The organism is Streptomyces sp. NPDC002698, assembly GCF_042888945.1.
GTDB lineage: Bacteria > Actinomycetota > Actinomycetes > Streptomycetales > Streptomycetaceae > Streptomyces.
The window spans coordinates 230032-287702 of the sequence record NZ_JBIAQM010000008.1 but is presented as its reverse complement, the minus strand read 5'-3'; the positions used below and the strand labels follow the sequence as shown (position 1 = coordinate 287702).

The following is a 57671-nucleotide window of genomic DNA, read 5'->3' as shown; positions in this document are numbered from 1 at the left end:
GGCCCACGCAATCCGCCTCTGCGGATTGCGTGGGCCTTGTCGTGCGCGCTTGCAGGTACCGATGGACGAAGTGGCCTCGCGCGGGTTGACTGTCGGGCCGATCTATCGCCTTCGGGGTCAGTTCACTCCGGAGGTGAGTTCGCTGAAGAGCTGGTTCGCCGCGGACGAGGTGAACTGGCGTTGCAGTTCGGCTCGGGCGATCTGCTTGCGGAACTCCCCGGCGTACGAGGCGTCACCGGCGTTGTGCATGAGTTCGGTGATCCATGCCGCGAAGGCCTGGTAGTTCCAGATGTGGCTCAGGCACGTGTCGGAGTAGCTGTCGAGGAGACTCGCGTCGCCCTGCTGGATCTGCGCGATGAGGGCGTGGGCGAGGACTTCGGCGTCGTTGAGGGCGAGGTTGATTCCCTTCGCACTCATCGGCGGGACGATGTGGGCGGCGTCTCCGAGCAGGTACAGCCTGCCGTGGCTCATCGGGCTGTAAACCACGCTGCGCAGGGGCAGGATCCGCTTGTCGGCAATGGGACCGGTGGGTACGGGGGTGCCGAACCGGGCGCCCAGTTCGCTCCAGATGCGCTCGTCGGGCCACTGTTCGATGACGTCGTCGGGCGGGCACTGGAGGTAGATGCGGCTGGCGTTCGCGCCGCGGGGGATCAGTCCTGCCAGGCCGAGGGAGTGGATCGCCATACCGGAGGGGTGGCTTGCGGGGACGTCGGCGAGGATGCTCAGCCAGGAGTATCCGTACTCGTGAGAGAAACGGGTCAGGGCGCCTTCGGGGATGCTGGCGCGGCTGACGCCGTGGTAACCGTCGCATCCGGCAATGAAGTTGCAGCTGATGGTCTTCGCCGAGCCTGTGCTGTCCTGGTAGTGCACCAGGGGATCGGCGCCGTGGAGGTTTTCCAGGGTGACGTCGGCGGCTTCGAAGCGGAGGTCTCCGCCGCCGCGGAGGTAGCTGTCGGTGAGGTTGCGGACGAGGACCTGCTGGGGGCAGTACAGGCTTTCGTTGTCGTCACCGGTGTCGATCGGCATTTCCTCGCCGTCGATGAAGAAGCCTCCCTCGCCCTCGGTGATGGGGTTCCCCGCCAGCACCTCTTCGAGTCCCCATGCTCGGAACAGGCGCACTCCGCGGGTGTCGATGGTTCCAGCGCGCTGGCGCTGCTCGACGTAGGCGCGGCTGTGCTTTTCCACCACGGTGCAGCTGATGCCGTTGCGGAGCAGGAAGTTGCCGAGCGTAAGCCCGGCCACCCCGGCCCCCACGATCACGACGGTCGTGTTCTCAAGGGTCTCTGTCATGTCGAAGCCTTCTGGGAAGCGGGCGGCACTCGGTCCGGGCCGAGCATGCTGGGCGCCGCCAGGGATGGTTCAGCCTTCTGACCACCACTGTGGAATCCGGGCGCTTCGCTGGCCACCGGTGAATTGACTCCAGATACCGAAAAGGCGCCAAGCCGGCCGACGGCTACTCGGTGTTGCTGCGCAGTTCCGACTGGTAGCGACCCGGGGTCTGGCCGACGACCTCGGTGAAGGCGTCAATGAAGCTGGAGGGGTTCGACCATCCGCACTCGGTCGCGGTGTCGGTCACCGACCGGCCGGCGGTGAGATGCACCAGGGCATGGTGGATACGCAGGATGGTGCGCCAGCGGTGGAAGCTCATGCCGAGTTCGGTGTGGAACAGGCGGCTCAGGGTGCGCTCGCTGGCCCCGGCGGCACGTCCCAGCTCGGTGAGGGTCGCGGCCCGGCCGGGGTCGGCGTGCAGGAGATCGGTAACGGTGCGCAGGCGGTCGTCGGCCGGTTCGGGCAGGTGCAGGGACCGCTCGGGAGTCTCGGCGACCTCGTCGATCACCACCGCGCGCAGCCGGTCGAAGGCTCCCGGAGGCATCTGTGCCCGCTCGGTCAGCGCCAGGAGGGCTTCGCGCAGCAGAGGGTTCACTGCGAACACGCTGGGACGGGCAGGCAGCGTGTCGCACAGGTCGGCTGGGATGGTGAGCAGGCGGACGTAGGTCTCCCCGTAGAAGCGGTGGGAGTGTTCGAAGCCGGGTGGCGTCCACGTCATCCGGTTGGCCGGAGCGACCCAGGTGCCGCGTTCGGTCGTGGTGGCCACGGCTCCCGAAGCCGCGTACACCAGCTGGCCATCGTCGTGGGAGTGCGCGTCGAGCTGGTAGCCGTGCGGGAGCCAGCCTGCGCCGTTGGGCGTCGTCGGGTGCGGCGCAGGTGATTGCGAGGAAGGCTGGCGGGTTTCCGGCATAAACCGTCAGTCTACCGGTGGTTCGAACCAGGAGGCTGACCCGACGATGGCCCCGTGAGCCCAGCGGCACAGCTGGTGCCGGGAGGGAACCGCGGCCCCGGGCGGGCTCGTGTACGGGTGCGGGGCAGACCGGGCGAGGTTCGCGGGGGAATCATGCAGATCATCGAAGTGACCGGTTATGCCGTCCGATCCGCCGTGATCACTATGAGGCGGACAGGCACGCCACTCGAGTTCGTGATCTTCCCGATGCTGCATGTGGCTTCGCCGACGTTCTACTCCCAGGTCCGCATCAGGCTCCGGGAATGCGACCTCATCGTCATGGAAGGAGTCAGAGGGAAGTCGGCCGCAGTGAGTGCCCTCACGCTCGCGTACCGGTTCACCCCGATGCGGCGGCGCAACGGCTTGCGGTTGCAGCGCGACGAACTGCTGCTTCCCGGGGACGTACCCGTCATCAACCCGGATGTGACCGCCGCTGAGGCGATCGCGGACCTGAAGGAGATGTCGCGGTGGACATACCTGCTCCTCCTGGTCGCGGCTCCCGTGATGGGCCTGGTGTTCGCGCTGCGCGGACCGCGCGCCTTCCTCGATGAGGACCTTGTCGTCGAGGACCTGCCGTCGACGCTGCGGGCGGAGATGCTGGCCGACGATCCCTTGGTCCACGCGTTGTCCGACCGGCGGGACCAGCGGCTGCTCGACGCGCTCGGCGAGATCCACGCGGAGCGCGGCGGCGAACCGATCCGCGTGGCAGTCGTCTACGGCGCCGGCCACGTCCCGGCGACGGTGTCGGGGCTGATGGATCGTTACGGGTACCGGCCACGTGAAGCGGAATGGCTTACCGTGCTGATACCGGCGTAGAGAGCCTGGTGCCCGGCCGCAGTCCGGCGGCCGACGTCCGTTCGAGGTCCTGCGCGCCTCGAACGCACTCGCCCCGAACGAGGCCGACCCGGATCGCCGTCGGGTGCCTGGAACGGGCGCTCGCGAACCGAGACCTGACCCCCGCCGGCATCCGGGCAGCGGCCACAGCCCGCGAGCGAGCTGTGCTGGTTCGGCAGCTCCAAGGGGCCACGGCCTCGACCGGCCGGCATCGTCGCCGACGCGGACCGCCGACGCGCCAGCCGCGGCTCGGCCCGCCCACCCCGGCCCGACACCCGCCGCGAGCGCCATGTGGTCGGCGCGCCGGACCTGCTCAAATGCGCTGCAGAGTGAGGGAGTTGTTGGTGCGGAGCTGGTTCGGGCACGGTCGGAACGGGGCTCGATCCACTCGTCGAGGGCAGCACCCGCGCGGCCTTCTGCGCAGCCGACACGTACGGTTCGCCCGACAGTTCTCCCCGCGAAGACATGTTTTCGTACCTGTCGCAGGGGGTCGCGGGGTCACCGGCCCCTCCCCCGAGTCGGGCCGGAGAAGGGGCCGGCTTTCACACGGCAGTTGCCGTCAGTCGGTGACCCGCACGATGCCCGAGGCCGTGGCCTCCGCGCCTGTCCCGTCCGCCGGGGCCGAGGTCAGCCGCCAGGTGTACGCGCCGGTCGGCACCGGGGTTCCCGAGTCGGACGTGCCGTCCCAGGAGACCCGGAGCGCGCTGGGCGTCTCGCCTCCCGTCCAGGTGCGTACCACCTCGCCGGTCGCCCGGCGGACGAGTGTGACCCGCCAGGACGCCGCGGGCTTGGAGAGCCACCAGGCAGCGGCCCACTCACCGGTGCCGTCCTGCGCGAGCGTGCGGGGTGCGGCGGTGCGGGCGACGCGCAGCGGGGAGACCTCGTGCTGCGGAGCGGTGACGTGGACGGTGTCGTCTGCGCCGACCCAGGCGAGCTTGCCGGCGCCGGCGTCGAGGGTCCAGGTGGTGCCGCGCCCGTCGCCGTTCGCGGGCTGCTTCAGGCCGGTGACGGTACCCAGGTCGGCCGTACCGCCGTCCGCGTGCAGTGCCGTGAGGCGCAGATCGCCGGAGGCGTCGCGGTGGGCCAGGAAGCGGTCGCCGAGGAGGGCGCCGGACACCGGCGCGGGGTAGGTGCGCCCGGTCGCCAGGTCGCGTACGCCTGCCGCGTCCTGGGAGGCGCAGCTCCAGTACAGCAGGGTGCCGCTGCGCTGGAGTTCGTCCGGGACGCAGGCGGTGCCGAGTTCGATGGTCCCGGTCAGGACGCCGGTGCGCGCGTTGAGGACCTTCACCGTGCCGGGGGTGTTCCGCGCCGCCTTGAGCAGCCACTTCTGCTCGAGTGCGGCGGCCTGCGCCGGTTGCTCGCGGACGATGCGGTCGCGGGCGGTGTCCACGACGTATTGCCGTCCGGCGGCCTCGTACAGCACGAACTCCGGTGCCGTGTCGAGGATCCGGCCGTCGGTACCCGGCAGCGGGAGGCTGTCCGCCGGGTGGTCCGGGTCGTCGCCGGTCAGCAGGGTGTCGGTGCCGGTGTCGGGGTCGGTGACCAGCCGCGCCAGCCCTTCGTCGCTGCCGTCGGAGAAGCGGCCCGCCTCCAGGCCGGGGAAGTCGGCGAGCGCCGCGCCCTTCGCCGGATCGAGGCCGGTACCGATGTCCGCGCCGTGCAACGTCTTCGTGTCGGTGAGGGAGTTGACGTACCGCAGCCGCCCCCGGTCGAGGCTCAGCGCCTGGATCTCGCCGTCCGCGGTCTTGACCCGTGGCACCTCCCGCAGGGGCAGGTCGGCGACGAGGCCCAGACCGTCCACGCTGAACAGGTGCACGGCGCGCTTGCCGTCGGTGTCCTTGCCGAGGACGACCAGCGAGCCCGAGCCCTCGGCGCGCAGGTATGCCTGTTCGACGTGGCTGAGCAGGGTTCTTTCCGTCTCCGCGCCCGCGAAGGGGGTGAGGTGCAGGGGGCCGTCGGCGCCCTCGTGCCAGAGCACGTTGTCGCCCACCACGAAGGACGTGACCTCGCTGTCGGGGGCCTGTGTGGTGAGCGGCACGATCCGCGGGGCGGCAGTACCGCCGCGCGGCATGATCCGCACGCCCGGCTCTCCGCTCCGGCTGAACCAGCTGACGGTGTTCTGTGTGATCCGGAAGCTGCCGGCCTCGCCGGTCACGGGGAGAGGGACGACCTTGCCGTTGTACGCGGTGAGGACGCCGTAGCCCTGCGTGCCGTCGGCGGTGGTGTAGCCGATCACGAGCTGGTTCGAGTAGGCGCCGAGCAGCACGGGCTCGGCGCCGGTGGTGGCACCGGCGGGGAGCTGCACCACAGGGTCGGACGCCGGGGCTCCACCGCGCGCCACACGCAGTTGGCGAGTGCCGTCGCCCTGGTCCACGGTGGCCAGCACCCAGCCGTTGGCGACCCGCGGGTTGAGGTACCCGGCGGGCACGCTGATCGTGCTGGTGAACCCGGGGTCCTCTATGCCGACGCGCACGACGTCGGTGCCGCCGTCCTCGCGCGGCTTGGTGTAGGTGACGCGGTTGAAGTCGTCGTGGGTCCGGACGATCGCGTCCTGCGGTACGCCGTCGAGTTCCGGGACGGATTTCGTGGTTCGGTTGTACGTCGTGGTCCAGAGGTAGCCGCTGCCCTCGCGGTGCAGCACGCCCTGGCTGCCGGTGGCCAGCACCGTCTCGGTCCCGTCGCCGTATGCGTCGGGCGCGGGTATCTGGACCTCGGCGGCACTGGCCGCGTGTGCCGTGGTCGGCAGTAAGGCGGCCGACCCCACGGCGAGGACGGCGGCGACGGCAGCGGCGGTGGCGCCACGCCGGGTGTGACTGGTTGCACGCAGGTGATGGGACACCTGACCCCCGTTGTTAACCGGTGACATTCGAGTTTTGCGCTGTGAACTCGGTTAACAGTACCCGGACGGGCGGGAGTTGTGTGTGAAATGTGTGCCACTAGTGTCACAGGAGTGTCGCAGGGAACGCGGCTGACATGAAGGGCGCCACGCCGGGACCACCGCGAGGCCCGGCGGAACGACGTACACGCGCCTGCATCTCGGGCCCCAGCCCTCTGCGTTCAGCGTACGGACGGTCAACCACCTTGCGCACAAGGATGATTGGCGAGGTGCGCTTCCTGGCCCGCACCCTCGGCCACGACTGCCCGAATCGGCCACGACTCCCCGGACACGGTGTTCTGCGCCCGCTCGGACGAACGCGGCATCCGCTCGACGGAAGTGACGCGCCTGCACCCGTAACGCCTGGCGTGGCTCGGTCGAAGCGTCAACGGACACCGCTCCGCGGTATGCGACCTGCGAGTGCGCCGGCCAGGCCGCGAAGTGGACGCGTCGCGCGGACCTCGCGGGCCCGTTCCCGATCACGTACCCGGACGAGTCGATTCCCTCGGAAGACCGCGGGAAAGGGCCGGGCCTGACAGACTGTGCGCCACCTGGGGAAAGAGAGATCGTCGTGCCGGATGCGCTGACCGTCCGCCGGATACTCGGGGACCAGCCGTTCGCCGAGATCGGCCGGCCCGTGTGGGCGGTGACCGACGCGCGTCACGGCTGCGTCATCGCGGCCGGTGACCTCGGGCACGTCATGTGGCGCGGTACGGGCCGCTGGCTCAACCACCGGATCGGCGTGTACGAGGCCGGCACCCTCCGTCCGCGCCACGTCGTCGCCTCCCGCTACTCGGTATGTGCCATCGAGCCTCACCCCGAGCTGCCGCTCGTCGCCGTCGGCACCGGCCGCTACGACGGCTCGTGGGATTTTCAGGGACAGCTGCTCCTGCTCCACCTGGAGACCGGGCGCGTGACGAACCTGCTGAGCAAGAGCCGCCAAGTGCGTCACCTGCGCTGGCTGGAGGACGGCAGGCTCGCGATGCTGCTCTCCCCCGAGGACAAGGACGGCGGCTTCAGCGAGGGATTCGAGCTGGCCGTCGCGGTGGACGACTGGCTGTCCGCTCCGGCCGGTCTGGTCGACCCCGACGACACACGCCATCCGATGGTCGAGAGCGGGCTCCTCTACGACCCGCGCGTGGAGGACACCCTCGCGCGGCTGACGGAGGGCCGGTGGCGGCGGCGGGCGGAGGTGCGGGACCTGGCGGTGCTGGCCGACGGCCGGGTGCTCGCCACCGGCCGTCACACGGACCTCGAATGCTGGGATCCGTCGGGCGCGCCGAGGTGGGCTCTTCCCGCGGGCGGGGAGGGGAGCGTCCGGGTCGAGGCGGCCCCTGACGACGAGTCGGCGTGGGTGACGTACCGGGGCTACCGGCGCGACGAGGTGACGGGCCGCCCGGTCGACCGCGCGACCGCCGTTCGGCGGATATCGACGGCGGACGGCGGTGCGTTGGACTGCGTGGACGTGCCGTCGGCCCCCGCACTGTGCGCCGCGGACGACGGCTGGCTCGCTCTGCGCCCGCAAGGGCGCGAGGCACACGCCGCGCTGTTGCTCGCCCCCACGCATCAGGAGGCGGCACGCCTCGACCTCGCCCCCAGCCGCTCCAACTCCCCGGCGCTGCGCGTCAGACACAGCGTCCGTCTGCTGTACGTGGACGGCCCCGGCCCGGACGACGACGCGCCGTGGATCCACGCGATCGACCCTCCAGGCGCCCACGGGCCCGCCGCTCTGCGCGCCCTCTTCCCCCTGCGCTGGGACCCGACGTCCGCACTCCGGCCCTGGTACGGCCCCGCCGTCGAGCTGGCACACACCCTCGTCCACGCGGGCCGGTCGTACGAACAGGGCGCCACCTACGCGGAAGCCCGCGAGGGCACGTACGTCGTGAGCCGCCGGCTGCCGGACGGAGAGGCACGCTGGGTGTACCGCACCGACAAGCCGCTCGCCGATCTCGACGGCGACGAACGGAGGATGCACGTCGTGTATCTCACCGGTGAGGTGGAGACCCTGGACACGGCGACGGGCGAGGTGCGAGCCCGGCACACCCTGCACGCGCACGGCCACCCGGTCACGCCGCTGTCCGCCGCGTACCGGGCGGACCAACAGCGGCTGCTCGTAGGGACGGTGGACGGGCGGATCCTGGACTGCTCGGTCTCGGATTGACCGGGTCGGCCGAGCCACCAGTCAGTGCCCCTCCTCGCTGATACGAACCGCAACACCCACCGTCAGCGAGGTCCTGTCTGCTCCCCGCCCACCCCTGTGAACACGACCGCCGCTCCACCGGCCACCACCGCGCTCCACATCGTCCTGGCCCGGTTCCTGGGCAGAGCCTCGACGCCGGAACCGCCGGGCTCACCCTTCCGTGGGGCTCCGGGGTGGTCGAAGGCCACGTGAACCGGCTCTGGTCCACTTCTTGTGGTCGTCTATACGGCGCGGCTCGATTCACGGGCCCGACCCGATGCCGCACGAACCAGCCTGGCCCGCTGTACGAGGGACGTAGCGGCGCTCTCCCACTCGGGATACGCGAAAGCGAAACCGGCTGCGCGCAGCCGCCCCGGCACCACTCGACGGCTCTTGAACAGCAGTTCCGTGTCCGAGCGCAGCGCGAATGCCCCCAACTCGGCCATCCAGCGCGTCGCCGGCAGCCCCACCGGAACGCTCCAGGCCGTGCGCAGCGCTCTCATGAAGTCGCGGTGCGGAAGGGGCTCGGGCGAGGCGAGATTCACCGGCCCGTCGAGGTCGTCCCGGGCGATCAGGAACTCCACCGCTCGCACGAAGTCCTTGTCATGGATCCAGGAGACGTACTGCGCGCCGCCGGCCACCGGACCGCCCAGCCCGAGGCGCGCCAGCCGCGACAGCACGTCGAACACACCGCCCTGATCGGGGCTCATGACCATCGCCGAGCGCAGCGCCACCTTGCGGGTCGCGGGAGTCGGCGCCTCGGCCTGCGCCCGCTCCCAGTTCCTCGCGATCTCGACGCTGTACGCCCAGTAGTCCGGCACCCCGGCCTCCGAGCCGCCGATCACCCCGGTCGCCTCGTCGTGTGCCGCGTCGAAGCTGTGGGCGTAGACCGTCGCCGTACTCATCTGCAGCCAGACGCGCGGTGGCCGCGCGGCGGCGGCGATCGCCTCGCCGACCACCCGCGCCGAATCCACCCGGGAGTCCATCATGGCTCGCAGGTTCCCGGCGGTGTAGCGGCAGGAGACGCTGCGTCCGGCCAGGTTGATCACGACATCGCAGCCGTCGATCGCCTCGGCCCAGCGGCCCAGCGTGGCCCCGTCCCATCCGATGTCGTGCGGCCGCACGGGACGCCGGGTCACCACCGTGACGTCGTGGCCGGCCGCCGTCAGCGCGCGGTCGAGAATCGTGCCCACCTGTCCGGTTCCCCCGGGCAGCACTACCTTCATCGAACCCCCTCGGCTTCGTTCGGCATCAGCCTAGCCTCTAATTTTGAACGTGTTCAACTCGAGAGTCCGGTGCACGCCAGGGCGAGGAGGCCGACACGGGCGGGCGGTCCCGGACGGCTACGGCAACGTCCGTCGGTACGTCAGCTTCGTCCTGGTACGCGCGCTCCTTCGGCCACATGCTCACCCACCGGCAGGTGACCAACTGCTGGAGTGGATCGAAGCGGGCACCGCCACCTGCCTGCCCGGCCTCCAGCGGGTCGCCCTGCACCTCGAACGCGAGCCCTGTTTCTTGATCCCCTCCAACAGTTTCCAGGCATTGCCCCTGGTCACCGAGGGTGCTACCGTCTGCCGCGCGCCTTCCCTTCTCTTGCTGACACTGGAGTAGATGGACGCAAACGGCCCCCGCCTCGGCAGGGGCCGTTTTCTTTGCCGCCGAGCACTCACCCTGTCCGTGACCGACAAACCGTCCCTGTAACTGGGTACTCCGGACGGCAGCCCCGCGACCGCCTGGTGGTTCGGCACCACCGACGACGGCGGTCAGCCGTTCAACCAGATCGTCAGCCACGCCGTCGGCGAGCACCAGAACATCGGCAACCAAGAAACTCAGCGGGCTGATCCCCGAAGAAGACTGGACGGCCCCGCAGAACGAGCAGCGCCCTGAAAGCCGTTGGAGGTGGGAACGTGCGTACAGGCGAAAGCTTGGACCACAGGCCTGGCTGGAGGCCGTGCTGCAGGCCTGGGCCAGGACGAGAAGCCGCTGAGCACCGAGGAGCTGGCAAAGCGCAGGGCGGCCGCGCAAGGCGACATCGACGCGGGAATGGACTGGGGTCTGACGGAGGGAAACACGCCGGTCAACGACGAGGTCCTCCTTCCACCCTCGGACATCGACCCCCGCTCTGAAAGGGTCCTCGGTCTGGCTCCGTTCCTGTTCCCGAAGGTCAAGGACGACCTGGAGACAGCCGCCTGGAAGGAATGGGACCGGATGACCCCGGTGAGAGACCGGGAGGAGTGGTACTCCGCTTGCTCCTTCCTCGCCACCGGAGGCTCGGACGCCGTGCGTCTCGGCGGCACTGAGCGGGACAAGAGGCTCGCCGCCGCGATGCGCGCCTACCTGGACACGGCGGCCAAGGAAGGCATCACCCCCACCGCGCCGGCCAGTTCCAGCGCACGGACGGAAATGTACGGCTGCGGCGCCAGCCGGTACGAGCACAGCACCTACAGGTGGGAGTACGACGGCACCCACATCTACGGCGCCGACAGCAGAACCGTCCCCTCGGAACGGACCTACTGGACCGACGAGCACGGCATCCTGGTCGGCAAGGACAAGGGCGGCCCCGGCCAGACCTGGACGCTCACCCTGTGGAAGCCCCCGCTCCCCAGCCCAACATGGCGCGCGCCCTCCTGTTCACCGGTCTGTTCGGCCCCTTCGGCGGCGCCCTCGACAGTATCCTCGGCGGCTGACACGGTAGCGCGGACCACAGACGCGGCGGGATCAGCCGGCGTGCACCCGTGAGCCGCGGAAGTGTGAGATGGCCGGGCGTCGGAACAGCCATGCCTGTCACGGCGTCCGGTCGTTGGCCTGGGCGTGCCGTCGGCTGACGCGCAGTGGGCGCGGATCAAACCGTTCCTGCCGGACGCTTCACCCCGACGAGGCGGCCGGTGGAGGGATCACCGTCACGTGATCGATGCCATCGCCTGGAGGTTCACGACCGGAGCTCCATGGGCGCACCTGCCTGCGCGCTTCGGTTCGTGGAAGGACGTCTACACCCGGCTGCGGAACTGGGCGATCGACGGGACCTGGCACCGCCTGTTCACCGCCCTGGTTGTGACTGGGCGGGGTAGTTGTCACCGGGCATGCCCCGCGACCTGCGGGTTCGACTCGGCTTGAGCACGCTATCTGTCACCAGTTGGGCAAGCTAGTTGTCATCTGCCTCGCCTGGCCACGGTTGTTGTCACCGCCGCAGGGCCGCCCGGCGGTATGGGCGACCGTCGCACTGAAAACTGATGGGCCGAAGGTCTCTCCCTCGGCATACTGAGGCGGCTGTCCCGTCGCCGAAGGAGACGTGTCCATGGAGGTGCCAGAGTTCACCGTGCTGGTGACCGAATCCGGGAACGGAGGCCACAAAGCCCTGCAGGCGATCGGAGCGGTGACCGGGCTGAGCCTGTGGCGTAGCAAGCTTCTTCTGGACAGTGCCCCTGCGGCGGTTGTGGAGAAAATCCCGCTCGACACGGCCGTCGTCGCAGCCCGACGACTGCAGGAGGCCGACGTGTCTGCAGCCGTCCGCTGCACCTGGTGCGACAGGGCAGTGCCCCACGACGAGACGCCGCTCGACCCAGGCCCTGCGCATCCCGCTACTGGCCGACCGCCCATTGCCAAGCGAACTCCCTGACCAATTGCGATTGCGAGTTCTGCAGCACCTATGGACCCACCGGCCTCACCCCGGAACTCGCGCAATGTCGGCAAAGCTCCCCCGTTGAGCACCAAACCGACTGAGGCGACGAGCGGCACCGGCCGGAACCAGGGCTCTGTCCGCAGTTCCGCGATCGGACGGCTCCGCCTCCCTCACCGCCTCGTTAGGCTGGCCGGGTGACTGATCACGGCATTGAGTTCCCCGCTTTTCGTCTGCACGTCGTACCGGCGGTTCTCGCTCTGGCTAGCCCCTCATGGCAACGCGATGTGTGGCTGCGGCCGGAGGAACGGGAAAACTTGGACTACGTGATCAACGTGCTGTTCGACGACTTCTGCGACGCTGACGATCCCGCTCCGTGGCTGGGCAAGAGCCTCCGGACCGAGGAGGAAGTCACACTCGTGGAGGAGCTGGGCAGAGCCTACTCGGCGGTGCAGGAGTCTGTGGGCCGCAGCGCCCCGGATGAGGCTTATCTCGATGCCGAGGAATGGGGCTCCGTGATCGCCATCGCGGCCAGACTGGCTCAGATGATGGTGACCAATGACCTTCAAGCCGCGGCTCTCGTTCAGGAGCAGCGCCAGCGCTCCTGAACGAGAGCCGTGCCGCGGGGGCGTCGTCCCCGACGCCGCCCACGACGACTGCGACCTGCACGCGCGGACCGCGGAGCGCGACGAAATCCTGGCAGACCTGTGGGAGTTCGAGGAGAAGCCCGCCGGTCTGCGGGAGGCGGGGGCGAAGGTCCTGCCGTGGGCGTTCGAGGAGGGCACGGGGGCGTTCCTGTACTGGCCGGCGCGGCCCGGTCAGCACCCCGACGAGTGGACCGTGCTCTACGACGAGGGGCGTGGTCTTCTCTGGGAGCAGCACGACATGGGGTGCCTCGCCTTCCTGTTGGCGGTGCTCACCGGGACTGCGGAAACGGCGTACTTCGGTTACCTCCACGACGTACTGAAGCCGAGAGTGCACCGCTTCGCGACGGCCGACGCGATTTCGGGAACGGCCGGACAGTGAGCCGTCGGCCGCTCTCGGCGGATCGGGAGACGCGGTGAGGAGGCTGGCGCCTGTGCCTCCGGGAGGCCTGTCAGACGCGGAAGTACAGGGTGCGTTTCAGGAGGCCGAGTGACGACTGCGCCCAGGCGAGGATGTTCAAGGTGGAATCCAGGTTGGCGGGAGGCTGGTTGACGAGGGTGTCCCGGCGGATGAGCCGATCGAAGTCGACCGTGACCGGGGCTGTCCGTACGTTTCCGTCGGAGTGGCGGAACTGCACACCGGCCGCGAGCATGACGTTGATCAATTCCTGGGCGACGATCCCGTAGGCGATGGTGGTGGGGTGAACGCCGTCGAGGGAGAACAGGCCGCCGTCGGTACGGCCTGTGCCGTCGCTGGTGATGAAGCGGGAGTTCGGCTCCGGAGCAAGGGCCTTCAGTTGCGGCGGCAGTTGGTAGGGCCGCCACCATGGCGGTTGGGCCGTCAGGTCTTTGATGTACCGGCGTGACGCGAGTCGGTCGAGCAGGCCGGCTGTGTCCATGAGGAGCCAGTCCGCCCCCGTCGTCCGCGCTGTTCTCACATGGTCGGTGATGGCCTCGTTGTAGAGGTCGATGGCCCGGTCGACGTCTTCCGCCTCCTGCCCCGTCAGGTGAGGGTGAAGGACGGGGCTGAAGGTGTCGTCGTCGATCCAGGGCCGGGTGTAGTAGGGGAAGTACCTGGACCCTGGCGCGTTCTTGGCGCCGATTCCACGGGCGAGCGGGGCGATGGTGACGTGCGGGACGGTGCACCAGATGACATGGCGAGCCGCGATCTGCCGTACTTGGGCGACGACTTGCCTCAGCTCGTCCCTGAAGTGGCTGGGATCCCAGACCGTGTACGTCTTCTTGCGCTCCAGGTCGTCGTATCCCTCACCACTCCACTCCACTTTGAGCTGGGTCACCGTCTGCAAGGCGTTGTTGGCGCCGAGGAAGACGATCAGGGTCTCGATTCCGTGGCCCCCTTCGTCGGTCCGGTCCTCACCGAGGCGGCGGGCCGCCGACAGCAGCGTCATGGTTCCGTCTCGGTCCACGCTGCCGGAGGGCAGGACCCGCAGTGCCGCGCGGTCACCGTTGTTCTCCACGGTCTGCCGCAGCAGGTTGTCGGCGGGCGCCGCGATGGCGTCCTGGCAGATCTTGGCGCTCTTTTCGAGGACGTCGCGCAGGTCCCAGCCGTACACGGCGAGGTTGTGGTTGATGGCGTTGATCTGCGGGACGACGCTTCCCGGCCCGCGCTCCCAGTAGTCCTCGACCTCGTCGAGGAACCTGCGGGCGTGGAACAGGGCCAGCGGGACCTCCCACCAGTCCAGGTCCTTGCCGAAGCGCTCCTGAAGCTCCCTCAGCAGCAGTTCGATGTTGAGGGGCAGCCCTCCGTACCCCGGGTACACGGGGAATCGGAAGTCGGTGCCGGATCCCAGTTCGTGAGCGATGATCGCCGGGTAGGACAGGTCGGTGTTGAAGACCGCTCCGCTCTGGAACCCGTGCGTGAGTGAGTCGCCGATCGTCACGAGCCGGTGGCGTGGTTCCTGTCCCTGCTCCGGGTGACCGACCGGAATGCCCAGCGTGGGGTCCGTGACCGGTTCGCGCGGTGGTTGTCCCCTGCCCGCCAGGACCTCGGCCGGGATGGGAGCGTGCGTGTGGTCGGTCATGGTGTTCTCCTCGGCCTGATGGGCCTGCGTTCCTGCGTGTGTCACTGCTCCGTGACGTGTCGTTCTAGCCAGCCGAGCAGGGCCGCGAAGGCCGGGGACATGGCGGCTTCGGACTGGGTCAGAGCGGTCGAGCGGCCGCCGTCCTCCACCGTGATCGTGTAGCTCATCGCGTCCCTGGCCCGGCTCGGCAGGTCCTGCCCGGCTTCGGGGGCGGCCACCGCCACCAGGCGGTCCAGCTCTCCCGCCGCGCTTTCGGGCAGGGCGTCGGTGTCCAGCACCTTGGGCGGAAGGCCCAGGCGGATCGCAGCCGCCTGGCCTCCCTGCGCTTCCCAGGTCACCCTCATCGGGCACACCCTTCAGGCCGGCCGACCGGCACTCCGCGCCGCCGGGGGTCGGCCGCGTCAACAGCCGTCGGTCACTTGGCCTTCAGCGCGGTCACGTCCCTGGCCAGCCCCGTCACCTGGGCGGCCAGTGCGCCGATCTGCCGGCTCACGGTCGCCATTCCCTTGTCCCCGCCCGCGCGACCGTTCCGGTCGGCGGCGAGGCTTCGCGCCCGGGCGACGCCTGCCAGGATCCCGCTGATCTGGATGCCTACGTCCTGCCAGGCCGCCAGTACGGCCAACTGTTCGGCGCTGTCCTCGCCGAACAGTTCCGCGGCCTTCCGGTAGGTGGTGTTCGCGAACTCCTGGAACTGGGTCTCGGCGTTGGAAGCCTTGAGTGATTCGTACCAGACGAGTCCGGGAGCCTCCCAGGCGAATCCGCCGATGCGCGACGCCGTCAGGAAGAACGCCTTGTTCGGGATGCCGGAGTTGACGTGCACCCCGCCGAGGTCGCCCTTCTCGGTGTCCGGCAGTCTGACGAAGTTCTCCATGTGGTCGGGTTGGGGGTCCCTGCCGAACAGGGCGTTGTCGTACGCGTGCCCCGGGGCCTTCATCGATCGCAGGGCGTCGGCGTCGATTCCCGGGGTGAAGATGTCGGGCCCGATCAGCCAGTCCGCCTCGTCGGCCGACTGCTTCAGCGACCATTGTTTGACCAGCGACCCGAAGACGTCCGACATGGATTCGTTCAGGGCCCCGGACTGGTTGTGATACTTGAGTCCCGCGGTGAACTCGGTGACTCCGTGTGTCAGCTCATGGCCGATCACGTCGACGGATCCGGTGAAGTCGGAGAACATCCTTCCGTCCCCGTCACCGAAGACCATCTGCTGCCCGTCCCAGAAAGCGTTGTTGAACCTTTCGCCGAAGTGGGCGAACGCGTCCAGGCGCATCCCCTGGCCGTCGATCGAATTGCGGTTGAACACCGCCTTGTAGAAATCGCGTGTCGTTCCGAGTCCGCCGAATGCCCGGTTGACGGAATCGTCCGGGGACTCCGGGCCGTCCTCCGACCGGGCGAGAACGGCCGAGGGGAGGAAGGTGCTGTTCTGGCAGTCGAAGACGGTCCGCCGGCCGTTGCCGGGGGCGGCAGCGGCGCCGGCGAAGGACGCCCGGATCCCTCGCTCGCCCCGCAACCGGGCGGTGGTCAGCATGGTGTTCAGCGCCACCTGGCGCACTTCGCTGTCGTCACTGCCCAGGAGCTTCTCAAGCAGGTGTGGGGGGATGATGCAATGGAGGTGGGAGGTCCTGGTCATGGGACACCTCGCGTACATGAGGAGAGGCGGGGAAACCTCGCTCATCGGATGTGGTTGCGTGGTTGTTCTCCGTGTTCGGAACAATCACGCCGATCCCGACTGGAGCTCGCCCTCGTCGATCGTCTGCGCCGGAGGCGGCGCATCGACGGTGTCGATCGCCAGGCGGACGGTTTCACTGTGGCCGGACAATCGCGTCTGACGCGCCGGGCCCCACCTGCTCCGCACCTCTGTACGGCGAGGTGAATTCCGGGATGCCGGCTCAGCCGTGTAGCGAGCGGTCTCACTGTCTCTGCTTCGTGCGCATGACCGAAGAGGTGAGAACCGTGTCTACTTCGAGTATCCGCTCGGTGCCATCGACGCGCACCCCGGGCGAGGTTCTCTTTCCGAGGATGACACGGACCCGGCCGACAGCTTTCCTCGGGCAACAACTTCCGTGCACGTTCGGCCACTTCGGACACGAGGTCGATGGTCACGGCCATGCCGTCGTTCTCCACGACCTCGTGTAATTGCCGAGGAAACAATGTCGGTGACGAACTGTTCGAGGGTTTCCCCGGCCCGGCGGAAGCAGCCTCGTGCCACAACTCCTCGCCACCGCGGGCGTGCTGCTCGGCGACATCGGCGCCGGGCGTGTAGCGGCGTCTGCTGTCAGGACGCCCAGCACGCCGGACACGCCCACAACCGGTCCTGAACCCGAAGCCCGAACCCGGTACCGAAGGTTTCCGTCACCGGCTCTCGGCGCTCACCGATCCCGCTCCGACAGACCTTGCTCCCCCGCGCCTCGCCCCGCCGGACTCCCGGCGAATCCCCGAGCTGGAGCGAGGGGACGATCGTCGCGGATCAGCAGAGGTTCCGTATCTTCCACCGGTCCCCGCAAGTCCACTGTGAAACCGGCCTGTTCGAGTGCCATGGCTCCGTGCGTGCTCGCCATGGCCGGCACGAGCCGGGTGGAGGCGATATTCACGAGCACGACCTCGGTTCGGTTGGTGACGGCTTCCAGATCACTCAGCCCCTGCCCCTCGGACAGCTTGATACGCGCCCGGAAAACGGGGCGGTTCTCCACTGCGGCGCGGGTGAACACGGGGTGGGCCACGGTACGCAGCCCGGCTTCCCTCGCGAACCCACGCTCCTGAGGATCCTCGCCCACGAAGACGCACTCGCCGGCCGCCGAGGGAGGCGTGCCATCGCCCGCCGTGCCGGCGACCGCCTCCTCGAAGATCTCCCGGTTGTCCTTGGAACCCCAGTGCACGAGCGCGTCGTCCGTGAAACGGCCGGGGAAGGCCTCCCGCAGAGCGGAGAAGGCGCGCTCCGCGGCACCTTCACCGGGGCCGGGGTTGGAAATGACACCCTTGCGTACGTCGCGGAATTCATCGAGCACGGCGAGGACACGCGGTCGGGGCAGTAGCCTCAGCGAACCGTCTGCCTCCATGCGGGCGTCCGCCAGGGTCGCTCCTATGTCGAAGAAGAGCACGGGCATCTCGATGCCTCCGCGAAGTGAATCCGTATCCGGAATCGGCACGCGCCCAAGTCGAACGGTCGTAACCGTAAAGCCCGTTCGGGGAAGGAACGGGGCCGGAGAAGCGGGTGTCGCCCACTCCGGGGAACTCCGAGGGCCCGCGCCGTCCGCCCGCGACCCGCAGACGCTCCGAGAACGGACTCCCGGCTACTCCATGGTCCCCCCTGGGTTGCGCTTTCGCATCCTGGGATGTATGCGAATTCCTTTCGACTTCAGACAGTTGAAGTAGGTACGGAGTACGGGTGGAGCGTTCTGTCCACTGATCCGCCGGCAGCGGCAGAGGTCGGTACCTGTTCCCGATCTCCGGTGGCCGGGTGAGAGAGCGCAGCCCGTGATGTTCGCGCGTTTCGACCGGCGTTTAATCACTTGACCCGGTCCGTACGGTGTCCGAGTGAAAGACATGCTGATCGACGGACTCCGCACCGCGTATGACGCCCAACTCCGTGGTGTCACCCCGCCCGGCGGCAGCGCCCGCATCGAGAAGGACGGCCCGCTGACCCGTGTCGTCGGCTGGCACCGCGGCTTCGTCACGGGCCCCCGCGACCTCGGTGTGTGCGGGGCGGAACTCGACACGCTCATAGCGCGGCAGCGTGACTTCTACGCCGCCCGTGGCGAGGCGGTCGAATGGAAGACTCGCGCCCATGACCTCCCCGCCGACCTCACCGACCGGCTCACGGCGGCCGGCTTCGTCGCCGAGGACAGTGAGACCGTGCTCATCGGGCAGTCCGCGGATCTTGCCGCCGACCCCGTCCTGCCCGACGGCGTGACCCTCCGCCGTGTCACCGCCGGAGCAGACCTCCAGCGCATCGCCGCCATGGAGAGCATCGTCTGGGGCGAGGACTGGAGCTGGCTCGCCGACGACCTGGCCTCCCGGATCGAGAACGCCCCCGAGAACACCGTCGTCCTCGTCGCCGAGGCACGCGCCGAAGTCGTCTGCGCCGCCTGGCTGGTGTTCAAGGACGGCGTCGACTTCGGCGGCCTCTGGGGTGGCTCGACGCTCAAGGAATGGCGCGGACAGGGCATCTACCGGGCCATGGTCGCCCACCGAGCCCAACTCGCTGCTGCCCGCGACGTCCCCTACGTCTATGTCGACGCCTCGGCCGACAGCGCCCCGATACTCACCCGCCTCGGCCTGCACGCGGTCACCACGACGACACCGTATGTCTGGTCGCCCTGAGCTCAGCCGCCTTCGCCGACCCCTCAGCTCGTGCCCGGGGGCCGGCGAGGCGGTAGGAGTCAGTGCCGGTCTCGATGACGGTGCCGTTGAAGGTCAGGCGGCACCGGTGATCGAGGACGCGCCGGCGGCAGTTGCGGCAAGGGCCACGGCCGTCAGGGCTGGGGTCCGTCGAACGAGCGGCTCGCCTGGGCCGCTTCGGCCGGCTGAGACAGAACTCCGTCGCCAGGTACCGATGTTCACGCCCCGGCGCTCCCACCGCCCCGCTCGACCGGGATCCACAGCTGCGAGCCGGTCTCCGCGCCAATCTCCACCGGCCGCGTCAGCAGAAGCTCGGGACCTGGCCGGGCCGTGTACAGGTTCGAAGGGAACCACTGCGTGAACACGTCTCGCCACAGCTCCTGGAGGGCGCTCGGATAAGGCCCGTGGTTGTCGAAGACCGCCCAGGTGCCGGCCGGCACGTCGAGGGCGTCGAGCTCCTCGGCGACCACCTCGGGACCGGTCACCACGCCGACCCAGTAGTCCGCCTCCGTGCCCTCCTCCCGGCTGTCGGTCAGGTACACCACCGCCGACAGGACCCCCTCCGGCTCCCCGCCGGCCAGCGCCTTCATCCGGACGACCGCCTGCTCGTCCAGGCTCTCCACGTGCGCCGCGGCCGCCTCGTTGACCCCCTCGTGCACGAGGGGGATCCGGGCCTTCCTGCCGACGACCCGAAACGACTCCTTCTCCACGATCCGGTACCGCATGGTCGTACTCCCCTCGACGACGACGCGGAAGGACATGCGCGGCTGTGCCGTGAGCACCGCACCCGTGCGCCGGGCCTCGCCCGGCCCGATGCCGTGCACCGACCGGAACGCCCGGGCGAACGCCTCGCCCGAGCCGTACCCGTACCGCACCGCGACGTCGAGCAGCGTCAGCTCCCCGGCCAGCACCTCGGCCCCGGCGAGTGTCATCCGCCGACGCCGTACGTAGACCGCGAGCGGCATCCCGGCGAGCGCGGAGAACAGCCGCCGGAAGTGGTACTCCGACACCGCGGCGATCCGGGCGACCTCGGCCATGTCGACCTCCTGGTCGAGGCAGGACTCCAGGTGGTCCAGCGCCTGATTCAGCCGCTCCAGCACGCGTATCCGCCCTTGCCTTGTGGGACAACCACCGACACGGCCGGGCTCGGGACGACCGGCCGGGCCGCCGGCAGACCGCGGGGCGGAGGCGGTAGCGGTCGGCCGCCGGGCCCACCGCGCGACCCGCCAGACCGCCTCACCGCAGTAGAGAAGATCCGATCGCGCCCCGCCCGACAAAACCGGTGCGGGAATTGTCGGGCGGGAAGCCCTGGGACTGCTTGAGGCTTACACCCATGAACGATGTTAGGGGATTTTGCGATCCGGGGTTCGCCGCAGTCCGTGAGGCGCTTGCGGCTCTGCTCGGCAAGGACGACGTGGGCGCCTCGGCAGCCGTCTACATCGACGGCGAGCCGGTGGTCGACCTCTGGGGCGGGTACGCCGACGCGAACCGCTCCGTCGGCTGGGAACGCGACACCCTCACCGGCGTGAACTCGACGACCAAGAACATGGTCGCCCTGTGCGTACTGATCCTGGCCGACCGGGGCGAGCTCGATCTGTCCGCGCCGGTCGCCGCCTACTGGCCCGAGTTCGCCGCGGCCGGCAAGGAGAACGTGCTGGTACGACACGTGCTGTCGCACACCGCGGGACTTCCGGACCTGTCCGGGCCGACGGCGGTCGAGGAGCTCTACGACTGGGAGAGCGTGACGGCAGGGCTGGCCGCGCAGGCGCCCGAATGGGAGCCGGGAACGGCCGCCGGCTATCACTCGCTCACCTTCGGCTTCCTCGTGGGTGAGGTCGTCCGCCGTATCACCGGCCGCGGTCTCGGCGAGTTCTTCGCCGAAGAGGTGGCCGAACCACTGGGCGCGGATTTCCACATCGGGCTCTCCTCCGGTCATGACCACCGCGTCGCACCGCTCATCCCGCCACCGTCACTGACCGACGCGTACGCCGCCAGCGCACCGCCGGGCCCGGACGGCACACGCCGGGAGAACACCGGAGCCGTTGTCCGGGTCAAGGACGCCAACTCCGTGCCCTGGCGCCGTGCGCAGATCCCCGCGGTGAACGGTTTCGGCAACGCTCGCTCCGTCGCCCTTGTCCAGTCGGTGTTGGCGAACCAGGGGTCGGCGGGCGGCGTGCGACTGCTGTCCCCCCAGGGGTGCGAGCCGGCGTGGCAGGAGGTGTTCCGCGGCGACGACCGCGTGCTGGGGACGCCGATGTCCTGGACGGCGGGCTTCGGCAAGTTCGGCGACATCTTCGGCTGGGGCGGCTGGGGTGGCTCGCTGGTCGTGAGCGATCCCGGTTCACGCATGACCGTGGCCTATGTCATGAACCAGATGATCGACCGGGACCGGCAGGAGGACGACCGGGGCATGGAGATCGTGATGGCCGCCTACAGCGGCCTGCACTGACAGGACGGCAGGGCGACAGGGCGACAGGGGCATTCCGGACCCGCACGGGCTGCTCTCTCCGCCGCTCTCGGCCCCGCCCTCGAGCGGAACACTTGTCAGTCACGCTGCGGGGCGGGCCCATCGGGGCTTCCCCTCTTCGGGTTCGAGGGCACGAGCGCTGCGGTTCTCAGGCACGGCCAAGAGCCTCATGCGCGGGCACCCCGCCGGGACGGGCCGACGCGCGCCGACTCGGCCGTCCCCTTTCGTGTAACCGCCCGCGCACTCCTCGTGTCCGCCGGTACGATCACGGCACGCGAGCGGGGGGCTCGTGTGCGAGGGGGGCGGGGATGAGCGACGGCAACACCGTTGTGCGCAGGAGCACTTGGCAGTGGAGGTTAGCCGCTTCGGTCGCCACGACGGCTCTGGTGCTCAGTGGCTGCGGTTCCGGGGACGACGGCAAGGCGGCCGGACCGAGCTCTTCGGCACCTTCGGGATCCGGCGCCACAGCCACGTCCGGCTCTCCATCAGCCGTCACGTCCGGCTCGCCCTCAGCGGCCGCGACCGCGTCCTCCTCGGGGGACGCGTCGTCGCTGACGCCGTTCCAGGCGGACCCCGCCAAGGTGCCCAGGACGAAGAGCCGGGCCGAGGTGCTGGCAGCGGCCGTCGCGCTGAAACCGCAGGCGTGGGGCGCCGATTTCCGGGAGCAGCGGCCGGCCGTGAGCACTCCGGGCACCGTCGCCGTGCTGGACGAGCAGTGCCGGTGGGAGCGGCGGGCGCTGCCTCAGGGCGTCCTGGCTTCCCTGTCCCGCTACAGCGGGATTCCCGCCGCCGACGGCAAGGGCGAGCTCAAGGTGAGCGCGGCGGTCACCGTACACACCACCGTGCGCGAGGCCGACGAGCACCTGGCCACCACGCTGGAGGAGCCGCTGCGCTGCCGGCAGCAGCAGGTCCGTACCGACGAGCGGATCACCGAACTCATCTCGACCGCCACTCCTTACGGCCAGGGCAGCAACACCTACTCCGACGACCAGGTCGTGGAAATGGGCAAATATCTCACCGGAAGCGGCGCGCAGACCTACTACTGGTACGTCACCCGGCTCGGCACGGTGACTCTCGCGGTGTCGGTGAAGGGCGCCAAGGGCTATTCGGACAACGAGTTGGGGACGTACGCGTCGCGCGCCAACGTCGCGATGCTCACCCGCGTGGAGTCCGAGCTCGGAGGAGACAGCTGATGGAGCCGCTGCGTTCGTCGGATCCCGCGCGTATCGCGGACCATCGCCTGCTCGGGCGGCTCGGCGCCGGAGGCATGGGCGTGGTGTACCTGGCGCGCACCCCTGGGGGCGCGCTGGTGGCACTGAAGGTGCTGCTCGCCGAGTACGCCGAGGAGCCGGGCTTCACGGAGCGGTTCCGCCGCGAGGTCGAGGTCGCCCGGCGGGTCGACAGCCCCTGGGTGGTGCCGCTGGTGGGCGCCGACCCGGACGCCGAGGCGCCGTGGCTGGCGACGGCGTTCGTGCCCGGACCGTCACTGGGCGAGGCCGTGGCTTCGTACGGGCCGCTGCCCGAGCGCGGTCTGCGGCTGCTCGGCGCCCGGCTGGCCGAGGCGCTGGGCGAGGTGCACCGGGCCGGGCTGGTCCACCGGGATCTGAAGCCGGGCAATGTGCTGACCGCCCATGACGGGCCGCGGCTCATCGACTTCGGCATCGCCCGCGCGCCGGAGGACCGGACGCTCACGGCGACCGGGATGGTGGTCGGCACACCCGGATACCTGTCTCCCGAGCAGGCCGAGGGACGGGGCGGGGACGGCATCGGCCCGGCGAGCGACGTGTTCTCCCTCGGCTGCGTCCTGGCGTTCGCGGCGACCGGGCGGGCGCCGTTCGGCAGTGGAGCGGTCGACGCCCTGCTGTACCGGGCCGTCCACGACCCGGCGGACCTCGATGGGGTGCCGGCGTGGCTGCGCGAGGTGCTGGCCCGCTGTCTGGAGAAGGATCCCGCCCGGCGGCCGGATGCCGGTGAGCTGGTGCGGGAGCTGGCGGCCGACGGCGCCGCCCAGGGCGGAGGGACCTCCGAGGCCGCACCGCGGGACCAAGGCGCGTCCGGGTGGCTGCCCGAGCCGGTCGCCCGGCTGATCGCAGAACGCTCGGCCGCCGCGCTCGCGCTGCCGGACATCGAGCACACGCTGGCACCGTCCGGCACACCGGCCGCCGCCGACCCGGCGGAGCCCGACACGCGTGAGATGTCCGAGCCGGCGGAGCCGCGGGACTCCCTCCCGGCCGGCCGGCGTCGTTTCCTGCTGCTCGCCGGCGGGGCCGTGGCGCTGGCGGCGGGCGGGAGCGGGGCCTGGTGGGCGGTCGCCCGCGACGGCGGCCCGGGAGGCGAGAGCCCTGCCGCCGCGTCCTCGCGCCGGCCGGTGCACACCGTCGCGCTGCACGGCGACCTCAGCGGACCGCAGCGGGAGACGGGCCGGGCCCAGGAGCGCGGACTGCGGCTCGCGGTCGCGGAGTTCAACGCGCGCGGCGACGCCCCGTTCACCGTGAAGGTCGAAGCCGTCGACGACGGGGGTGATCCGGCGGCCTCGGCCCGGCTCGCCGCGGAGCTCACCGACGATCCGGCGGTCCTCGCCGTGGTCGGCCCGACCACCGACGACACCGGGCAGGCGGCACTCGCGGCGTACGACGCCGGGCTGCTGCCGGTCGTCAGCGTGTCCCCCGGCACGACCGCCCTGTCCCTCCAGGGGTTCCGCTCGTTCCTGCACGCACGGCTGCCCGACGCGGTGCTGCCCATCTACGTGAGCAACTACCTGCGCGGCGCGGGGCGATCGCGCAAGGTCGGCATCGTCGTCGACCGCCCGGCCGGCACCTACGGGACGAACCTGGGCAGCTCCCTCAGCAACGCGCTCGGCAGCATCCCGTACCCGTCCGTGCCGGAAGTGGTCAGCGCGATGCGCCGCGACTTCGGCAGCGCCGTGGACGCGGTGCTCTCCGCCGGGGCCGACTCCGTGTTCTTCGCCGGTCTGCCCGACCGGGGAGCGCTGATCGCCGCGACGCTGCGGGAACGCGCCTTCCAGGGCGCGCGGGTGTCCGGCCCGGCGCTGCTGGACGAACGGTTCCTGACGCAGGCCCAGGAAGGCGCCGAGGGCTGGGTGATGGTGGCCCCGGTCATCGACGCGACCCGCAAACCCGAGGCGCGGAAGTTCGCCGCCGCCTACCGCGAGCACTTCAAGGAGGCACCACCCCGGTACGCGGCGGAGGCCTACGACGTGACCGGGATGCTGCTCAAGGCCCTGGCCGGGCTGCCGTCGAAGGGCCGCACCCGGCAGAACCTGCTCACGGCCGTACGAAACGGGAAGTACAAGGGCATCACCAAGACGTTCGCCTTCGAGAAGAGCGGCATGATGGTCATCGACGGCACCGGCGGCTTCCTCTGGCGGGTGGACCACGGTGCCTTCGTGTACGACGGCCCCGCGCCGCTGACCGTCTGATGGAGCCCCTGCGGGCCGCCGACCCGTCCCGGATCGGCCGCTACCGTCTGCTGCGGCGGCTGGGAGCCGGCGGCATGGGCGTGGTCTTCCTGGCCCGTGCGCCGGGCGGGGCGATCGCCGCGGTGAAGACGGTCCGGTCCTCGTACGCCGACGAGAGCGGGTTCCGGACCCGTTTCCGCCGTGAGGTCGAGGCCGCCCGGCAGGTCAGCAGCCGCTGGGTGGTCCCGCTGCTGGACGCGGACGCCGACGCGGAGACACCGTGGCTGGCGACCTCGTACGTGCCGGGGCCCTCGCTCGCCGAGGCGGTGCACGCGTTCGGGCCGCTGTCGCTCGCTTCCGTGCGCGTGCTGGGCGTGCGACTCGCCGAAGCGCTCGAGGCGGTGCACGCGGCCGGTCTCGTGCACCGCGACGTGAAGCCGGGGAACGTCCTGCTGGCCCCGGACGGGCCACGGCTCATCGACTTCGGCATCGCCCGCGCGCCGGAGGCCACGGCGCTCACTTCCAGCGGCGTGATCATCGGCTCGCCCGGCTTCCTGTCACCCGAGCAGGCGCGGGCTCGGGGCGGCGAGATCGGCCCGCCCAGTGACGTGTTCTCGCTGGGGTGCGTACTGGCGTTCGCCGCGACCGGGGTGCGGCCGTTCGGTGACGGCGCGGCGGCGGGGGTGCTGCTGCGCACGATCTACCAGGAGCCCGATCCGGCGGCGCTCCCGGACGGTCTGACACCCCTGCTGAGTGCCTGTCTGCACAAGGATCCGGCCGCCCGCCCGGGCCTCGCGCGGCTCCGTGCGACGCTCGGGGAGAAGGCGGCGGCCGACTCCGCCGAGCCGTCCGACTGGCTGCCCGCGCCGGTCACCCGGCTGATCAACGACAGGTCCGCCGCCGTGCTCACCATCGGCGCGATCGAGCCGACCCAGGTGTCCGCGTCCACACCGTCGAGCACGGCCAGCACAGGCAGCACGGCCAGCACGGCGAGTAGTACGGCGTCACCGGAGGCCGCGACGCTGACGGCCGTCACCGCCACCCGCCCCACCCCGCGCGCGGTCGGCCGCCGCGGCTTCCTGCGCCTCGGCTCGACGGCGGGACTCCTCGCGATGGGCGGTGGCGGGGCCTGGTGGTGGAGCACCCGGGCGAAGCCAGGAACGTCCACGTCGTCCGGGACCGGCCCCCGGCGCCCCGAACTGGTCGTGGCGTTCCACGGCGATCTGACCGGAGCCCGCAAGGAGAGCGGGAAGGCCCAGCTCGACGGTGCCCGGCTGGCCGTCGAACAGCTCAACGCGCGGAGCGACCACCCTTTCCGGCTGAAGCTGCGGACGTACGACGACGGCGGCGACACCGGGCGGGCCGGCGAGCTGGCCTCCCGGCTGGCGAAGGACGCCGCGGTGCTCGCCGTACTGGGCCCCACCACCGACGCCTGCTTCCGCGCCACCGAGAGGACGTACACCGAGGCGGTGATGCCCGTCGTGTCCGTCTCGGTGGGCACCGACACACTGAGTTCGACGTTCGGCACGAGCGTCTTCCACTGCCATGCGGCGCTGCACGTCACGTACGGGCTTCTCGCCGCCCCTTGCGTCCGCTACCTCAGCAACCACGTCGACTCCCGTCGCGTGCTCCTCGTGGACGACCGGGCGCAGGGCGACTTCGCCTGGATCGTGTGCGACCAGACCGAGCAGGCGCTGCGGCAGAACGGCCGGGACGTCACGGTGACCCGAGTGGCCGCCGGGAGGATCGACTACGCGTCGCTCGCCGCCGAGGTGAGGTCCGCCCGCGCGGACGCGGTCCTCTTCACCGGCGACGCGGCCCGGGCCGCCGGACTCGCGTCCGCGCTGACCGCCGACCGGTTCACCGGCGCCCGGTTGGCGACGGAACGCGCGCTCGACCCACGGTTCCTCGCCTCGGCCGGCGCCGCCGCGAAGGGCTGGGTCTTCGCGACCTCCTTCACCGACCCGACGGCCCGCGCCTCCGCCCGCGCGTTCACGGCGGCCTACCGCGCCCGCTTCGGCGCCGATCCCGGCTGGTACGCGGCGGAGGCCCACGACGCCGTGATGTTCCTGGCCCGGGCCTGCGACAAGAACGGCACCACGCTGACGGAACGGGGCGCGATCGCCCGCCGGATGCCCGAGATCACGTATGCCGGCATCACCCGCACGGTCAAGTACGAGTCGGGGTACGGCTACAACCACGACGGGATGTTCGAGTTCCAGGTCGTCGACGGCGCGTTCCGGTACCTGGGGCACTACCGGGACGCCGCGGTGTCGTGACGGCCCCGGACCAGCTGTCCGGGGCCACCGCTCGCGTCGGACGGCCGTCGGCACGACGGCCCGCAGAAGGCAGGTCGGGACGACCAAGATCCATCGCGGATCGGCGCCCATTAGGGTCGGGGTCATGACGCCATCCCTTGCCGGCAGTGCCTTCGACTCGCTCCTTCTCGACGCCGTGCCCGACCAGGAGGCACTGCGCCGGGCTTACGAACTCCCCGGCGACGCCGCCGTGCGCAAGCAGATGACCGAACTCACCGAACAGACCAGGCGGTTGATCGGATGCTCGTCGCTGGTCCTGGTCGCCAGCACGGACGCCGAGGGCAACTGCGACGTTTCCCCGCGCGGCGGCCCCGCCGGGTTCGTCGCCGTCCTGGACACACGGACGGTGGCGATACCGGACGCGACCGGCAACAAGCGTCTGGACACCCTGCAGAATGTCGTCGCCACCGGACGGGCCGGTCTGCTGTTCGTCATCCCGGGGCGCACCACGACGCTCAGAGTGAACGGCCGGGCCTGCGTCTCCACCCGCCCGGAGCTGCTGTCCCAGCTGACCGCCGTGGGCAAACCGCCGGCCAGTGCGCTGGTGCTGGGGATCGAGGAGGTCTACCCGCACTGCCCCAAGGCGCTCCTGCGCAGCGGGGCCTGGAAGCCGGACCAGTGGCTGTCGGCGGACGCCCAGCCGACCTCGGCCGAGGTGACGCTGGCTCAACTGCGGATGCCGGAACTGACGATCGCCGACATCGAGCAGGCGGAGGCGGATTCGCTGAAGTACCGCTACGAGTAGCGGGCCGCCGACAGCGATCGCCGAACCACCAGCAGCACGCCGAATCCCCGGACCGGCATGCCCCGAGCGCCGTCGCGGGGCCTCCCGTGAGGTCACCCGCGGCGTCGGCGGTCCGGCCGCCGCCTCGGCGACGGGTTCGCCCTGCCCGATGCCGTCGGAACCGGCGGACAGGCAGGCGATCACCCTTCTACGCTGGCGGCATGACGGGATATCCGGGCTTCGGTGTGCTGCTGGCAAGGCTGTTGGATCACAGGAAGCTGGACATCGGCACTCTGGCACGGCGATCCGGAGTCCCCGAACCCGAGCTCCAAAGGGTCTTCGCCGGCATCGCGCCGAGCCCGTCCCTGCTCCGACAGCTCGGACCCGCACTCGGTCTCCATGCCGCAGACGTGTTCGTGATCGCGGGGGTGGCCGTTCCGGACGACCTCGCTCCCCTGGACGCGGAGGCCGGGGAGTGGGTACCACAGGTCGTGAGGCGTGCCGTAGAGCTCCCGTCCGAGAAGAAGGGCGAGTTGCTCCACCTCGTCCGGTCGTTGCCACAGCGGAAGGTCGCCCAGTCACCGTCGTTCCCGCGGGTCGATGCCCCGCCCCCTGGACCGCCCGGGGCCCTGCTCGTCCGGATGCTCAGATACAGGAACCTGCGTTGGATGGGCATCGCCAGGGTCTTCCACTCCCTGACCGGCCGGTACTGGTCCGCGTCCACGTACGGAATGGTGGGCGCCGGCCGCAAGGAGCTGACCCCCGGCCTCGTGGCCGATTTCGGGACCGTGCTGGGTGTTCCCGTCGGCGACCTGGTCGCCCTGACCGGCGTCCCGCCTTCCGAGGAGCCCCACACGCAGGAACCGGCGGCGGCCGGCGTGGCCACGCTGATCTGGGACCTCCGGCGCCTGACCGCTGACCAGGTGCGGCACACGGCCAAAGCGGCCGCGTCCATGTGGTCACCTCGACCGGATCCCCAACGCTGATTACGTGTTGAGGACCGGTCAGCGTCCACCAGGCAGCCGTCGACCAGATGTCCGGATGCCCTCCCGCGGGCTTCGTCCATACACATCCAGGCGAACTCGTTCGGCGTCGGCACCGCCGAACGGTACGGGGACCCCGCGACCCTCGTCCGGCTGCGGGGCGGACCTTGACATGCAGCCTATTGGCTGCCTAAATTAAAGGCAGCTGGAAGGCTGCATATCGACAGGCGGCGGCCTGGGTACGGGGACGGGCATGGACGAGGTGTTCAAGGCGCTGGCCGATCCGACGCGGCGCGCGCTGCTCGACTCGCTCAACGCACACAACGGGCAGACCCTGCGCGAGCTGTGCACAGGACTCGACATGGCCCGGCAGTCCGTCAGCAAGCACCTCGCGGTACTGGAGGAGGCCGGGCTCGTCACGACCGTGCGGCGGGGCCGGGAAAAGCTGCACTACCTCAACGCGGCGCCCGTACACGAGATCGCTCACCGGTGGATCAGCCGCTACGACCGGACCAGGGTCCAAGCCCTGGCGGACCTGAAACTCGCCCTGGAGGAGCCCGCGATGGACGCGCCGACCTTCGTCTACACCACCTACATCCGCACCACCCCGCAAAAGCTCTGGCAGGCGCTGACCGAGCCCGCCTTCACCCGCCGCTACTGGGCCACGGAGTTCACCACGGACTGGTCCGTCGGCTCACCGATGACCTGGGACAACCACGGCGTACGGATCAGCGACCCGAAGCAGGTCGTGCTGGAGGCCGAGCCCTACAGCCGGCTCTCCTACACCTGGCACGCCATCACCCCGGAGCTGGCCAAGCGCTTCGACTGGGACGAGGAACTGCTCGCCAAGCTGTCCGGCGAGGCCCGCTCGAAGGTCACCTTCACGATCGAGGAGGCCGCCGCGCAGGTCGTGAAGCTCACCGTCGTACACGACGGATTCGAGCCCGGATCGAGCCTGGCCGAGATGGTCAGCCACGGCTGGCCGAACGTGGTGGCAAGCCTGAAGTCGCTCCTGGAGACCGGCGAACCACTCCCGGACGATGCGTGACCGGACGCTCGGCCCGACGTGTGGCCCGAGGTCACCGACCCATGCGATGACGCTGCCGCCCCAGCATCGATGGCGGACCAGAGAAAAGGCGTCAACCAGGCCGGCTTTCGCGCTCATCGCGCCCTTCGGGGCGGGGTGAAGACGTAGAGGTCGAGGATGTCGGGACAGGGGGCGACGCCGGGGCCGCCGGCTTCGACCCAGGCGGCGATGTCGTCCGTGGCCTCGGGGTCGTTGACGAGGCCGAGCCAGACCGGGCGGGCGCCCGCGGCACGTGCGGCGGCGGAGGGCTGGACGACGATCACGTTGGCGTGTTCGCACACGTCGAGGCAGGCCGCGATGCGCACCGGTGCGCTCTCGGCCAGGCGTGCCGTCTGCTGGGCGTGATCCACTCCGGTGACTTTCGGGCTTCCGCAGCAGCAGTCCCGGCAGACGACGACGCGGCACGGCGCCGGTTCGGCGGGGGTTCGCTCCGTAGGGACTTCGTCAGGTCGCTCACGAGATGTCACGCGTCACCCTTCACGCTGCTCGCACTTGGCGATGTCGCCCTTGCCGAGGATCGGGACGCGCGATGCGGCGACAAGGTCGGGTTCGGCGTCCGGGGTCTTCTCACAGAGCCGACGCACGGGTGACTTCGTGCTCGCAGTCGTCGATCCGGGCAGCCCGCGGCGGCGGACTTCGTCGTGTCCTCGGTGTCGTTCTTCGAGCCGCCGCAGACGGTGACCGGCACGGCGGTGACCGGCAGGGCGGGTGTCAACTGACGGGCGGGGGTGGGGAGCACGGGCAGACCTCGGGGTCAGGGCTCGTACGCGGAGCCTGGACTGTGGATGTCCTCCGCGCCGGGGCGCGGAGGTGCCGGCAGGTCTTCGGACTCGGGTTCGTCCGGTCGGGGCGCCTTCCCGGTCTCCCAGTGGCTCGCGTGCCCCGCCCGTTCCCCTCACCGCTGCGCGTCAGTTCCGGATTCGCACCGGATTCCCTGGCCTCGGATGAGGCTCAACTGGCCTGATGAGGCTATCAAGCCCGTCGTACCGTCAGTTCGTGCGATCGGTCACGGGGTACGGCAACCCGGGCCGATGGGGCACGGCTGTGCCCGCCACGCCCTGGAGCACCACGCGGAGGCCCACGAAGCCCATACGCGGCAGCCACTTCCTGGGCCCTTGCACCCGGGCCCACGGGGGGAACCTTCCAGTGATCGCTCATGTCTCGCCTGAACCCGGATGACGCGTCACGGGGTCACCCCCGGGGCCGGAGTCTCTGGCAGCGCTCGTACTCTTCGTTCACTCACATCAATCAATCGCTCGCAGCGAAGAGACGACGGAATCGATGATCGGCAGCATTGTGGCCCTCGTGGTGGCCCCGTTGGCCATGGCCGGGCTGGCCCGATGGGCGGCGGCAAGGAGGCGGCACGGCCTGGCAGCGGGCCGGGCCGTTCACTTCCGCTGCCGACTCGACGGCCGCAAGGGCCGACTGCTGGCCGACCCGCGCCTCGACGGACCCGTCTTCCTCGACCGCTCCGGCAGTGCCACCGCCCTGCCGCGCGGCGGCGAGGCCCTGGACGCGACGGTCACGACGACGGGCCAGGCCGCCTTCGAGAAGGTCGGCCTGCGCTACCGGACGCCCGACGGCCAGGTGTTGCGGCTGGGTCTGGGCACACACGACGCCCGGACGATCGGTGCCTGGCTGAGCGAACAGTCCCACCCGGCCCTCGCACCCGCCCGCCGGCCGCTGTTGCCGACCGCGCCGCTGTGGGCGGTGCTGGCGCTCGTGGCGTCGCTGTCCGTGGGCTTGGCGGCAGCGGATTTCGCCCTGCTCGGGAAACACACCTCCGCCGAGTTCGTCCGTCTGGACCGGGCCGAGGACGGCTGCGTCGTCAGCTGGGACGACGGTTCGCAACATGCGGTTGTGGACTGCGACACGGCAGCTGTCCGTCCCGGCGATCACGTCCCGATCATCGCGCTGCCCTGGCCCTTCCTGGGTGAGGCCATAGACACGCGGACCTCCTTGACGGTGGTCGCCGTCCTCGGGGGCGGCCCCGGTCTGCTCGGCCTTGGCGGTGCACTGGTCATCAGCCCGTTGGTCTGCGCCCGACGCGTCCGGAGGGCGGGCCGGGCCCGACCCGCGATCACCCCGAAGGCGGCCGCGAGCGACAAGGAGGACGACGACGAGGGCGAGGACACGTGGCCCGCTCTCGAGGACGACCTGAACCACGCGACCCTCGCCGCCGCGGCCCGTCACGGCGATCGCCACGCTCCGGGTCCCCGGGTGACCTCGCCACGCCGCGGCTTCGGCCGTACGTCCGTCTCGCCGCGCGTCTGGGTGCTGAACACCGCCCTCGGCACCGGTGCGTGGTACTTCCTGCCGCTCTCCTGCCTCGGCGTCCTCGACGACCCCCTCGACCTCGGGCAGCGGCGCTTCCTCGTGTTCGGAACGGTCGCCATAGTCTCCCTCGCCCGGCTCGGCTGGTTCATCGTGGATCGGTCCGCCCTCTGCGGCCCGGTACTGCGTGCCGCCCGTTCCGCGGCCGGGGACGACGCATGGCAGCCCATGCGTTACATCCGGCTGCACCCGAGTCCCGGAGAGCTGGTGCTGGTCCTGTTCCGCCCGGACGGCGGAGACGTGGCGGCACCGGTGTTCCTCCAGCGGATCTCACGATCCCGCGGCAGTGAGCGCCGTACCGTCGGGGGCCCTGCTCCGGTCGGCGACGCTCTGGTGCACGACACCGGCGCGGGCCCGCTGATCTGCGAGATCGACGGTGTCCGCTACCTCCCGAGGGGCCGTGCCGTCGCGACCGCCGCCGCCCCCGCACTCACGCGCGCCGAACTGCGCAACCTCGCCGAGAGCCACATCCGACCGGTCGGCCGACGTCAGATCAGGCGGTTTTGACGATGGTGCCCGCGCCTTCGAGGGCGGTCACCTCGTCGGGGGGTGCCGTGGTGTCCGTGACGAGGGTCTGCAGGAGCGTGGAGGGACCCACGTGGGCGAAGGCGGTACGGCCGAGCTTGCCGCCGTCCGTGGCCACGATGGTGCGGCGGGCGGAGGCGATGCCGGCCTTTTTCACCGCGGCGTCGTCGAGATCGTAGGCGGTCAGGCCGTCCGCGGCGCTCAGTCCGCAGCAGCCGATGACGGCGGTGTCGAAGCGCAGGGCCGCGAGTGAGGCGAGGGTGAGGGGGCCGGTGAGGGCTCCCTCGGCGGCGCGCGGCTGTCCGCCGGGCACCACCAGTGTGGCCGGGCCGGGTGTCTCGCCGAGCAGGTGGATGGCCTGCAGGGACAGGGGCATCACGGTGACGGGCCGTTCGCGCAGGAGGCGGGCGACCTCCAGACAGGTGGTGCCGCTGTCCAGCAGGACGCTCTCACCGTCGGCGATGAGGGCGGAGACTTCGGCGGCGATCCGGCGCTTGACGTCGATCGCCTCGTGCGCGCGCAACGCGAACGGGGGCTCCTCGCCTCTGAGCAGCAGGCTGCGCGCCCCGCCTCGGACGCGTTCGAGAAGGCCCTGCGCGGCCAGGGTGTCGAGGTCGCGCCGGATGGTCATCTCGGAGGCGTTGGTCAGCTCCGCGAGTTCCTGGACCGTGGCGCCGCCGGAGTCCCTCACAGCCTTCGCGATCAGCCCGTGCCGGTCTGCGTTGCTCATAGCGGGATTGAACACCATCAGAAAACAAACATGCAAGATGTTCATTACCGCACTTTTCAAACACACAATATGTTCGTTACGGTGCGCGGCATGGAACGTTCGCTTCGAGCCGCCCGTGCGGCAACCTATGTCTACTTCGTCCTGTGCGGCACCCTGATGGGCGCCTGGGTGGTGCACATTCCCGCCGTCGAGGAGCGCGTGGGCATCAGCCACGCGACGCTGGGCGGACTGCTGGTGCTGCTCGGGCTCGGGGCCTTCACCGGGATGCAGGTGGCTGGGCCGCTGACCGATCGCTTCGGCGCGCGCGTCGTGGTGCCCGCCGGCGGCGTGCTGTGCGGCGCGTCCCTGGTGCTCCCCGGTCTTGCCCACGATCCGTGGACGCTGGCCGGAGCCCTGCTGGTCTTCGGGTTCTGCAACGGCTGTCTGGACGTGAGCATGAACGCGCACGCCGTGCACGTGGAGAAGGCGTACGGCCGGCCCGTCATGTCAGGTTTCCACGCCACCTTCTCTGTCGGCGGCGTCATCGCCTCGCTCGTCGGGGCGGGTGCCGCGACCGCCGGCCTGGAGCCGGTCGCGAGCATGGCCGTCATGGGAGCTGTGGGCATCGTGATCGCCCTGGCGTCGGCGCGCGCCCTGCTGCCGCTCTCCCCCGCCGTTGCCGGCACCGGCTCCACGGAAGAGCCCGAGGTGGCACCGACCGTCACCCGGCGCGGAGCCGGGGGGCGCGTCTGGCTCCTCGCCGTCCTGGCGCTGATGGTCATGCTGTGCGAAGGCGCCGCCAACGACTGGAGCGCTCTGCACCTGAAGGATGTCCTCGGTGCGTCCGTCGGCACGGCCGCCTTCGCGTACGGCACCTTCGCGGCGGCCATGACCATCGGCCGGCTCGTCGCCGACCGCCTCGTCACGCGGTTCGGTTCCGTGGCGATCCTGCGCCACGGCGCGGCCATGGCCGCCGTCGGCATCACGCTCGTGGCTCTCGGCCCGTGGATGTGGGCCGCGTTCACCGGCTGGGCGCTGTTCGGCCTGGGCCTGTCCGGCACCGTCCCGCAACTGTTCAGCGCGGCCGGGCACACCGATCCCGCGGCCGCCGGTGCCAACGTCTCCCGTGTCGCCGGGCTCGGCTACGTCGGCATGCTCGCCGGTCCCGCCGTCATCGGCTGGCTGACCCATCTCGTGGCCCTGAACCACGCGTTCGTCCTGCTGACCCTGCTGTGTGTGACGACCGCCGTGGCCGCCGGGATCCTGCGCACCGGGTCCGACCGCACGCCCCAGTACGAGACGGCACGGAGCGGCCACTGACCGCCGGCGCGGCACGCTCCCAGAGCCCGTGCCGCACAAGGCCTTCTCATCGGTCGGGCTCGCCGCTTCGGGCGAGGTGCCGGAGTTGCCGTTCGTGCACGCCGGGCAGCCAATCCCTGCCGTACGTGGCCGACGGGCCGACCCGCGGGTCGGCGGGGGCCCGGGCGTCACGCAAGGCGTGCACGTACGCGCGATCCTGGCCGATCCGTGCGCGTACCTCGTCACCGCGGCCGACGGACCCGTGCCCGGGGACGACGACATCGACGTCGTCCGCCACGTCCTCGAGCAGCCTCAGTGCGGCGAGGTGGTTCTCGACCGGGTCAGCGGTGTCGTTCAGGTCGAGCATCGGAATCAGTACGTCGGAGAGCATGTCGCCTGCGACGAGAACACCGTGTTCCTCGATCAACAGCGCCGCATGGCCCGGGGCGTGCGCGTCATGTTCGATGATCCGGACCAGTGGGCCGTCCCAAGGGATCCGCGCCGTCCCGGCGGGCAGACCGGCGATGAGGCCCAGCAGGTCCAGCGGTACCTGCTCGACGATGTCCGGCGGTATCAACGCGGTCACGCGGGCCTTGGCCCCTTCGTCCGGCAGGCGCTCCCGGACAGTGGCCGCGCAGCGTGCCGTGCCGTAACGAGGCGCCGGGCCCAGCATGGCGTGCCAGAGCAGGTGATCCCATGAGGATGCGTGGAGAACCCCGCCACAACGGCCTGACCTGAATCGGACAGGTCGTTGGCGAGGCAGACCATTTCGTGGCCCTGCACCCCGGCGTCGATGAGCAGCACCCCGGCGCGGCCTTGCACGACGACGGCGTTGCTCCGCACGAACTCGCTCTCGTGGATCAGCACGCCCTCGGCGACCTGCCTCAGCACAGGGGGCTCCTTCCGCTCGTGGTCCGCATCCGCCCGTCGGGACCGTGGTGCGTGCCGCGCGCACCGGCGCCGGCCACGAGTACCGCCCGGTCGTCGTGCGGGTGCTCGACCACGTAGACGCGTAGGTCGTCACGGACGGCATCGGCATCGGCATCCCACTCTGGCACGGCTCAGTAGGCGCCGCATGGTGTCGGGGGTCGCCTCCCCTGCCCCTTCGGCGATGGTCCAGCGGTTCTTCCGCGGCAGGTCCGCGAGCAGTCCCGGCGCCAGGTGGCCCGGAGGGCTGGGGCTAGGACCTGTCCGGTCGATCACGGCGCAGACGCGGGGTGTGGCACGCACTCCCCCGAGCTCTGCGAGCAGGGGGGACCCCCAGCGGCGTTGTCGTCGGTCGACGACGTCCCCCAGCCTTCGGCCGGGAGGTGCCCCCACCGCGTCGCCTCCCTCCTCCGCCTTGCAGCCGCACGCACCACACCCCGCTCACCGGCGCCCACCAGGGAGCGTCGGTGATCTCCGCCGTGATCGACCGGACAGGTCCTAGGGGGCGGCGTGCCATGTCCGGGCGTAGCCCTCTCGGAGGGGGCCGCCTGCGAGGGTGAGGATCTCCGCGGCGGCGTCGGCGAAGTCCTCCGGCTCGCCGTTCTCGCAGAGGCGGCGGTGGCCGTCGAGGAGCGCTCCGCCGTGCCCGGGGTCGGCCTCCAGCAGACGGCGGGGCAACCACTTGCCGCCCCCGGTCCAGGCTCGGCAGTGGTCGAAGAGGAGGTCCGCGGCGGTGCTGAGGACGACGGCGGCCACGGCGAGTCGCTCGACGACGTCCGCGGCGTCGGCGAGATCGTCCAGCGCATCGGTGAGCACGTAGCGCCGGCTCTCGACGGTGGCGGGGGCCAGGGCACCGGGGCCCTCACGCAGCGCGTCCTCAGCGTGCCGCTTGATGCGGGCGGCCGCTCCGTCCCGCTCGGAAAGGACCAGGCCGTCGGCGTACATGCGCTGCATGACTCCGCGGCGGGAGGCCGTGTCGGCGGCGAAGAGCTCGTCGAGGCCGGCCCGCGTGTGGACGAACAGCTCGGCCAGCCGTCCCTCGAAGCGGACAGTCTCCCGGCGGGTCTCGCCGCCGTCCTCGATCAGGATCGCGATGTCCAGGTCGCTGGTGGTGGTGGCGCGGCCGGACACGGTGGAGCCGGCGAGCACCACGCTCAGGGCGTCGGGGAACCGCTCTGCGGCGAGGCGCCGCGCCTGGTCGACGGGGTGGGCCGGGTCATCGGCGTCACTGCTCATGATCGCCAGGCTGGCACGCCCACCAGCGCCGGCGCGAGGGGTTTCCCGGCTCCGCCGCTCTCGGCACAGGCCCTCGTTCCGGATCGTGCGGTACGGCCACGGCTCGCCGAGCGGCGACGAAGGCCCTCGTTGCCGCGTCCCGTCCGCCGGCCGGTCGGCTGTCGCGGTGGGCCGTGGTCGGGGAAGACGTGGAGGCCGCGGGTGGTCAGGAGGGCGGCAGAGGCTGCTCCGTCCAGACCGTCTTGCCGTCGTGGGTGTAGCGGGTGCCCCACCGCTCCGTGAGCTGCGCGACCAGGAAGAGCCCGCGTCCGCCCTCGTCCGTGCTGAGGGCCCTTCGGAGGTGAGGGGACGTGTGGCTGGCGTCGGACACCTCACAGATCAGACAGTGTGTACGGATGAGGCGCAGGGTGACGGGGCTGTCCGCGTACCGGTAGGCGTTGGTGACGAGCTCACTGGCGACCAGCTCGGTGGTGAAGGCCATTTCCGACAGCCCCCATTCGGCCAGTTTCGCCGTGGCCAGCTCCCTGGCGCGGGCAGCGGCGGTCGCTTCCAGAGGCAGGTGCCAGGTGGCGAAGTTCTCCGGCGGCAGTACCCGGGTACGGGCCATGAGCAGCGCGATGTCGTCGGTGGGGCGGCGGTCCGTGGGCAGCAGCGCTTCGACCACCCCGTCGCACGTGCGCTCCAGAGCGTCGCCACTGTGGGCGAGGCATTCCTCCAGGCTCTCCAGCGCGGCATCGATATCGCCGCCGCGCGCCTCCAGGAGGCCGTCGGTGTAGAGCGTGAGCAGGCTGCCCTCAGGGAGTTCCAGGTGGTGCGTCTCGAACGGCAGTCCGCCAAGTCCGAGCGGTGGACCCGCGGGCAGGTCGAGCACGGTCACCTGACCGTCCGGCGTGGACACCAGGGGTGCCGGGTGGCCGGCGCGTGCCAGGGAGCACTGCCGGGAGACCGGGTCGTAGACCGCGTAGACGCACGTGGCCCCGAGCACCTGCTCGATCGCCGACTGGTTGCCCCCGGCGTTCGTCTCCACCTCGGCGGCCAGCAGACTGACCAGATCGTCCAGCCGGGCCACCACCTCGTCCGGTTCCAGGTCGAGGCTGGCCAGGGTGCGCATGGCGGCGCGCAGGCGCCCCATCGAGGCCGCGGCGTGGATTCCGTGGCCGACCACGTCTCCCACGACGAGGGCGACTCGGGCCCCTGACAACGGGATCACGTCGAACCAGTCACCACCGATGCCCAGTTCACCGCTCGCCGGCAGGTACCGGCAGGCCACCTGGACAGCCGGCAGATCGGACACCGTACCCGGCAGCAGACTGCGCTGCAGCGTCAGAGCGGCGTTCTGCTGCTGGGTGAAGCGGCGCGCGTTGTCGATGCAGACGGCCGCACGCGAGGAGAACTCATGGGCCACCGCGGCATCGTCGTCCTCGAAAGGCTCCGAATGGCGCACTCGCCACAGACTCACCACGCCCAGTACCAGGCCGCGTGCCATCAGGGGCACCGCGATCAGGGAATGGACGCCGAGACCCATGGCGACCTCGATCCGCCGCCGGTCCATGGCGTACCACTCGGGGCGGAGGGACAGCAGCCGTTCGAGAATCGGGCGACGCTCGGCCAGGCACCGCGCCTGCGGGGACTCCGGAAGGAGCGGGACCACGTCGCCCTCCTGGAACGGGACCCGTGGTTCCGGGGGCGACAAGGCCACGCGCAGGAGTCCACCCGCCATGTCCAAAGGCAGTTCGTCACCGAGTGTCACCGGCTTCAGGAGGTCCACCGAGCAGTAGTCGGCCAAGCCGGAGACGGCCACCTCGGCCAGTTCCCGGGCCGTCTGCGTCACGTCCAGTGAGGTTCCGATCCGGGCGCTCGCCTCGTTCAGCAGAGTGAGCCTGCGGCGGGCCCGGTAACGCTGGGTCACGTCCTCGATCGTCTCCGCCACGCCGAGAACCCTGCCCGAGGAGTCCTCCATCCGGAACGCGGAGACGGACACCATCCGTTCCCGCCCCGGAGCGTGGCGTGTGCGCGCCGACTGCTCCGTGAAGATCAACGGCTCGCCGGTCTCCAGGACGTGGCGTACCCGCTCCTCGGCCGGACCCGCGTCCTCGTCGACCAGGAACTCACCGGAACTGCGGCCCACCGGCGCCTCGGCCGTGATGCCGCTCGCCTTTTCGATCGCGCGGTTGACCCGGATCACCTTCCTGTCCGGACCGTGGATGGCCAGACCGATCGGGGACCGGTGGTACAGGCCGTCCAGCAGCGCGCGGTCCCGCTGCCAGGCAACGATTTCCGAGGCAGGGGCACCGACCAGGAACCACTCTTGACGATCTCCGTCGCGGGTGATCGCGCGGGCCCGGAAACCCATCTCCACACGCCGTCCGTCGTGGTGCCGGACGGGCAGGACTCCGAACCAGCCCCCTGCCCTCATGGCGTCCACGACGACGGACCGCGCGACAGGCAGGTCCCGGGCGTCGACCAGGAGGTCCCGCCACGCCCGTCCGATCACTTCCTTGGCGCGGTAGCCCAGCAGCTCCTGCGCACGTGCGCTCCAGCCGACCACCGTGCCGTGATCGTCGAGCACGGCCGAAGCGGCATGCCCCAGGGCGAACGGATCCTCCGGACTCTCACTGAAATGCATCGAGGGCGTCCCCATAACCACCACTTTGCCTCCGTGACTCCGATGTTCCTCCTCCCGGTCTCCGTCCGCGACTCTCCCGTTCCTCCCGGCTCGGCGGTTCGACAGGAGTGACATGGCGGCGCTCAGCGTGTGCAGGCACACGCCTGCAGGGACAGGCACATGCCTGCGAAGGGGGTGGCCACGTCTCGGGACCGCTTCGTCACGGAGGCCGGCGAAGGCGAGGAAGTGTGCGGTCTTGCGCTCGTGGCGTCGGTGGAGGCGGCGGCGTCCGGCAAGCCCGGTCATCGTTCGATCCGGCCGGGCCCGACCCCGTGGTGCGAAGGTTTCCCGGTCGGCACAGAGGCAGGCGGAGTCCGGCCGCTTTCGCGTTACCGTCGCGCCATGTCCAAGACCGATATAGACGCAGTGACCGCAGAGTTCTTCGGCGCCTTCGACAACCAGGACGGCAAGGCTGCCGACGTGGACCGGATCAGCCGACTGGTTCTCCCGGGCGGTGTGATCGTCAAGACCGGCCCGGAGTTCACCGTCCACACCGTCGACGAGTTCATCGAGCCCCGCCGGCAACTGCTGACCGACGGCCGCCTGGTCGAGTTCTCCGATTGACATCCTCCCCCTCTTAAAAGAGGGGGATTCCAACCTGGCTGGGTTGGGGTTCACGGACGCTCGACCGCTGTTCGGGCGGTGTCGTCCCTCCGGCACCGGCTGTTCGCCGGGGGCGGGGGATCCCGCCCTGTCCTGCCGCGACGTTGGTTGCTGCGTTGGTGTCCGCGTTGCAGGTGAAGCCGCAGGAGGAGCAGACGGACTCGGCTTGGCTCTTGCGCGAGTTCTTGTCGATCCTCCCCCACTGCCTCAAGGGCGTGGGAGGTGCCCCCAGCAGGCGCTGCAGCGCAGACTGGTGTAGGGGGCCGGCACGTCCTCGATGCGGCCCGGGGCCTTGTGTTCGGTGCGTTGGCGGAGCAGGCCCCAGCCCTGGGCCAGGACGACTCGGTTCAGGCCGGCCTTCTGGGCGACCTGCCGGCCGGGCTGCTCGGTGGTGCCCCTGGCCGAGCGGGTCATGTTCTTGATGTTCAGCTTCTCGAACCGCACCACGTCATAGGTACGGGCGAGCATCGTGCTGGTCTTCTCGCACCAGTCCTTGCGCCGGTCTGCTTCACGCGCCCTGAGCCTGGCCGCCTTGGCGTACTCGGCGGTCTTCTGTTCGCTTGCCTTGGGGGCGCGGGCGGCCCGGCGCTGGTGTTTACGGACCTGCGCGCGTTCCTTGACGGTGAGCTGGGGGCAGTTCAGCTTCCGCCCGTCGGAGAGGGCGGCGGTGATCCTCACGCCCCGGTCGATACCGATGACCTCACCCGTACCGGGCCCGTCGATGGGTGCGGGGACGACGGCGAAGGCGATGTGCCACCGGCCGTTGCGGCAGGTGACCCGGAACGTCTTCGCGGCCGGCAGGACGGGCCGGGTGAGCCGGAAGCGGACCCAGCCGCAGCCGGGCACCTTCACCCGCGCCCACCGCCGATTAAGCCTGTGCACCACCACCGAGCGGCCCATGACCTGCCTGCCGGTCTTCGCGTTCAGCTTCGGCGAACCATCCGCCTCGAACTCCGGGACACGGTCGGTGCCGATGACACGAAAGCCCTCATGCACGAACTTCCTGCGCCAGGTCGGCTCACCGAACCCGGACCTGAAGCGGGCGTTCTTGGCCGCGGCGAAGTCCTTCAGCGCCTGCTGCTGCACATCGGCATTGCCCGCGGCCAGCCATGCGTTGTCGCGCCGGGCCTCGGTGAGCTGACGACACTGCTCGACGAAACCGGGAGCCGACCTGCGCCACCTGCGCCAGTGCGCGTGCTGTTCGACCGCCAGGTTCCACACGTACCGGGCGTGCGCGCAGTGCAGCAACATCTGCTGCTCCTGCGTGCATGTGGGGTACATGCGGAACTTCGCCATGCCGTCACTGTAGTGACGCCATAACGCGATAACAGCGGAATGTTCATATTCACGCTTCGCACCCGAAGAACCCCACGCCCGGCTCAGCGCTCAACCGACCGCCGACCAGCAGCCCCTCGGCGCCAAAATCCCGCACCTGCTCGAGATCACCCTCGACGCCGTCAAGGCGACGGCGAATCGCCCTGACAGCGACTCCTCTGTCCCTGCCCTGCTCCACAGGGACTCGCATTCACCGAGGCCTGAAGGCCGGGGCACCCTGCAAGGAAACGAGGTGGGAGACTTCCGAACGGACAGAGATCGCGGGCGATATCGCTTCGCGGTTCAGCGAGTACAGCAAGTCCGGGATCTTGGACGGCCGGCGGTTCGAGGGAGCGGGTGCGAAGACCATCCAGTTCGTCCGCACGTCACAGGGCTGGCGGATCGCGGCGGTCGCCTGGTACGACGAGCCCTGACCTCCGACACGGGTCTCGCAGCGGCCCACCCGCATGGGTCGATGACGCCCCTCGGGCCTGTGCCGGGCCCGGTGGCGCCGGTCGGTGCCGGCGGCCGGCAGGCCTCGGCGTCACCGGCTCGTGGCGTGGCTTCCCCACCGTACGGACCGACCAGGCGCACGTGCCGCGATGAAGTAGCACTTCTTCACTTGACGACCCATCAGAACATTTACACCGAGCCCCCTTTGTCGAACCGCGCAGGCGGTGGCACGCTCGTCGCCAAGCGCGCTTCCGCCGACTCCCGGGCGGGACCGGCGGAAGCGCGTGGAAAAGGGCAGTCCGCGCCGTCCCTATACGGACGCAACGTCATCGCCCTGAGGCGGCCGGAAGGAGTACGGGCCGAAGCGGCCCCGCGCGACGGCGGCCCGGCATTGCCGAGGGGCGCCGCAGTACGACATCCCGCGCGCGGACCACCGTCACAGCGCCGCGCGCACCACGTACGCCGCGTGCACCCCGTGCCCGCCATGGCACACTGCGGCCATGTCTGACGGCCACGCCTCCACGGCTCCGCGTTCCCGGCCGGATCCACCCCGTGTGGCCTGGCGCAGGCAGATGCGCGAGCGGGTCGTCGCCGAGGCGAGATCGCTGGCCGCCGAAGACGGCTGGGACCGCGTCCGGATGGCCGACCTTGCCCTGCGGGCCGACGTATCACGCCCGTCGATCTACAAGGAATTCGGCGACCGGGCGGGGATCGGCCGCGCCCTGGTGGAGCACGAGACGGACGCGTTCCTCATCGGCCTCGCCGCGATACTGGACGCCCACCGCGGTCGCCTCGCCCCGGCACTGGAGGCAGCCGTGGCCCACGCCCTGGAACAGGCGGCGGTCAACCCGTTCATCGGCGCCGTACTGACCGCCACGCGCGGGGGCACCGATGCCCTGCTGCCCTTCCTGACCAGCAGACCCGAGCCCGTCTTCTCCAGCACCCGGCGACTGCTCTGCGCGTGGCTCGGCGAGACAGTCCCGGAGACCGCGGAGGACCGTCGCGGCGCGGCCGCCGATCTGGCCGTACGTCTCACCCTCAGCCACATGCTGCTGCCCGCCCACGACCCGGGAGCGACCCCGCAGCACATAGCGCGGGCCGTGTGCGCTGTTCTCGGTGTGCCGGAGCGGAACTGACCCGCGTGCGGGCATCCGTCGGGGGCAGGAGCGCGGAGACCGGGACCACGTCACCGCCCGGCTCACGACGGCAGCCCACCACCTGACCGACGACACCACCGGATCGGCAGCACCGCCGGGCCGCCACCGGGCCGGGAAGCCCCCCGGCCTCCGGCAGCCAGACCGTCCTGCCGTACGAGGTCGTGCCGACGGGCGAGAAGGGCCGGCCCGCGGAGCAGGTGCGAGGCGGCCGGGGCGGGAGCCGAGCCCCCGCCGTCCGAGCCCCGCCGTCCGAGCCCCGGGCGTCCGAGCCCCGGGCGTCCGAGCCCCGGGCGTCCGAGCCCCGGGCGTCCGGCCCGGGGCTTCGGCCGGTTCGGCCGGGGCGGGTCAGGCGGTCGCCTCCGCGGGGGCCAGGTCCTGGGTCTCCTGCCGTACGACTCGCCGGCGCCGGGACGGCATGCCCACCGTCGGATTGGCGACGCCCCACGCCGCGCCCTTGCAGATCAGCTCCTTGTAGAGGGCGGCCACGCGGCCCGTCAGGGCGCGGTCGACCGCTCGGTCGTCGGCGGTGACGAACTGGATCAGGCCCTCCCTGCGGCCGAGGGAGACGCACTGCTGGAAGTAGCGGATGGAGACCTGGGGGACCTTGGCGCCGGTGAGGCGGGCCGCGATGGCGTCGGCGGCCTGCCAGGCCATGGGGACGCCCGAGGCGCAGGACATGCGGAGGGGCTTGTCCTGGGGGCCGATGGCCATCGCGGCGTCGCCCACGGCGTAGACGTCCGGGTGGGAGACCGAGCGCATGGTGCTGTCGACCACGATCTGGCCGCGCTCGGTGACCTCCAGGGTGGTGGCCCGGGCGATCGGATGGACGGCGAAGCCGGTGGTCCAGACGGTGACCGCAGCGGGGACGGTTCGTCCGTCGGCGGTCGTCACGCCGTCCGCCGTCACGGCGGTGACCGCCGCGTGCTCGTGAACCTCGATGCCGAGCCGGTCGGTCACCTTCCGCAGGTGAGCGCGGCCCTTCTCCGAGAGCCAGTCGCCGAGGGCGCCGTGCGCGGCCAGGGAGACGTTGAGGTCCGGGCGGGCCTCGGCGATCTCGGTCGCGGCCTCCAGGCCGGTCAGGCCGCCGCCCACGACGGTCACGGGCATGCCGGCGTCCAACGCGGCGAGGCGGTCGCGGAGGCGGCGGGCGCCGGGGCGGCTGGCCAGTTCGTCGGCGTGTACTGCGGTACCGGGCACGTCCCCGCAGTTCCAGCCGCTGCCGAGGGCGTAGACCAGGGTGTCGTAAGCGAGGTCGGCCGGGCCGTCGGCACCGGTGACGGAGACCGTCCTGCGGTCGGCGTCCACGGCGGTGACCTTCGCCAGTTTCAGCTCCACACCCGTGCCGGCGAACATCTCGCTGAACGGCCGCGGCTTGAGGTCCTGGCCCGTGGCGACCTGGTGCATCCGGACACGCTCGACGAAGTCGGGCTCCGGGTTGACGAGGGTGATGGTGACGTCCTCGCGGTGCAGCCTCTTGGCGAGGCGGCCGGCGGCGGTGGCTCCGGTGTAGCCGGCTCCGAGGACGACGATGCGGTGCTGCATGTCCGTGCTCCTGTCTGGGCGGGTCCGCCGTGGTCCGGCGTGGTGTCGCCCCTTGAACCGGGCAGCCCGGCGTTTCCTGACAGGATCGGGATGTGACCTGCGCCACATCACGTCAGAGCGTGTAGAGCGGTCCCTCCCCGTGGTCCGTGGCGGCCCACTGCCGGGTCGCGCGGACGAGTTTGTCGGGGTTGACCTGGCTCCGGACGGCCACGATGCCGTCCGCGGTGACCTCCAGGCAGGTGATCCCGACGACCCTGCCGTCCACGACGGCGACGATCGCGGGCTCACCGTTGGCGGTTGTGGCGTACATGTCGGGCGCGCCGCCGATGTACTTCCGCTTGGCGTCGCTGGGCTTGAAGAGACCGCGCAGGAAGGTGGCGACCGCGTGCGCGCCCTCGAACGCCTTCGCGCGGGCCGGGACCTTGCCGCCGCCGTCGCCGACCGAGACGGCGTCCTGGGTGAGCAGGCGGATGAGGGGGTCGGTGCGGCCGCTGGTCGCCGCCGCCAGGAACTCCTCGACGATCCGCCGTGCGGCGTCCTCGTCGACCTCGGTGCGCGCCTTGCCCTCGGCGACGTGCTTCTTGGCCCGGTGGTAGATCTGCTGGCCGGCGGCCTCGGTGATGTCCAGGATCTCGGCGATCTCCCGGTGCGGGTAGTCGAAGGCCTCCCTCAGGACGTACACCGCCCGCTCCTTGGGCGACAGGCGCTCCAGCAGGACGAGGACGGCGTACGACACGGACTCGCGCTGCTCGGCGGTGTCGGCGGGGCCGAGCATCGTGTCCCCGGCGAGCAGCGGCTCGGGGAGCCACCGTCCCACGTACGTCTCGCGCCGCGCGCGGGCCGAAGTCAGCTGGTTGAGGCAGAGGTTGGTGAGAACCTTGGTCAGCCAGGCCTCGGGCACCTCGATCCGGCCGATGTCGGCGGTCTGCCAGCGCAGGAACGTCTCCTGCACGGCGTCCTCCGCCTCGCCCGACGAGCCGAGCAGCCGGTAGGCGATGGCCTCCAGCCGGGGCCTGGCGGCCTCGAATCGGTCCACGTCACTCATGCTCAGGGACATGCCTGCGATCTTAGGCGCCTCCGCGCCGGATCGACAGGGTGGCCCTCCGCCTGACAACGACGGAGGTCTACGGGCTCGTTGGCAGACCGGGCCGACGCCGGGCGACCGGCGTCGGACCGGCGTGGCGGTCGGCGGCGTTCACCCGTGCGGGCAGGAAAGGTGCCCCTGCACGGGTGCCACGCGGTGGCAGGTGGCAGGTGGCAGGTGGCAGGTGGCACGGGACCCGGTCAGTTCGTGACGTGGAACTCGTTGCCGGCGGCGTCGAGGAACTCGCCTGGTTCTCCGTCAGGTCGGGTGACCTCCAGGCGCAGCCTGTTCCTTCCCGCCTTCGGCGCCGCGGGCGGGCCCATCACCAGCGAGACCGGACTGGAGGGCCTCCGGCGCAGCCGGACGCCCCAGTCGTGGTGCTCGGCCGCGTGCCAGTCGGCCTGGGACTGCCAGAAGGCCGACTGCGCGAAGCGGTCGTCCTCTGCGACGTCGAGGCAGACCGCGACGAGGCCGGAGCCGGCGAGCACGCCGGGGTGGCCAGGACGCAGCACGCAGAACTCGTTGCCCTCCGGATCGGCCAGCACGTCCCACGGAACGTCCCCCTGGCCGATGTCGACCCGCGTCGCACCGAGTGCGAACAGGCGCGCCACCTCGGCTTCCCAGTCGGGTCCCCCGGCCAGGTCGAGGTGAAGTCGGTTCTTGGGCGACGCCTTCGGGATCGCGGTCGGCACGAAACGCAGTCGCAGGCCGCCCGTCCGGCCCTTCGTAGCGTCCAGCCAGAAGCGGTCCATGCGCGCGACATCCAGCGCGTCGATCACGATCCCCGTCAGCAACCTGATTCCCCAAGCCGTCGAACCCCTCAGCTCCCCATTGTCTCCGCCCCTGTCGGCCACCACGGGCTGGAGCGCGGCGAGGTGTCCCGCGCTCCCTCGGGCCGGTGAGGTGCGAGGCCCGACGCGAAGGCGAGGATGTCGGCGACGGCATCGCGCAGGCTGTCGAAATGGCGGTGCGCGCCGTTCTCCGTGTCGGCGGTGTTGACGCCCCACACCGTCATCCCGGCACGCAGTCCGGACTGCACCCCGGAGGGGGCGTCCTCGATGACCAGGCATTCCTCCGGTCCGGCGCCGAGTCGCGCGGCGGCCTGCAGATACGGCACCGGCGACGGTTTCCCTTCCGCCACGGCGGCCGCGTCCACCAAGACCTCAGGCACCGGCAGACCCGTCCGCGCGAAGCGCCCACGTACCCGGTGCTCGTAGTTCGAGGTCACCAACGCCCAGGCCCCGGGCCGCAGAGCACTCAGCAGTTCCAAGGCGCCGTCGAAGGCCGCGTAGGTGCCGGAGCGAACGTCCTCGTCCTCCAGCTCGTGGAGCACGGCCAGGCACTCTCGGGGGTCCTTGTCCGACGCGACCTGCGCGAAGGTCTCCATGGGCCTCGTCCGCAGCGCCACTCGGTGAACCTCGTCGGGGTCGAGCCCGTAACGCTCTGCCCATGTTCGCCAGACCAGGCGCTGGTTCTCCACGGCATCGATCAACGTGCCATCGACATCGAACAGGACATACCTCGCCGCATCGGGACGGCCGGGTTCGCTGATCACGCGTCGATCATGCCATCAGGCGCTCGGCCACGTCACAGCGTGTACTGGCCGGGCCAGACGGTGGTTTCGTCGTGATGCGTATCCGCGAGATCGGCCCCGTCCAATTGCGCGCCGGTCAGGTCGGCGCCCGTCAGATCCGCACCGCGCAGGTTGGCGCGCCGCAGGTCGGCATCTTGCAGATGGGCACCGCGCAGATCCGCGCGCACCAGGCTCGCGCCCTGCAGATTGGCCCGGCGTCCCAGGACCCACAAGGCCGTCCGCACATCGGGGTGACGGCTGCTGAGCCAGGGCAGTTGCGTGTCCACGACGAGCGTGGGGTGCTCCGGCCCGTTCGGCGGGCCCGCGGGCCAGGCAAGAAGAAGCCGGCCCCGGAAGTCGTTCTGCACCTGAGCCTGCGCCTGCTGCGGTTCGGTCCTCTCCTTTCCGCTCGCCACCGCGTGCAACTCGTGAGTCGTGAGCGGTGGATGGATCAGGCGCGGAGGACTTCCGCGATGGCTCACGGCATCAGTTCGATGTGGGGATGGTCCGGGGATGCCGGGCAGGCGTGGAGCTGGAGGTCGTAGCCGCCGATGATGTCGATCAAGGTGAAGTTGCAGTCCTGGGCGCCCAGGGGAGGCGGGGCCGGGTTGGCCGGTTCCTCCTCGGCGATCCAGGTTTCGCTGCCGCCGTCCCATTCCCAGGAGGCGATGGTGAGGAGCGGGACCTGCTCGGTGCCGCACTCGGGGCAGGGGCGGGGCCTGGGGTCGGTGCGGGGCCAGCTGCTCCAGCCGCCGGTCTTCCAGCCGGGGGCGGTGGAGAGGTTGTTCAGGTAGAGCTCGCCCGGGTCGTCCGCGTACGTGTGGTACCGCGCGGGGTCGATCGTCTCCCAGCGACTCATGTCGTCCAGCTGGTCCCGAAGTTCCTTGTCCAGTTCCCTGGGGTTGGGGAATTCGGTGACCTGCTCCGGTGAGAACAGGCACGGCTCCGGGAGGTAGCAGTCCTGCTGGACGACGGGCGGCTCGGGCGGCGCGTCGAGGACGTCGGTGACGGTGGCGGAGGAGCGCCAGAAGAGGGCTGTTCGGGGGTGGGCGGCCTCCTCGTGGTCGAAGGGGCACCACAGGACCTGGAAGAGGTCCGCGTCGGGCGGGCACGGGAAGGGGACGTCGCGAGCGTAGAGCTGGGCGACGGGGAGGAGGGGGATCGGCCCGTCGAACCACGGGCGGCCCACCTTGATCCGTTCCCAGGTCTCCCGTTCCTCGGGAGTCCACTGGGGTGCCTCGGGGTCGAGGCGCAGCCGCTCGGCCGCCGCGGCTCGGACACGGCGGAGAAGCCGGACGTCGTCCGGAGAGTGCACCACTCTCGTCACGCGACTGTCGTGCGGCTCTTCGCAGGAGGGCCACGGCTCGTCGGCGGGCCACAGGAGCGGCCCGCCGACGGAGCTGTCGTGCACGGTCGGCGACCCGGGCCGCGGGTGCAGCCGGGTCGCCGTGCGCGCCAGCGGGGCCAGCTGAGGAAAGAGCGCGGTGACGTCGAACGGCCGCGGCGGGGTGGTGAAGATGGCGTTCACAGCGGTGATGCTGCCAGCAGCGTCTGACAATGGGCGTACCGATCCACGTCGGCTGACACCGCACAGCCTCCCTGAGTCAGCAGGCTGGCCAGAGGAAGACGAGCGCGCACGATCGCGGAGTCCACCGAGACGACCGGCCACGGCCCCCGGCGCGGTGGAGACCACCGGCATCTGCGGCCCGGCCCCGAGGTCGCCCTCCCCTTGACCCGGGATCGACCGGTCAGCGGCCTCAGCCGGCAGGGCGTGCACCGGGCCCGTGGGGTCAGGTGGGAATCCGTACCGTCTCCACCCAGCTCGGTGGCTGCGGTGCCGTGGAGCCGATCAGGGCCGCGATGACCCGGCAGGGCGGATTCCCGTCGGGCCAGGGGGTGAAGCCGTCGGTGAGGACCACGACGATGTTCGGGCGGTCCGGTGTCGCGAGCGCCGTCTCGATGCCGACGCGCATGTCCGTGCCGCCACCGCCGCCCAGGGTGATCTGCTCGGTGGCCGCCACCCGGGACACGGCCTGCACATCGGCGTCGCACGCCAGGACGGTCACGCGGTTGCCCCGTACACCCACCTCACGCAGGACACCCGTCACCTCCGCGAGGGCGGCGGCCAGTTCGGCGTCGCCCATCGAACCGGAGGTGTCGATGACCACGGCCACCCTCGGCAGCGGGCGGCGCAGACTCGGGAGGACGACCCCGCGCAGGGCCGGGGTGCGGCGCGAAGGACGGCGATAGGTGTAGTCGACGGCTCCGCCCGCCCAGGCCGCGGCTTCCCGGACCGCGCCCGACAGCGCCTGCCGCCAGTCCACCGTGGGTTCCAGGATCTGCTCGGCCCAGCGTTGCCAGCCCCCGGGCAGGGTGCCGCGAGTGCGCTGGTGGGCGCGCATCGCGTCGGCGGTCTGCCGCCGCAGCGCCTGCGCCTCGATCTCCCCGATCCGTGCCGACCCGGCATCCCCCGGCAGCTCCCAGGGCCCGGGCCGGCCGTGGGCGCCCGATCCGCAGTCCGGCGTACGCACCTGCGGGGGCAGCCGGTCGACGTACACCTCGAACAGCCGGCCCTCGGGAAGGCCGAACAGGCGGGGCTCCATGCGCCCCTCGGGCAGCCGGAGCCCGTCGGCGAGCAGATCGTCGTTGATCTCGCAGTCCTGGGCGACGTTGACGCGGTGCCAGTCACGCTGGGCGGCGGCCGGGAGCCGTTCCGCCCGGCCGTGGTGGTCGCGCAGCAGGTGCGCCACCTCGTGCACCCACACGCCGGCGAGCTCGGGCACCGCTGTCGCCTCGACGAAGGCAGGGGACACGTAGCAGCGCCAGTGCCGGTCCACCCCCATCGTGGGCACCTGCGTGCTCGGCACCACGGTCAGGGAGTACAACGCGGCCGCCAGATACGGCCGGTCGCTCGCCGCCCGGTAGCGGGCGGCGAGCAGCTTGGTCATGTCCAGGGCTCCGCGGGAGTCCTCCGCGGCGCCCGCGCCCCTCACCGGCCGCTGCCGGGCAGCGCCCCCGACATCTGCAGCAGGTCCAGGAACCCGTCGATGCCGGGCGGTACGGGCCAGTCGAGCTGCCGCATCATGGCGAGGTCGGTGGCGGCCCGGGCGGCCACGTCCGGTACGCCCGCGTCCACGGCCTTCGCCAGCACGGTCCAGCCCGCCTCCCACCGGGGCCGGGTGAGGTCGCTCTGGATGGCGGCGACCACCGCGATGAGGAACGCCAGTTGCCGGTCGCCGCGTTCGGGCAGGGCGAAGGCGTCCGGGTCGGCGAGGACGCGGTCGGGGTCGGGCAGGTCGAGGTGTTCGAGGTAGGACAGCAGCTCGAGGCCCGCGCCGTCCCCGACGGCACCGGTCAGCGCGGCGGCCAGCGCCTCTCGGCCGGCGCCGGCCGCGTACGCGGTGGCGAGCAGCTTGAGCGCCATCTCCCAGGTCCGAGGGGACGGCCAGGACCGGCCGCGGCTCTCGGCGTCGCCGGGGATGTGGTGGACCAGGCCGGGCCGGGCCGTCAGGAAGCCGGAGATCGCGCCGCGGGCCCGGGCGACGGCGCCGGGCACCTTGGCGGCGCCGACGACGGGCACGGTCACCTCCGGCCAGGTGCCGGCCATGCCGCGGGCGACGGTCCGGGGGTCGTGGGTCCATTCGAGGTGGACGAACCGGTTGGCGAGCGGTGGACTGAGATGCCAGCCGTCGGCCGCGCTGGAGGGCGGGTTGGCGGCGGCGACGACGCGTACCGCCTCCGGCAGGACCAGGCTGCCCACCCGTCGTTCGAGCACCACGCGCAGCAGGGCCGCCTGCACGGCGGGCGGCGCGGAGGAGAGTTCGTCGAAGAAGAGCAGACCCTGTCCGGCTCGCGCGAGGCGGACCGCCCAGTCCGGCGGGGCCATCGGGACGCCGGTGGTGGCCGGGTCGTCACCGACGATGGGCAGTCCGGCGAAGTCGGAGGGTTCGTGCACGCTGGCGATGACCGTCTCCAGCGGCAGGCCGAGCCCGGCGGCGAGCTGTTCCAGCGCCGCCGACTTGCCGATTCCGGGTTCTCCCCACAGCAGCACGGGCTGATTGGCCGTCACGGCGAGCGCGAGCGCCTCGAGTTGAGGGTTCGCGGCGGCTTCGGTGCGGTGCGTACGCAGCCTGCGGTTGAGGTCGTCCGCGGCCGCCAGCGGGCCGGACGGCACGGTGGGGGCGGTCACGTCGGTGCTCAAAGGGGCAGCCTCTCCTCGTCGTCGGGCTCGTCGGCGGACTTGTCACCGGGCTCGTCGGCGGACTCACCACCGGGTTCGTCGCCGGGTCCGTCGTCGAACCCATCGACGGACTCGTCATAGGGCTCGAAATCGTCCTCGGGCTCCTCGGGCTCCTCGAACTCGTCGCCGTAGCGCTCCGCCTGCTCCTCCATCCATTCGTCCCACCACTCGGCGCCGACGCCGGGGTGCTCCGCCTGGACGCGCTTCTGGAGGAAGACCAGGTCGCGCCGCTTGTAGCGGCGGGCGGTCTGGGCCAGCGACAGATCGGACTCGTCGACCACGTCGAGCCGTGCCCCGGCGGCGACGAGCGCCTCCACCAGTGCCTTCGAACCGAGGTCGTTGACCGCCACGTACAGCGGTGTGCGTTCCCGCTGGTCGCGGGCCTCGAGGTCGAGTCCCGCCGCCAGCAGCCGTGGCAGGAGCGGCTCGTGGTCGAGGAGGTTCAGCAGGTGCAGCAGGCTGCGGCCTCTGGGGTCCCGTACGCGCGGGTCGACACCGGCGTCGAGGAGTTCCAGCACGCCGGGGGTGTCACCGTGCTGGGCGCGCAGGAACAGTTCGTTGCGCTGGGCCCGCAGCGCCTTCGGCAGGCGGCCCTCGCCGGAGGTCCACGTCTGCTCCACGGCGAAGCATCCGGCGACGGCACCGCCGAAGGCGCGCAGGGCGCGCTCGCGCTGTTGTTCCTCGTCGCTGTGCGGCATGTCCAGCAGGCCGCCGGGACGGAAGGCCACCTCGTGCCATTCCCCGCGGCACCTGATCCGCACGGGTTCGGGGAGCGTCGGACCCGGCGGGCCGGCCGGCGCCGCCGGGACGGGGAGGGCGGGGAACAGCGCCTCGCGGACCAGCGGATGAAGTTGCTCCGCCGCGATGCCACGGGCGCGCATCAGGTCGAGGTCGGGGAGCCTGCGCCACAGGGCCTCGGCAAGCAGGGGATGGCCCTTGGCCTCCTCCCGGTCGACGGCTCGCACCAGCAGTCCGCCGGACTCCGCGGGCTCCAGCAGGACGTGGGTCCGCCAGTGCGCGGCGATGACGAAGCGGTCGCCGACGCCCTCGGCGACCTGCCGGCGGATCTCCGGCTCCAGGCGGGTGTGGTCGAGCGCGATCCCGCCCAGGAGCTCTTCGAGGGCCGCCTGGGACCGGCGCGGGTTCTGCGGTCGGGTCAGGTCCGTCTCGATGCCGACGGCGGCGAGGGCGGCCTGTGTCTCGCCCTTCTGGTGCAGCAGTGTGGCCCATTCGGCCAGCGCCGCCGGGTCGCCCGCGCCGGGATGGGCCGTGGGCAGTTCGTCCGTGCCGCGCGGGGTGGCGTCGGCGTGGAAGAACGGCGGCCGGTCCGTGCCGCCGCCGCAGCGTTCGAGCAGTTCGGCGGTGTGCCGTGTGTCCCACAGGTGCCGCGCCGACCGCCAGTCCTCGGTGTCCGGCTCGAAGACTCCCGCGGCCCGCTCGTTCTCGACCGTGCTGAACCGCAGGGCGATCCGCTGCGGTCCCTCGACCATCGCGGGCGTGGTGATGTGCAGGTACGGCGTGGTCAGGCGGTTCTCGTCGGCCGCCTTCGGGCGGTAGCGCGCCAGGACGACCGTCCGGTCCGTGGCGAGCGTGGTCCGCCCGCCGAGCAGGCGCGGCAGATGCCAGCGCAGCAGGTCGGGGGCGAAGTGACGGAGGTCGTCCTCCAGGGCCGTGGCGACGTCGTCGCCGCAGTGGTCGGCCACCTCGGACAGCCCGAAGGTGATGTCGACGTTGGCCGCCGCGCAGGCTCCGCGCCAGTCACCTGCCAGCCGTGACGCGGTCGCGCGTTCGATCATCCAGCGGGGCACGGCGTACCGGCGGATCCGGCGCCGGCTCGACGCCTCGTCCGCGGGGAAGCAGCGGAGTTCGCCACGAGAGCTCAACGGTAGACGCTCCCTATCGCGCGCAGGTCGGGGTGCGCCCCGCCGACGGGGCGCAGGCGCCGGGTGAAGGACCGCTTCACCTTGCGGGGCAGGCCGGGTCCCAGGCCGACGTACTCCAGGGGCGTGTCGTCGGGGACGGCGGCCAGCAGGGTCTTCGCGCCCCGTCCGGTCAGACCGGTGTGGCACAACTCGAGCCGGCGCAGCGGGCTGCCGGGCAGGGCCGCGGCCAGCGCGTGGGCGCCTTCGTCGCCGGTGGTGTTGGCCGGGGCGCCGAGGCTGCGTTCCGACAGCGGCCGTCCCAGGTCGAGCGCCTCGATGCCGCCGAGGGAGTCGGCGAGGGCCCGGGCACCGGTGGGGCCGATGCCGTTGCCGCCCAGACCGAGGCGTACGGGCCGCGCGGGATCGGCGGCCGCGGCGAGGATCGCGGCGCCCTCGTCCCCGAGGTGGTTGGCGGGGAGGTACAGCTCGCGCACGCCCGCCTCACGGATCAGCGCCGCCAGGAGCGGGGCGGCTTCGGCGGTCAGGCCGTTGCCGCCGAGGAAGAGCCGCTCCACGGGGCTCGGCCGGTCGGTGAGGGTCTCGCACAGGGCTCGCAGACCGTCGGTGGTCAGGCCGGTGTTGACCAGGTCGAGGGTGCGCAGCGTGGTGTTGCCGCGGAGCATCGCGGCAAGGGCCCGGGCGCCCTGGTCGCCCACCGGGTTGCGCTTGAGCCACAGGGCGTGGACGGTGGCGTCCGTCGTCAGCGCGTCGGTGAGCGCGGCGACGCCGTCGGGGCCGATGCGGTTGCAGCCCAGGTAGAGCGTGTGCAGGCCATGGCCGTCGGCGAGCGCGTCGGCGACCGTGCGGGCTCCCTCGTCACCGATGGCGTTGGTGCCGAGCAGGATGTGCGCGGCGTGCGGGGAGGCCGCGGCCACGGGCATCAGCCGGGCGGCACCGCCCGCTCCGAGTCCCTGCTTGCACAGGTCGACACGTCCGTCCGCGCGCACGGTGCCGAGCGGGAACACCTCGTCGGCCTCGACCGGCCGGGCGGACCGCAGTCGGGCCAGCAACGGCTCCAGCGCGGCGGGTTCGCTGATCGGGATGTCGGGGTGCTCGATCGCGGGGCAGCGTACGGGTGTCGGCTGCGTCATCACCACTCCACCGGTCCATTGCCGGTGCCCGGCGCGCCGAGGGCGGCGTCCATCGCCCTCCGCCCGCCAGGGTGAACCGACGCCAATCGACTTCCTCCACGACAAGGGTGGCAAGGCCGGCCGGATTCGAACCGACGTCCTCCAGCTCGATGCTTGGGCGCGACGACCTCTGCGCTACAGCCTTGCCGCGGTGATCATAACCACAATCGCGTCCGCGTTCGAACCCAGTTGGGCGCATCGGGGACCGGACGACCCGGCCGGGGAGGTTTGTCGGGCGCTCCGGACGGCCCCACGGATTTTCGCTGCGCCCTTCTCCGCCTGGCGCCCTTCTCCGCCCGGCGCGCTCTCTGCCCGGCGCGCTTCTCCGCTCCGCGTGCGAAGGCGGTCCCGGCCGTTCCGATGGCCCGGCTACGATCCGGACGCGATCTCCGGACTGGATACTGTCGGAACTGCCGTCGAGCCGGGGGAACATGACATGACCGTCGCCAGGATCCTGAGACCCGCCCTCACCACCGCTCTCCTGGCCTCGGCCACCGCCTGCGGAGCGTCCTCCGGGCCGGACGCGTCGTCGGGCACGACGGCCGGCCCGACGGCCGTCACGACGCGTGGTTCGGCACACCCCCAACCCGTCAGCGCCGTCATGCCTGATGTCATCGGCGGCAACGCCGGGCGCGCGTTCGAGCAGATGGGCTCCGAACTCGACATGACGTTCGAAGACGCGAGCGGGCGGGGCCGTTCGGTGGACGACCCGGCCGCGTGGAAGATCTGCGGCTCCCAGCCGGGTCCGAACCAGCAGATCACCGATTTCCCGGTGGTCTTCGAGGTGATGGAGGTTTCGGAGAGCTGTCAGGACGCGACGCCGAACTGACGGGTGCCCGAGGCCTGCCGTGGCCGCCGGTCCGAGAGGCCGGACGACTCGGTCGCCGCCCGGCATCCTGACCGGCTCGATCGCACGGCCGTCTCGGCGGACTCCCCGGCGGAGGCGGGTACCTTCGTCGATGTGCCCGAGAAGACCACGCACGCCTTCCGCGACCCCTACCCGGCCCGGACGCACACCCGGTTCACGCCCATGGCCGGATCGCGGTGATCACGCCCGCGGATCCGTCCACGGCCCCGGCCTCGTCGACCGACCGTTCCGGGGCGCCGGCCGCCGGGCGGAGGCGGGCGTCGGTGGCCGGTACCCTGATCGCCGCGTTCGGCGGCTTCGCCAGCTTCAACGTGACGCTCTCCGCGATGCCCGCGTACGCCGTCCGGTCCGGTGCCGGACCGTCGGGGGCCGGAGTACTCACCGCCACCCTGATGGCGGCCACCCTGGTCGTCCAGCCGTTCACACCGCGGCTCTTCGCCCGGCTCGGGCGCCGGTACTCCCTCGCCCTCAGCGGTGTACTGCTCGCGCTGCCCTGCCTGTTGCTGCCCGCCGCCACGACGATGTCCACCCTGGCCGGCCTCGTGGCGGTACGCGGACTGGGTTTCGGCGTCTTCGTCGTCGCCGGCGTCACCTTCACCGCCGAGCTGTTCCCGCCCGGCAGACGCGGGCGAGCCATCGGCTGGTACGGCGCGGTGGTCGGAGTCGCCGGAGTCCTGGGGGCTCCCCTGGGCATCGCCCTGGCCCGACAGGAGGCGTACGGGCTCGCCTTCGCCCTGGCGGCGGGCACGGCCGCCCTGGTCGTGGCCGGCTCGTTCGGCCTTCGCCGTGGAACCGAGCCGGTCCACCGGGCAGGGCCGAGGTCCGGCCGCTCATGGACCCTGCGTGGGACATGGCGATCGCTGCGCCCCATGACCGGCCCCTTGTTCGTGGAGGTCGCCTCCACCACCGCCTACGGAGTCGTCTTCACGTTTCTGCCGCTCACCGCCTCGGCCGCTCCCGAAGCGCTGCTCGCCGCGCAGGCCTCCACCGTGCTCGCCCGGCTCGGCGCCGGATGGCTCATCGACCGCCACGGTGGCCGCCGGGTGCTCGTACCTGCCGTCGTGGTCACCACTCTCGGCACCGCCGCGGGTGCGGCCTCTCACGAGACGGCACTGCTGCTGATCGGTACCGCCCTGTTCGGAGCGGGCTTCGGAGCCGTCCAGAGCGCCACCCTGGTGCTCGTCATGGAGGCGGCCGACGACAGCCCCGCCGGTCTCGGCGTCGCCGGGGTCGCCTGGAACGTCGCCTTCGACGGCGGTACGGGAGTCGGCTCGCTCGCGGGTGGCCCCCTGCTCTCCGTGGGCGGCCCGTCCCTCCTCTTCCCGGCGACGGCGGCCGTCCTGGCCGTATTCCTTCTCCTGGACTTCGTCACGGTACGCCCGCGGCATTCGAAGAATGGCGACCCGGCGCGCGAAGCCTGACACCCCGCGTCTGGTCGTACATTCGGATCCTCGAATGCCTTGGCGTCAACCACCCGTCCACGGCGCACAGTTGCTAGTGTTGGACCATGCGGATAGGCGTGAATGTTCCCAACTTCGGGCCCGGCACGAACCCGGATGTCCTGGCCCGCTGGGCCAAAACCGTGGAAGGCCTCGGATTCGACCTGCTGATGCTCTCCGACCATGTGGCGATCACCTCGGACGTCGCCAAGCAATATCCCGCTCCATTTTATGAACCTGTCACAACTCTCGCCTGGCTGGCCGGCATTACGACCAGGGTCAAACTGGGTACGACGGTCCTCATCGCCCCCTACCGACACCCCTTGCTGGTCGCCCGCATGGCGGCCAACCTGCACCAACTCAGCGGCGGCCGGCTGATCCTCGGCGTCGGGGTCGGGTGGGCCCGGGAAGAGTTCGAGGCACTGGGCGTCCCCTTCGAGCGACGCGGCGCTCTCACCGACGAACACTTGCGGACCATACGGGCGGCATGGGAGAACGAAGCCGATTACGGCTGCGGACAGGTTCCCATCTGGGTCGGCGGAAACAGCGACGCCGCAATGCGCCGGGCCGTACGTTTTGCGTCTCCGTGGCATCCGCTGCGGTTCACGATGCCCTGGTTCAGGGAGGCACTGAACCGACTGAACAGTATTTCGGCCGATCTCGGCAAGCCGGTCCCCGAGTTGGCGCCACGCACATTCCTCCGGATCACGGAGAAACCGATCGACCACCCGGATCGCCGGGCGGGCGAAGGCACCATCGAGCAAATTCTCGAGGACATCGAGGAATTGCGTCGCGCCGGTGCCGAGACCCTACTGCTCGATCCGTACCACGGCGATCCGAACGAGACCTTG

Annotated in this window: 48 protein-coding genes, 1 tRNA gene, 1 pseudogene and 1 riboswitch (1 of these 51 running past the window's edge); of the genes and pseudogenes, 22 read left to right on the top strand and 28 right to left on the bottom strand. The window is 71.1% G+C overall.

The genetic code is table 11. The features are described 5' to 3' along the window. Positions 1–117 precede the first annotated feature (117 nt). Entirely contained in the window at positions 118–1290 is a 1173-nt protein-coding gene (locus ACFYW9_RS15165; RefSeq protein WP_389149558.1) for a 4-hydroxybenzoate 3-monooxygenase, read from the bottom strand. A 163-nt stretch (positions 1291–1453) separates the two neighbouring features. Further along, positions 1454–2239, bottom strand: coding sequence for a helix-turn-helix domain-containing protein (locus tag ACFYW9_RS15160; protein ID WP_389149555.1), 786 nt, complete (start codon positions 2237–2239; stop codon positions 1454–1456). Positions 2240–2392: 153 nt separating this feature from the next. Here ACFYW9_RS15160 and ACFYW9_RS15155 point away from each other — a divergent pair, with 153 nt between their 5' ends. Further along, a complete protein-coding gene (locus tag ACFYW9_RS15155) occupies positions 2393–3094 on the top strand; it encodes a hypothetical protein (protein WP_351863675.1) in 702 nt (233 codons plus the stop codon). A gap of 577 nt (positions 3095–3671) precedes the next feature. On the opposite strand, the gene ACFYW9_RS15150 is transcribed toward ACFYW9_RS15155, so the two are convergent. After that, positions 3672–5951, bottom strand: a complete 2280-nt coding sequence (locus tag ACFYW9_RS15150) for a FlgD immunoglobulin-like domain containing protein (RefSeq protein ID WP_389149551.1) — start codon at positions 5949–5951, stop codon at positions 3672–3674. 607 nt (positions 5952–6558) lie between these two features. Between ACFYW9_RS15150 and ACFYW9_RS15145 the strand changes: the two genes are divergently transcribed. Continuing rightward, positions 6559–8148: a hypothetical protein gene (locus ACFYW9_RS15145; protein ID WP_389149548.1), complete on the top strand. Its 1590-nt coding sequence runs from the start codon at positions 6559–6561 to the stop codon at positions 8146–8148. A gap of 260 nt (positions 8149–8408) precedes the next feature. Here the strand turns inward: ACFYW9_RS15145 and ACFYW9_RS15140 are convergent, their stop codons facing one another. Then, a complete protein-coding gene (locus ACFYW9_RS15140; RefSeq protein WP_389149545.1) occupies positions 8409–9392 on the bottom strand; it encodes a TIGR01777 family oxidoreductase in 984 nt (327 codons plus the stop codon). Positions 9393–10209: 817 nt separating this feature from the next. On the opposite strand from ACFYW9_RS15140, the gene ACFYW9_RS15135 reads away from it, so the two are divergent. The 5 genes from ACFYW9_RS15135 (at position 10210) to ACFYW9_RS15115 (ending at position 12808) form a co-directional block, all read left to right on the top strand. Further along, on the top strand, positions 10210–10905 hold the full coding sequence (locus tag ACFYW9_RS15135; protein ID WP_389149542.1) for a hypothetical protein: 696 nt from the start codon (positions 10210–10212) through the stop codon (positions 10903–10905). A 72-nt stretch (positions 10906–10977) separates the two neighbouring features. After that, positions 10978–11280 carry a transposase gene (locus tag ACFYW9_RS15130; protein WP_389149539.1) on the top strand — a complete coding sequence of 101 codons (303 nt, stop codon included), beginning with the start codon at positions 10978–10980 and terminating at the stop codon, positions 11278–11280. A 181-nt stretch (positions 11281–11461) separates the two neighbouring features. Next, a complete protein-coding gene (locus ACFYW9_RS15125; RefSeq protein WP_389149536.1) occupies positions 11462–11782 on the top strand; it encodes a hypothetical protein in 321 nt (106 codons plus the stop codon). Positions 11783–11979: 197 nt separating this feature from the next. After that, positions 11980–12390 (top strand): hypothetical protein, encoded by a 411-nt coding sequence (locus tag ACFYW9_RS15120; protein ID WP_389149533.1) that lies wholly within the window; start codon positions 11980–11982, stop codon positions 12388–12390. Beyond that, complete coding sequence (locus ACFYW9_RS15115; protein WP_389149530.1) at positions 12341–12808, top strand: hypothetical protein; 468 nt, start codon at positions 12341–12343, stop codon at positions 12806–12808. Before ACFYW9_RS15120 ends, ACFYW9_RS15115 begins: the two co-directional genes overlap by 50 nt. A gap of 70 nt (positions 12809–12878) precedes the next feature. Here the strand turns inward: ACFYW9_RS15115 and ACFYW9_RS15110 are convergent, their stop codons facing one another. The 4 genes from ACFYW9_RS15110 to ACFYW9_RS15095 all read right to left on the bottom strand — a co-directional run bounded on the left by ACFYW9_RS15110 (position 12879) and on the right by ACFYW9_RS15095 (position 17470). After that, on the bottom strand, positions 12879–14468 hold the full coding sequence (locus ACFYW9_RS15110) for a hypothetical protein (RefSeq protein ID WP_389149527.1): 1590 nt from the start codon (positions 14466–14468) through the stop codon (positions 12879–12881). Between the two features lie 41 nt (positions 14469–14509). After that, positions 14510–14812 carry a protealysin inhibitor emfourin gene (locus ACFYW9_RS15105; RefSeq protein WP_389149524.1) on the bottom strand — a complete coding sequence of 101 codons (303 nt, stop codon included), beginning with the start codon at positions 14810–14812 and terminating at the stop codon, positions 14510–14512. 71 nt (positions 14813–14883) lie between these two features. Beyond that, positions 14884–16095, bottom strand: coding sequence for a M4 family metallopeptidase (locus ACFYW9_RS15100; RefSeq protein ID WP_389149521.1), 1212 nt, complete (start codon positions 16093–16095; stop codon positions 14884–14886). A 739-nt stretch (positions 16096–16834) separates the two neighbouring features. Beyond that, the gene (locus tag ACFYW9_RS15095; protein ID WP_389149518.1) at positions 16835–17470 is read right to left on the bottom strand and encodes an HAD family hydrolase; all 636 of its coding nucleotides are present in this window, start codon (positions 17468–17470) and stop codon (positions 16835–16837) included. Positions 17471–17999: 529 nt separating this feature from the next. On the opposite strand from ACFYW9_RS15095, the gene ACFYW9_RS15090 reads away from it, so the two are divergent. After that, the gene (locus ACFYW9_RS15090; protein ID WP_389149515.1) at positions 18000–18785 is read left to right on the top strand and encodes a GNAT family N-acetyltransferase; all 786 of its coding nucleotides are present in this window, start codon (positions 18000–18002) and stop codon (positions 18783–18785) included. A gap of 236 nt (positions 18786–19021) precedes the next feature. On the opposite strand, the gene ACFYW9_RS15085 is transcribed toward ACFYW9_RS15090, so the two are convergent. Beyond that, on the bottom strand, positions 19022–19903 hold the full coding sequence (locus ACFYW9_RS15085; protein ID WP_389149512.1) for a GyrI-like domain-containing protein: 882 nt from the start codon (positions 19901–19903) through the stop codon (positions 19022–19024). Positions 19904–20136: 233 nt separating this feature from the next. On the opposite strand from ACFYW9_RS15085, the gene ACFYW9_RS15080 reads away from it, so the two are divergent. The 7 genes from ACFYW9_RS15080 (at position 20137) to ACFYW9_RS15050 (ending at position 29761) form a co-directional block, all read left to right on the top strand. Next, entirely contained in the window at positions 20137–21252 is a 1116-nt protein-coding gene (locus ACFYW9_RS15080; RefSeq protein WP_389149509.1) for a serine hydrolase domain-containing protein, read from the top strand. 326 nt (positions 21253–21578) lie between these two features. Further along, positions 21579–22463 carry a hypothetical protein gene (locus ACFYW9_RS15075; protein WP_389149506.1) on the top strand — a complete coding sequence of 295 codons (885 nt, stop codon included), beginning with the start codon at positions 21579–21581 and terminating at the stop codon, positions 22461–22463. Beyond that, on the top strand, positions 22463–24709 hold the full coding sequence (locus ACFYW9_RS15070; RefSeq protein WP_389149503.1) for a bifunctional serine/threonine-protein kinase/ABC transporter substrate-binding protein: 2247 nt from the start codon (positions 22463–22465) through the stop codon (positions 24707–24709). Before ACFYW9_RS15075 ends, ACFYW9_RS15070 begins: the two co-directional genes overlap by 1 nt. Further along, the gene (locus ACFYW9_RS15065) at positions 24709–26967 is read left to right on the top strand and encodes a bifunctional serine/threonine-protein kinase/ABC transporter substrate-binding protein (RefSeq protein ID WP_389149500.1); all 2259 of its coding nucleotides are present in this window, start codon (positions 24709–24711) and stop codon (positions 26965–26967) included. Before ACFYW9_RS15070 ends, ACFYW9_RS15065 begins: the two co-directional genes overlap by 1 nt. A gap of 124 nt (positions 26968–27091) precedes the next feature. Next, a complete protein-coding gene (locus ACFYW9_RS15060; protein WP_389149496.1) occupies positions 27092–27751 on the top strand; it encodes an MSMEG_1061 family FMN-dependent PPOX-type flavoprotein in 660 nt (219 codons plus the stop codon). Positions 27752–27951: 200 nt separating this feature from the next. After that, positions 27952–28716 carry a hypothetical protein gene (locus ACFYW9_RS15055; RefSeq protein ID WP_389149493.1) on the top strand — a complete coding sequence of 255 codons (765 nt, stop codon included), beginning with the start codon at positions 27952–27954 and terminating at the stop codon, positions 28714–28716. Between the two features lie 250 nt (positions 28717–28966). Continuing rightward, positions 28967–29761, top strand: a complete 795-nt coding sequence (locus tag ACFYW9_RS15050) for an ArsR/SmtB family transcription factor (protein ID WP_389149490.1) — start codon at positions 28967–28969, stop codon at positions 29759–29761. 113 nt (positions 29762–29874) lie between these two features. Here the strand turns inward: ACFYW9_RS15050 and ACFYW9_RS15045 are convergent, their stop codons facing one another. Then, positions 29875–30267 carry a (2Fe-2S) ferredoxin domain-containing protein gene (locus ACFYW9_RS15045; RefSeq protein WP_389149487.1) on the bottom strand — a complete coding sequence of 131 codons (393 nt, stop codon included), beginning with the start codon at positions 30265–30267 and terminating at the stop codon, positions 29875–29877. Positions 30268–30597: 330 nt separating this feature from the next. Next, a riboswitch (cobalamin riboswitch) is annotated at positions 30598–30775 on the bottom strand. A 306-nt stretch (positions 30776–31081) separates the two neighbouring features. Here ACFYW9_RS15045 and ACFYW9_RS15040 point away from each other — a divergent pair. After that, entirely contained in the window at positions 31082–32641 is a 1560-nt protein-coding gene (locus ACFYW9_RS15040) for a hypothetical protein (RefSeq protein ID WP_389149484.1), read from the top strand. On the opposite strand, the gene ACFYW9_RS15035 is transcribed toward ACFYW9_RS15040, so the two are convergent. Further along, complete coding sequence (locus tag ACFYW9_RS15035; protein WP_351863712.1) at positions 32628–33389, bottom strand: DeoR/GlpR family DNA-binding transcription regulator; 762 nt, start codon at positions 33387–33389, stop codon at positions 32628–32630. The genes ACFYW9_RS15040 and ACFYW9_RS15035 overlap by 14 nt on opposite strands. Before the next feature lie 90 nt (positions 33390–33479). Here ACFYW9_RS15035 and ACFYW9_RS15030 point away from each other — a divergent pair, with 90 nt between their 5' ends. Continuing rightward, the gene (locus ACFYW9_RS15030) at positions 33480–34688 is read left to right on the top strand and encodes an MFS transporter (RefSeq protein WP_389149482.1); all 1209 of its coding nucleotides are present in this window, start codon (positions 33480–33482) and stop codon (positions 34686–34688) included. Between the two features lie 46 nt (positions 34689–34734). Here the strand turns inward: ACFYW9_RS15030 and ACFYW9_RS15025 are convergent, their stop codons facing one another. The 4 genes and pseudogenes from ACFYW9_RS15025 to ACFYW9_RS15010 form a co-directional block, all read right to left on the bottom strand. After that, the gene (locus ACFYW9_RS15025) at positions 34735–35340 is read right to left on the bottom strand and encodes an MBL fold metallo-hydrolase (RefSeq protein ID WP_389149479.1); all 606 of its coding nucleotides are present in this window, start codon (positions 35338–35340) and stop codon (positions 34735–34737) included. Between the two features lie 292 nt (positions 35341–35632). Then, positions 35633–35870 (bottom strand): annotated as a pseudogene (locus ACFYW9_RS15020) (IS701 family transposase); the annotation flags it as partial. A gap of 222 nt (positions 35871–36092) precedes the next feature. Then, positions 36093–36830: a nucleotidyltransferase domain-containing protein gene (locus ACFYW9_RS15015; RefSeq protein WP_389149476.1), complete on the bottom strand. Its 738-nt coding sequence runs from the start codon at positions 36828–36830 to the stop codon at positions 36093–36095. A gap of 205 nt (positions 36831–37035) precedes the next feature. Further along, positions 37036–39456, bottom strand: coding sequence for a SpoIIE family protein phosphatase (locus ACFYW9_RS15010; RefSeq protein ID WP_389149473.1), 2421 nt, complete (start codon positions 39454–39456; stop codon positions 37036–37038). Between the two features lie 381 nt (positions 39457–39837). On the opposite strand from ACFYW9_RS15010, the gene ACFYW9_RS15005 reads away from it, so the two are divergent. Next, positions 39838–40059, top strand: coding sequence for a hypothetical protein (locus ACFYW9_RS15005; RefSeq protein WP_389149470.1), 222 nt, complete (start codon positions 39838–39840; stop codon positions 40057–40059). A gap of 13 nt (positions 40060–40072) precedes the next feature. Here the strand turns inward: ACFYW9_RS15005 and ACFYW9_RS15000 are convergent, their stop codons facing one another. Further along, complete coding sequence (locus ACFYW9_RS15000; RefSeq protein ID WP_389149467.1) at positions 40073–40309, bottom strand: zinc ribbon domain-containing protein; 237 nt, start codon at positions 40307–40309, stop codon at positions 40073–40075. Continuing rightward, positions 40306–41394 carry an RNA-guided endonuclease InsQ/TnpB family protein gene (locus ACFYW9_RS14995; RefSeq protein WP_389149464.1) on the bottom strand — a complete coding sequence of 363 codons (1089 nt, stop codon included), beginning with the start codon at positions 41392–41394 and terminating at the stop codon, positions 40306–40308. Before ACFYW9_RS14995 ends, ACFYW9_RS15000 begins: the two co-directional genes overlap by 4 nt. Positions 41395–42365: 971 nt before the next feature. Here ACFYW9_RS14995 and ACFYW9_RS14990 point away from each other — a divergent pair. Continuing rightward, positions 42366–43001: a TetR family transcriptional regulator gene (locus tag ACFYW9_RS14990; RefSeq protein ID WP_389149461.1), complete on the top strand. Its 636-nt coding sequence runs from the start codon at positions 42366–42368 to the stop codon at positions 42999–43001. Positions 43002–43367: 366 nt separating this feature from the next. Here the strand turns inward: ACFYW9_RS14990 and ACFYW9_RS14985 are convergent, their stop codons facing one another. From ACFYW9_RS14985 to ACFYW9_RS14935, 11 genes are all read right to left on the bottom strand, one after another. Then, on the bottom strand, positions 43368–44564 hold the full coding sequence (locus tag ACFYW9_RS14985; protein WP_389149458.1) for an NAD(P)/FAD-dependent oxidoreductase: 1197 nt from the start codon (positions 44562–44564) through the stop codon (positions 43368–43370). A gap of 112 nt (positions 44565–44676) precedes the next feature. Beyond that, positions 44677–45621, bottom strand: coding sequence for an RNA polymerase sigma-70 factor (locus ACFYW9_RS14980; RefSeq protein WP_389149455.1), 945 nt, complete (start codon positions 45619–45621; stop codon positions 44677–44679). 227 nt (positions 45622–45848) lie between these two features. Beyond that, positions 45849–46442, bottom strand: coding sequence for a VOC family protein (locus ACFYW9_RS14975; protein ID WP_389149452.1), 594 nt, complete (start codon positions 46440–46442; stop codon positions 45849–45851). Positions 46443–46468: 26 nt separating this feature from the next. Continuing rightward, positions 46469–47203, bottom strand: coding sequence for an HAD family hydrolase (locus tag ACFYW9_RS14970; protein ID WP_389149449.1), 735 nt, complete (start codon positions 47201–47203; stop codon positions 46469–46471). 32 nt (positions 47204–47235) lie between these two features. Continuing rightward, positions 47236–47637: a pentapeptide repeat-containing protein gene (locus ACFYW9_RS14965; RefSeq protein WP_389149446.1), complete on the bottom strand. Its 402-nt coding sequence runs from the start codon at positions 47635–47637 to the stop codon at positions 47236–47238. Positions 47638–47699: 62 nt separating this feature from the next. Then, positions 47700–48749: a hypothetical protein gene (locus ACFYW9_RS14960; protein ID WP_389149443.1), complete on the bottom strand. Its 1050-nt coding sequence runs from the start codon at positions 48747–48749 to the stop codon at positions 47700–47702. A gap of 262 nt (positions 48750–49011) precedes the next feature. Then, positions 49012–50169 carry a VWA-like domain-containing protein gene (locus tag ACFYW9_RS14955; protein WP_389149440.1) on the bottom strand — a complete coding sequence of 386 codons (1158 nt, stop codon included), beginning with the start codon at positions 50167–50169 and terminating at the stop codon, positions 49012–49014. A 41-nt stretch (positions 50170–50210) separates the two neighbouring features. Next, entirely contained in the window at positions 50211–51422 is a 1212-nt protein-coding gene (locus tag ACFYW9_RS14950; protein ID WP_389149437.1) for an AAA family ATPase, read from the bottom strand. Beyond that, positions 51419–53344, bottom strand: a complete 1926-nt coding sequence (locus ACFYW9_RS14945; RefSeq protein WP_389149434.1) for an ankyrin repeat domain-containing protein — start codon at positions 53342–53344, stop codon at positions 51419–51421. The genes ACFYW9_RS14950 and ACFYW9_RS14945 overlap by 4 nt, the downstream gene beginning before the upstream one ends. After that, on the bottom strand, positions 53341–54474 hold the full coding sequence (locus ACFYW9_RS14940) for a gala protein (protein WP_389149431.1): 1134 nt from the start codon (positions 54472–54474) through the stop codon (positions 53341–53343). Before ACFYW9_RS14940 ends, ACFYW9_RS14945 begins: the two co-directional genes overlap by 4 nt. A gap of 108 nt (positions 54475–54582) precedes the next feature. Next, positions 54583–54658: transfer RNA gene (locus ACFYW9_RS14935), tRNA-Arg, on the bottom strand. Between the two features lie 291 nt (positions 54659–54949). Here ACFYW9_RS14935 and ACFYW9_RS14930 point away from each other — a divergent pair. From ACFYW9_RS14930 to ACFYW9_RS14920, 3 genes are all read left to right on the top strand, one after another. Further along, positions 54950–55342: a hypothetical protein gene (locus ACFYW9_RS14930; protein WP_389149428.1), complete on the top strand. Its 393-nt coding sequence runs from the start codon at positions 54950–54952 to the stop codon at positions 55340–55342. Positions 55343–55644: 302 nt separating this feature from the next. Beyond that, positions 55645–56802 (top strand): MFS transporter, encoded by a 1158-nt coding sequence (locus ACFYW9_RS14925; RefSeq protein WP_389149425.1) that lies wholly within the window; start codon positions 55645–55647, stop codon positions 56800–56802. 86 nt (positions 56803–56888) lie between these two features. After that, positions 56889–57671: the 5' portion of an LLM class flavin-dependent oxidoreductase gene (locus ACFYW9_RS14920; RefSeq protein WP_351863769.1), read on the top strand. It continues 54 nt past the right edge of the window; the window shows 783 of its 837 coding nt (coding positions 1–783); it begins with the start codon at positions 56889–56891; its stop codon lies beyond the right edge, outside the window.

Coding starts and splice junctions, on each gene's coding strand:
- ACFYW9_RS15165 (WP_389149558.1), bottom strand. CDS start 1,290: ATGACAGAGACCCTTGAGAACACGACCGTCGTGATCGTGGGGGCCGGG.
- ACFYW9_RS15160 (WP_389149555.1), bottom strand. CDS start 2,239: ATGCCGGAAACCCGCCAGCCTTCCTCGCAATCACCTGCGCCGCACCCG.
- ACFYW9_RS15155 (WP_351863675.1), top strand. CDS start 2,393: ATGCAGATCATCGAAGTGACCGGTTATGCCGTCCGATCCGCCGTGATC.
- ACFYW9_RS15140 (WP_389149545.1), bottom strand. CDS start 9,392: ATGAAGGTAGTGCTGCCCGGGGGAACCGGACAGGTGGGCACGATTCTC.
- ACFYW9_RS15135 (WP_389149542.1), top strand. CDS start 10,210: ATGGACTGGGGTCTGACGGAGGGAAACACGCCGGTCAACGACGAGGTC.
- ACFYW9_RS15125 (WP_389149536.1), top strand. CDS start 11,462: ATGGAGGTGCCAGAGTTCACCGTGCTGGTGACCGAATCCGGGAACGGA.
- ACFYW9_RS15115 (WP_389149530.1), top strand. CDS start 12,341: ATGACCTTCAAGCCGCGGCTCTCGTTCAGGAGCAGCGCCAGCGCTCCT.
- ACFYW9_RS15110 (WP_389149527.1), bottom strand. CDS start 14,468: ATGACCGACCACACGCACGCTCCCATCCCGGCCGAGGTCCTGGCGGGC.
- ACFYW9_RS15105 (WP_389149524.1), bottom strand. CDS start 14,812: ATGAGGGTGACCTGGGAAGCGCAGGGAGGCCAGGCGGCTGCGATCCGC.
- ACFYW9_RS15100 (WP_389149521.1), bottom strand. CDS start 16,095: ATGACCAGGACCTCCCACCTCCATTGCATCATCCCCCCACACCTGCTT.
- ACFYW9_RS15080 (WP_389149509.1), top strand. CDS start 20,137: ATGAACGATGTTAGGGGATTTTGCGATCCGGGGTTCGCCGCAGTCCGT.
- ACFYW9_RS15075 (WP_389149506.1), top strand. CDS start 21,579: ATGAGCGACGGCAACACCGTTGTGCGCAGGAGCACTTGGCAGTGGAGG.
- ACFYW9_RS15070 (WP_389149503.1), top strand. CDS start 22,463: ATGGAGCCGCTGCGTTCGTCGGATCCCGCGCGTATCGCGGACCATCGC.
- ACFYW9_RS15065 (WP_389149500.1), top strand. CDS start 24,709: ATGGAGCCCCTGCGGGCCGCCGACCCGTCCCGGATCGGCCGCTACCGT.
- ACFYW9_RS15060 (WP_389149496.1), top strand. CDS start 27,092: ATGACGCCATCCCTTGCCGGCAGTGCCTTCGACTCGCTCCTTCTCGAC.
- ACFYW9_RS15055 (WP_389149493.1), top strand. CDS start 27,952: ATGACGGGATATCCGGGCTTCGGTGTGCTGCTGGCAAGGCTGTTGGAT.
- ACFYW9_RS15050 (WP_389149490.1), top strand. CDS start 28,967: ATGGACGAGGTGTTCAAGGCGCTGGCCGATCCGACGCGGCGCGCGCTG.
- ACFYW9_RS15040 (WP_389149484.1), top strand. CDS start 31,082: ATGATCGGCAGCATTGTGGCCCTCGTGGTGGCCCCGTTGGCCATGGCC.
- ACFYW9_RS15035 (WP_351863712.1), bottom strand. CDS start 33,389: ATGAGCAACGCAGACCGGCACGGGCTGATCGCGAAGGCTGTGAGGGAC.
- ACFYW9_RS15030 (WP_389149482.1), top strand. CDS start 33,480: ATGGAACGTTCGCTTCGAGCCGCCCGTGCGGCAACCTATGTCTACTTC.
- ACFYW9_RS15025 (WP_389149479.1), bottom strand. CDS start 35,340: ATGCTGGGCCCGGCGCCTCGTTACGGCACGGCACGCTGCGCGGCCACT.
- ACFYW9_RS15015 (WP_389149476.1), bottom strand. CDS start 36,830: ATGAGCAGTGACGCCGATGACCCGGCCCACCCCGTCGACCAGGCGCGG.
- ACFYW9_RS15010 (WP_389149473.1), bottom strand. CDS start 39,456: ATGCATTTCAGTGAGAGTCCGGAGGATCCGTTCGCCCTGGGGCATGCC.
- ACFYW9_RS15005 (WP_389149470.1), top strand. CDS start 39,838: ATGTCCAAGACCGATATAGACGCAGTGACCGCAGAGTTCTTCGGCGCC.
- ACFYW9_RS14995 (WP_389149464.1), bottom strand. CDS start 41,394: ATGGCGAAGTTCCGCATGTACCCCACATGCACGCAGGAGCAGCAGATG.
- ACFYW9_RS14990 (WP_389149461.1), top strand. CDS start 42,366: ATGTCTGACGGCCACGCCTCCACGGCTCCGCGTTCCCGGCCGGATCCA.
- ACFYW9_RS14985 (WP_389149458.1), bottom strand. CDS start 44,564: ATGCAGCACCGCATCGTCGTCCTCGGAGCCGGCTACACCGGAGCCACC.
- ACFYW9_RS14980 (WP_389149455.1), bottom strand. CDS start 45,621: ATGTCCCTGAGCATGAGTGACGTGGACCGATTCGAGGCCGCCAGGCCC.
- ACFYW9_RS14955 (WP_389149440.1), bottom strand. CDS start 50,169: ATGACCAAGCTGCTCGCCGCCCGCTACCGGGCGGCGAGCGACCGGCCG.
- ACFYW9_RS14940 (WP_389149431.1), bottom strand. CDS start 54,474: ATGACGCAGCCGACACCCGTACGCTGCCCCGCGATCGAGCACCCCGAC.
- ACFYW9_RS14930 (WP_389149428.1), top strand. CDS start 54,950: ATGACCGTCGCCAGGATCCTGAGACCCGCCCTCACCACCGCTCTCCTG.